Below are 57671 nucleotides of genomic sequence, written 5' to 3' on the forward strand. Positions count from 1 at the left end.
CGCCGTCGGTGATCGCCTCAGCGTCTCGACCGCCGCGGCCAGCGGCCCCATCGCCGCGCTCACCGCGATGCTGCACGACCGCGGGATCACGGTGGAGGTGTTGGAGTTTCATCAAATGCGATCGGGCGGGACCACCGCCACGTTCATCCGCGGCACCAACGGGATTCGCGCCGAGTGGGCAATGGGCTGCTCGGAGGATCCGACGCAGTCCGCGCTGCGCGCGGTCATCGCCTGCGCCAACCGGCTCGCCGCGTGATTGCGCGAGCAGACGCAGACTCGCACAAACCGGCACGAAATGGTGCGATTCCGCGTCTGCTCGCGGGTAAAGGCGAGGGTCTCAGAGCGGGCGCAGCACGATCGGCATGCCGTCCTTGGGCACCGGCATGCCGCCGTAGTCCCACACCGCCTGGTATCCGGGGCGGGGCAGCTCGAGGGAATACCGGCGCAGCAGGCGGTGCAGGATCGTCTTGATCTCCAACTGCCCGAACACCATCCCGATGCACTTGTGCGCGCCGCCGCCAAACGGTGTGAACGCGTAGCGGTGCCGCTTGTGCTCGTTGCGCGGCTCGGTGAACCGGTCCGGGTCGAATTTCAGCGGGTCCGTCCAGAGTTCGGGCAGCCGGTGGTTCATCCCCGGATACGCGATCACGTTGGTGCCCTTGGGGAGGTAGTAGCCCAGCAGATCGGTGTCGCGCACCGTCCGGCGCATGGCCCACTGCACCGGCGTCACCAGCCGGATCGACTCGTTCATCACCAGGTCCAGCGACTCGAGCTTCTCCAGCGAGTCGATGTCGAGCGGACCGTCGCCGAGGCGGTCGGATTCATCGCGGCAACGTTCCTGCCACTCGGGGTGGGCGGCCAGCTGGTAGGCCATCGTCGTGGTCGTCGACGTCGACGTGTCGTGGGCCGCCATCATCAGGAAGATCATGTGGTTGACGATGTCCTCGTCGGAGAACCTGTTGCCGTCCTCGTCCTCGGTCTGGCACAACACCGACAGCAGGTCGTTGCCGTCCTTCCCGCGTTGCTCCTTGACCCGCTCGCGGAAGTAGTTCTCCAGCAGTTCGCGTGCCTTGAGGCCTCGCCACCAGGTGAACGGCGGAACGCTGGTGCGGATGATCGCGTTGCCCGCGCGGGTGGTGACGGCGAACGCCCTGTTCACCCTGGTGACCAGCTCGCGGTCGGTGCCCGGCTCGTGGCCCATGAACACCATCGAGGCGATGTCGAGGGTCAGCTCCTTCATCGCCGGATACAAGAGGAATCGCGCGTCGTTGACCACCCAGTCGTTGGCGACGACCTGCGACACGACCTTGTCCATCTGCTCGACGTAGGAGACCAGCCGGGACCGGACGAACGCCTCCTGCATGATCCGCCGGTGGAACATGTGCTCCTCGAAGTCGAGCAGCATCAGCCCGCGGTGAAAGAACGGCCCGATCACCGGGACCCAGCCCTGCTGGGAATAGTCCTTGTTGCGGTTGGAGTAGATGACCTGCGCGGCGTCCGGACCCAGCGCCGCGACGCCCGGCAGCACCGGCGAGTCCCCGAAGACGACCGGACCCTTGGTGTGGTACAGGAACATCAGATAGTCGGGACCGCCGCGCAACATCTCGATGATGTGCCCGATGACCGGGAGCCCCGCGTCGCCGAGGACCGGTTTGAGCCCGCTGCCGGGCGGCGGGTCGGCGAGTTTGTGCTCCGGGAATTCGGTGTTCAGCAGCGTGCGTTCGACAAGGCCCATGCCCGGGAAGTTGTTGAACGACGGGGTGAACCGCCGCCGCGCCTGATCGAGCAGGTAGTGCGGGGTGCTGATGGTGGCGGGCATCGAGGCTCCTTTGCGCTCCCTTGCAAAGCCCGGGCGGGTGACTACCGTCACCGATCAATATCCTTCGGGACAAACTTGACGGCTGTCAAGTTTGCTTTTTACGCGGCGTGGTGCAAGGTCAAGGGGGTGAGCAGCCGCGTCGACGATCCGCAGCCGGGCGCGCAGGCCATGCGGCGGCGTGGCGACAAGCACCGGCAAGCGATCCTGCAGGCGGTGCGCGAGCTCCTGGAGGAGAGGCCATTCGCGGAGCTGTCGGTCAGCACGATCAGCCTGCGCGCCGGGGTGGCCCGCTCCGGTTTCTACTTCTACTTCGACTCCAAGTACTCCGTGCTCGCCCAGATCCTGGCCGAGGCCGTCGAAGAGCTCGAGCAACTCACGCAGTACTTCGCCCCCCGTCAGCCCGGCGAGTCGCCGGAGCAGTTCGCCAAGCGGATGGTGGGCAGCGCCGCCGCCGTCTATGCCCACAACGACCCGGTGATGGTGGCCTGCAACGCCGCCCGCCACACCGATATCGAGATCCGCGAGGTTCTCCAGCAGCAGTTCGAGGTGGTGCTGGGCCAGATCGTCGGCATCGTCGACGCGGAGATGAAGGCGGGGACCGCGCATCCGATCAGCGACGACATCCCGACGCTGATCCGCACGCTGACGGGCACCACCGCGCTGACGCTGACGGGCGACCCCCTCCTGGTTGGCCAGGACGGCGACGTGCAGCGCCGGGTGCGGGTGCTCGAGCAATTGTGGCTGCATTCGCTGTGGGGTGGCGACCAGGAGTAACGCGGTATGGTCACGGCCATGGGGCAGAGGGGATCCGGGCGGTATTTCGCGGGCAAGCGGTGCTTTGTCACGGGTGCGGCCAGCGGCATCGGCCGCGCCACGGCGTTGCGGCTGGCGGCGCAGGGCGCCGAGCTGTTCCTGACGGATCGTGACGCCGACGGCCTGGAACTCACCGTGGCCGACGCCCGCGCGCTGGGCGCCAGGGTGCCCGAGCACCGGGCGCTCGACATCGCCGACTATGACGAGGTGGCGGCGTTCGCCGCCGACATCCAGGCCACGCATCCGAGCATGGACGTCGTGCTGAACATCGCCGGGGTGTCGGCCTGGGGCACCGTCGACCGGCTGACCCACGCGCAGTGGAGCAAGATGATCGCGATCAACCTGATGGGTCCGATCCACGTCATCGAGACGTTCGTCCCGCCGATGGTGGCGGCCGGCCGGGGCGGGCATGTGGTCAACGTGTCGTCGGCGGCCGGGCTGGTCGCGCTGCCGTGGCATGCCGCCTATAGCGCCAGCAAGTATGGGTTGCGTGGCCTGTCCGAGGTGCTGCGCTTCGACCTGGCCCGGCATCGCATCGGGGTGTCGGTCGTGGTGCCGGGCGCGGTGCGGACCCCGCTGGTCAACACCGTCGAGATCGCCGGCGTCGACCGCGAGGACCCCAGGGTCGCCCGCTGGGTGGACCGCTTCGGCGGTCATGCGGTGTCGCCGGAGCGGGCGGCCGAGAAGATCTTGGCTGGGGTCGCCAAGAACCGCTACCTGATCTACACGTCGGCAGACATCCGGGCGCTGTATGCGTTCAAGCGGCTGGCGTGGTGGCCCTACAGCGTGGTGATGCGCCGGGTCAACGTGGTCTTCACGCGCGCGCTTCGGCCCGCCCCGCTACTCCGGCATGACCAACTCGAGTCGCACCCCGAGTAGCCGAACCGGCCGCTCCAGCTCGAACAGGTCTAGGACTAGGCCTAGGACGCGCAGGGCGGCGGCCGTGATGGTGTCGGCATCGGTGGTGGGCGCGGCCAGCTTGCGGACCTTGGTGCGGGTGTGAAACGTCGCGGTTCGCGCGGTGACCGCCACGCGGGTGACGATCCGCCCCGACGCCACCACGTCGTCGAGTGCTCGTCGGGCCAATTCCGTTACCGCCGAGTCCATTTCGGCGCGGTCGGTGAGGTCGCGCGGGAAGGTGACGACGTGGCTGCGGGAGCGCGGGATCCATGGTTCGGTGCTGACGTGCTCGTCACCGCCGCCCTTGGCCAGCAGCAGCAGCCACAGGCCGATGCGGGGTCCGAACGCGGACGTCAGCGACTCGGCATCGCCGTGGGCAAGCTCCCGGACCGTCGTGATTCCCAGGGCCGCAAGCTTTTTCGCAGTCTTGGGCCCCACCCCCCACAGCGCCTCGACCGGACGGTCGGCCATCACGGACATCCAGTTGGCGTCGGTGAGCGCGAAGACGCCGGCGGGTTTGGCGAAGCCGGTGGCGACCTTGGCGCGCTGCTTGTTGTCGCTGATGCCCACCGAACAGGACAGCCCGGTCTCCGAGGCGATGATCGTCCGGATTTCTTCTGCCACATCGTGGGGATCGCCTGCCGTCACCCCGACGTAGGCCTCATCCCAGCCCCACACCTCGACCGGGTGTCCCAGGTCGCGCAGCAGCCCCATCACCTGGTCGGACGCCGCGTCGTAGGCGGCCGGATCCGACGGCAAAAAGGTGACCCCCGAGTTTGGGGGGCAGCGGCGGGCGGCGGTACGCAACGGCATGCCCGCGTGCACACCGAATTCGCGGGCCTCATAGGAGGCGCAGGTGACGACCTTGCGCGGTTCGGTGGGATCGCCGTTGCCGCCCACGATGACCGGCAGCCCGGCCAGTTCGGGATGGCGGCGCAGCTCGACCGACGCCAGAAACTGGTCGAGGTCGACGTGCAGGACCCAGTTGGGCTTCATCACCGCCCGCAGAGCTTGCGTGCCAGGCTCTCCCACGCGTCGCCCAGCGTCTTCGGGGTGTGCCCGCCGTCGGTGAGTTGATGCTCCACGTGGTCGGCGTCCAGCAGGGCCAGCAGGGCGTCGGTCTGGGCGTCGAGGTCGCCGGTGGTGTGCGCCGCGGCCAGCAGCACCCGCACGTGGGTGCGCTGGACGGCGGCCGGCGGGCCGTAGCGGGTCTGCGGGTCGCGGTTGGCCGCCGACAGCAGCGCGTGGTGGTTATGGACGAAGCGGATCCGCTCCCGGCCGAATGCCACCAGCCGATCCAGCGGTGGGGCGTCGGGTCCCAGGGGCGGTGGGCCGAAGAGAAAGGCCTGCTGGCTGGCCCGCTCGTCCTCGTCGAGCAGCACCATCATCAGGGCCGCCCGGCTGCCGAACCGGCGAAACAGCGTGCCCTTGCCCACGCCGGCCGCTGCGGCGACGTCGTCCATGGTGACGGCGTCCGCGCCGCGCTCGGCGACCAGGCTGCGGGCCGCCTCCAGCAGCAGCGCGCGGTTGCGCGCCGCGTCACCGCGCTCGTGTTGAGGCTCTTGCGGTGCGCACACGGGCAACTCGCCCAACCGCTCGACATCACCGCTCACCCCTGCACTTTAACGCGGCCGGAATAAATCGGACCATAGTCCGGTTACGGCGTGCAAGGATGTAGGGCAACAACCGAAAGGGAATTCCGACAGTGGCAGAGAACATCAAAGTCTTGACGTTAGTGGGCAGCCTGCGTGCGGCGTCGATCAACCGTCAGATCGCCGAGCTGGCGGCGGCGGTCGCCCCGGACGGCGTCACGGTCACCGTGTTCGAAGGGCTGGCGGAGCTGCCCTTCTACAACGAAGAGATCGACCCCGCGGTGGCCGACGACGTCCGGGATGCGCCCGCGCCGGTGGCCGCGCTGCGCGCCGCGGCGGCCGACGCGGACGCCGCCCTGGTGGTCACCCCGGAGTACAACGGCAGCATTCCGGCGGTTATCAAGAACGCGATCGACTGGCTATCCCGCCCGTTCGGCAACGGGGCGCTGAAGGGTAAGCCCTTGGCGGTCATCGGGGGATCCCTGGGGCAGTACGGCGGGGTGTGGGCGCACGACGAGACCCGCAAGTCGTTCGGCATCGCCGGTGCCCGGGTGGTCGAGGCGCTCAAGCTGTCGGTGCCGTTCAAGAGCCTGGAAGGCAAGGCGCCGGCGGAACACGCCGAGCTCTCGGCGAACGTGCGTGACGTCGTCGGCAAGCTCGCCGCCGAGGCTGGCTGAATTCGAGGGTGGCCGGCAAGCCGCCAGCTCCGGCTGGCGGCTTTGCTGGTGCGGGGCGGGCCGCGGCGGTTGCACCGGCGTTGTCGGTGGCCGGTGGTATACCGATGGGCAAGGGCGTCCGTGACGGACCTGTGATCTGCGACACGCCGGGCGCGTGTCCAAGTTTGTTGGAGAGAGGGCTTACGACCAGGGAATTCCAAAATTGTTATTCAGAACATCTTGTATGATGGGAACTTGTTGGCCACTAGGTGTAGTGTTTCCGGGGCCAGCAGATCCCAGGATCACCAGGCTGATCGGGCCTGGTGAACCTCCCGGAATCGGCTTGAGGATGGCTTGAGGATGTGGAAGCCAGGTCGTTTGACCCCGATAGCCGCAGGACGGGAATCCAGGGGCTTGTCGGGCCGCTGAGACAGCGAAGACGTAATACCCAAGTAGTTGCCAGTCCGTAACGAGTTCCCACCTTCCGCGAAGGAGCGGCATCCATGAGCATCACCGTCTACACCAAGCCGGCATGCGTGCAGTGCAGCGCCACTTACAAGGCTTTGGACAAGCAGGGCCTTGCCTACGAGAAGGTCGACATCACGCTGGACCCCGAGGCGCGCGACTACGTGATGGCGCTGGGCTACCTGCAGGCCCCCGTGGTGGTGGCGGCAAACGACCACTGGTCGGGTTTCCGGCCCGACCGCATCAAGGCGCTCGCGGGTGCCGCCCTGAGCGCGTAGCAGCAGACGAACGAGCAAGGAGGTTGCGGTGCCGTGGATATCAAGGGGCGCAACCTGAGTTGGACGAGTGGCGACCCGTCGCGCTTGCGATCGCCACTGGTCTACTTCTCTTCCGTGTCGGAGAACACCCACCGCTTCGTGCAGAAGCTGGGTGTTCCCGCCACGCGGATACCGCTGCACGGCCGCATCGAGGTCGACGAGCCGTACGTGCTGGTATTGCCCACCTACGGCGGGGGCCGTGCCACACCGGACCTCAACACCGGTGGCTATGTCCCCAGGCAGGTCATCGCCTTTTTGAACAACGAGCACAACCGAGCGCTGCTGCGCGGGGTGATCGCGGCCGGCAACACCAACTTCGGTGCGGAGTTCTGCTACGCCGGTGAGGTCGTCTCCCGCAAGTGCGGCGTCCCCTACCTCTATCGCTTCGAACTGATGGGTACCGAGGACGACGTGAAAGCCGTCCGCGCGGGTCTTGCCGATTTCTGGAAGGAACAGACGTGCCATCAACCGTCACTGCAGAGCCTCTAGCCTCGGGCGCGCACTCCCACGTTTCGGGTGGGCCGGCGGAACTGGATTATCACGCGCTGAACGCGATGCTGAATCTGTATGACGCCGACGGCAAGATCCAGTTCGACAAGGACGTGCTGGCGGCGCGCCAGTTCTTCCTGCAGCACGTCAACCAGAACACGGTCTTCTTCCACAATCAGGACGAGAAGCTCGACTACCTGATCCGCGAAAACTACTACGAGCGTGAGGTTCTCGATCAGTACTCGCGCAACTTCGTCAAGACGCTGCTGGACCGGGCCTACGCCAAGAAGTTCCGGTTCCCGACGTTTCTCGGCGCGTTCAAGTACTACACCTCCTACACGCTGAAGACGTTCGACGGGAAGCGCTACCTGGAGCGCTTCGAGGACCGCGTGGTCATGGTGGCGCTGACGCTGGCGGCCGGCGACACCGGGCTGGCCGAGAAGCTGGTCGACGAGATCATCGACGGCCGGTTCCAGCCGGCCACCCCGACGTTTTTGAACTCCGGCAAGGCGCAGCGCGGCGAACCGGTGAGCTGCTTCCTTTTGCGCGTCGAGGACAATATGGAGTCGATCGGGCGGTCGATCAACTCCGCGCTGCAGCTGTCCAAGCGTGGCGGGGGAGTCGCGTTGCTGCTGAGCAACATTCGCGAGCACGGCGCGCCGATCAAGAACATCGAGAACCAGTCGTCCGGTGTCATCCCGATCATGAAGCTGCTGGAGGATTCGTTCTCCTACGCCAACCAGCTGGGCGCACGTCAGGGCGCCGGCGCGGTGTACCTGCACGCCCATCATCCGGACATCTACCGATTCCTGGACACCAAGCGGGAGAACGCCGACGAGAAGATTCGGATCAAGACGCTCAGTCTTGGCGTCGTGATCCCCGACATCACGTTCGAACTGGCCAAGAAGAACGAGGACATGTACCTGTTCTCGCCCTACGATGTCGAACGCGTCTACGGCGTGGCGTTCGCCGACATCTCGGTCACCGAGAAGTACTACGAAATGGTCGACGACGCGCGCATCCGCAAGTCCAAGATCAAGGCGCGGGAGTTCTTCCAGACGCTGGCCGAGCTGCAGTTCGAGTCCGGCTACCCCTACATCATGTTCGAGGACACGGTGAACCGGGCCAATCCTATTGAGGGCAAGATCACCCACTCGAACCTGTGCTCGGAGATCCTGCAGGTGTCCACGCCGTCGTTGTTCAACGAGGACCTGTCGTATGCCAAAGTGGGCAAGGACATTTCGTGCAACCTGGGGTCGCTGAACATCGCCAAGACGATGGACTCACCGGACTTCGCCCAGACGATCGAGGTGTCGATCCGCGCGCTGACCGCCGTCAGCGACCAGACCCACATCACCTCGGTGCCCTCGATCGAGCAGGGCAACAACGATTCCCACGCGATCGGGTTGGGGCAGATGAACCTGCACGGCTACCTGGCGCGCGAGGGCATCTTCTACGGTTCCGAAGAGGGCGTCGACTTCACCAACATCTACTTCTACGCGGTGCTCTACCACGCGCTGCGGGCGTCGAACCGCATCGCCATCGAACGGGGCACGCACTTCAAGGGATTCGAGCGATCGAAGTACGCCTCGGGGGAGTTCTTCGACAAATACACCGAGCAGGTCTGGGAGCCGAAGACCGACAAGGTGCGTCAGCTTTTTGCCGACACCGAGATCCGCATCCCGACGCAGGACGACTGGAAGCGGCTGAAGGAATCGGTCCAGGCGCACGGCATCTACAACCAGAACCTGCAGGCGGTGCCGCCGACCGGGTCGATCTCCTACATCAACCACTCGACGAGCTCGATCCACCCGATCGTGTCGAAGGTCGAGATCCGCAAGGAGGGCAAGATCGGCCGGGTCTATTACCCGGCGCCGTATATGACCAACGACAACCTGGAGTACTACCAGGACGCCTACGAGATCGGCTACGAGAAGATCATCGACACCTACGCCGCGGCCACCCAGCACGTGGATCAGGGGCTTTCGCTGACGCTGTTCTTCAAGGACACGGCCACCACCCGTGACGTGAACAAGGCGCAGATTTACGCCTGGCGCAAGGGAATCAAGACGCTGTACTACATCCGGCTGCGGCAGATGGCGCTGGAGGGCACTGAGGTGGAGGGCTGCGTCTCCTGCATGCTGTAACGCGGTCGGTATCTCGCCCAACGTGAAGCCATTGCGACTTTTCGGCCGGATTTCCGCAACCAGTTCACGCTCGGTGAGGCGCGGACCGCCCAGTCTGCCCAGGTCAGACGCCGCGACGGGGTAAGGTGCTGGACGTGGTGAGAATTCCGCGGCCCCCTCGACCCCACCCCGGTGTGAAGCCCGGGGCGAAGGTCGACGCGCGCAGCGAACGCTGGCGCGAACACCGCAAGAAGGTGCGCGGCGAAATCGTCGACGCGGCGTTCCGCGCCATCGACCGGCTCGGGCCGGAGCTGAGCGTGCGGGAGATCGCCGAGGAGGCCGGCACCGCCAAGCCTAAGATCTACCGGCATTTCCACGACAAGTCCGACCTGTTCCAGGCGATCGGGGAGCGCCTGCGCGACATGCTGTGGGCGGGGATCTTCCCGTCGATCGACCTGAAGACCGACACCGCCCGCGAGGTGATCCGGCGCAGCGTCGAGGAGTACGTCACCCTCGTCGACAAGCACCCCAACGTGCTGCGGGTCTTCATTCAGGACCGCTCCGCGGCCACCCCCCAATCGACCGCCCAGATCCTCGACGAAGGCCGCGAGATCACGTTGACCATGGCCGACATGTTCGACAACGAACTGCGGGAGATGGAGCTGGACCACGCGGCGGTCGAACTGGCCGCCCACGCGGCGTTCGGATCCGCCGCGTCGGCCACCGAGTGGTGGCTGGGCCCCGGCCCCGACAGTCCGCGACGCATGCCGCGCGAGCAATTCGTCGCCCATCTGACGACCATCATGATGGGGGTCATCGTCGGCACCGCCGAGGCGCTCGGCATCGCGGTCGATCCCGACCGGCCGATCCACAATGCGGTGCGGAGCAATCCCGCCGCCAGCTGAGCCGCCGCCGCGTTGACATCGCTGTCGCCATCGATAACACTCGTCTTATCCGATACCCTGGGTACCGGGTACTTGCGACGGCGACGCGCGCAGACCTTACGCAGAAAGAACCCACCATGACCATTGCCGAGCCGACGGCGCAGACGCCGGCCCACCAACAGCCGGTGCACACCCGCGCCCTCATCATCGGCACCGGCTTCTCCGGGCTGGGCATGGCCATCAGGCTGCAGCAGCAGGGTGTGGACTTCGTCATCCTGGAGAAGGCCGACGACATCGGCGGCACCTGGCGGGACAACAGCTACCCCGGCTGCGCGTGCGACATCCCGTCGCACCTCTACTCGTTCTCCTTCGAACCCAAGCCGGACTGGACGCACCTGTTCTCCTATCAGCCCGAAATCTGGGACTACCTCAAGGGCGTCACCGAGAAATACGGGCTGCGCCGCTACATCGTGTTCAACTCGCTGGTCGATCGTGGCCATTGGGATGACGACGAGTATCGGTGGCACGTGTTCACCACCGACGGGCGCGAATACGTCGCCCAGTTCCTGATCTCGGGGGCCGGCGCGTTGCACATCCCGTCCATCCCCGACTTCGAGGGGCGCGACGAGTTTCGCGGCCCCGCCTTCCATTCCGCGCAGTGGGACCACGCCGTCGACCTGACCGGCAAGCGGGTGGCGGTGATCGGGACGGGCGCCAGCGCGATCCAGATTGTGCCGGAGATCGTCGGGCGGGTCGCCGAACTTCAGCTCTACCAACGCACCCCGGCGTGGGTGGTGCCGCGCACCAACGAAGAACTCCCGCCGGCGCTGCGGCGGGCGCTGGCGAACGTCCCGGGATTGCGGGCGTTGCTGCGCCTCGGAATCTATTGGGCGCAAGAGGCATTGGCGTTCGGCATGACCAAGCGGCCGAACATGCTGAGGTTCATCGAGGCCTACGCCAAGTGGAACATTCGCCGCTCGGTGAAGGACCGCGAGCTGCGTCGCAAGCTGACCCCGCACTACCGCATCGGGTGCAAGCGAATCCTGAACTCCTCCACCTATTACCCCGCGGTGGCGGACCCGAAGACCGAGCTGATCACCGACCGCATCGCCCGGATCACGCCCGACGGGATCGTCACCGCCGACGGTACCGAGCGCAAAGTCGACGTGATCGTCTACGGCACCGGCTTCCACGTGACCGACTCCTACACCTACGTCCAGATCAAGGGGCGGTACGGGGAGGACCTGGTCGACCGGTGGAACCGCGAAGGCATCGGCGCGCACCGCGGGATCACCGTCGCCGACATGCCCAACCTGTTCTTCCTGCTGGGGCCCAACACCGGGCTCGGGCACAACTCCGTGGTGTTCATGATCGAATCCCAGATCCACTACGTGGCCGACGCGATCAAGACCTGCGACCGGATGGGCGCCCAGGCGCTGGCCCCGACCCGGGCCGCCCAGGATCGCTTCAACGACGATCTGCAACACGAGCTTTCGCACTCGGTGTGGAACACGGGCGGGTGCGCCAGCTGGTATCTCGACGAGCACGGCAAGAACACGGTGCTGTGGGGCGGCTACACCTGGCAGTACTGGAGGGCCACGCGCGCGGTCAAGCCCGAGGAGTATCAGTTCTACGGGGTCGGCAAGGGCTCGTCGCGCGAACCGATCGGGGCTATGCGACCCGCGCGCTGAGGCGCTTGAGGGCCGCCTCGGCGCCGTTCCACCCGGGGATGCCGGTCACGCCCGGACCGGGGTGGGTGCACTGGCCGCACAAGTACAGCCCGTCGACCGGGGTGGCGAACTTGTCGGCGCCCTCGACGACGCGGCCGGTCCACAGCTGGTTGGGTTGCAGCAGGCCATGCGCGTAATCGCCGGCGTGCGCGCTGAAGGTGCTGCCGAAGTAGCGGTTGGAGAACACCACGCGGTTGGTGACCGAGTCGGCGAACCCGGGCGCATAGGTATCGAAGATTCGCACGCACGTGTCGGCGTATTGCTCCTTCCAGCTTCGGTTTTCGTCGGCGTCGAGCCCGGTGGGGAAGTAGGGCGTGAAAATCGTTGCGCTGTGCTTGCCTTCGGGCGCCAGCGACGAGTCGACCATGCTGGGGATGTACAGATAGGTGGGCGGGGCATCGGGCAGCTGGCCCTTGCGATACTGCTCCCACGCGTCGCTGATGTACTCCGGCGACGGCGCGTAGGCGACGGTGGGGCAGTACTGCCCATTGTCCTGTATGAAGGGTTGTAGGCGCTCGATCCATTGGGGCGCTTGGTCGATGGTGAGATGGGCCTGGATGTAGCCCAGGTTGAAGTTGATCTCCTTGATCTTGCGGATGTAATCGGGCGGAAAGTTCTGCGCGCCGGCCAGATTCACGAAGGTGGTGTACGGGTCGAGCGACGACAGCACGGTGTCGGCCGAAATCGTTGTGCCGTCGCGCAATTGGACCCCGGTGGCGCGGCCGTCGGTGACCAGGATCTCCTTGACGTGCTGCTTCATCCGCACCTCGGCGCCGAGCGATTCGGCGCGGCGGCACAGCGCCGCGCTCAGCGAGCCGATACCGCCGCGCGGCATGATGTATTCGACGTTGCCGCCGCCGATCAGGTAGTGATACAGCGTGGACGCGTTCGAGCCGGGGGTCCACGGGCCGCCGTCGAACGCGTCGATGGACATCGCGGCCAGCGAGCCCTGGATGCAGCGGCCCTGGTCGGGCGCCAGGAAACGGCGGACCGTGTCCATCGTGCTGCCGTACCACATCTGGGCGAAGTCGTGGCGGTCCTCGGGCGTGGGCTGTGCGGCGATCACCTCGATGATGTCGAGCGGGGGGCCGAACGCGGAGTCGACGAAATACGGTGCGAACCGGCCGATGTGGGCGAACAGGCCGCCGAGGCCCGCCGCGACGTCGGGCCCGTGATCCTCGAGCAGGTGACGGCCCATGCGCTCCAGGTCGTTGTACATCACGAAGGGCGTGTCCTGCGGATCGCCGAAGGTGCACGTCGACGTCCACTGGTCCATCAGCTCGAAGCCCCACTTGGTCAGCTCCAGGCGCTCGGTCATCTCCTTGCGCCAGATCAGCACCGCCCAGGCGCCGACGCTGTGCTTGTAGCCGTCGAACAGTTCGCGGGTCGCGGCCATGCCGCCGAGGAAGTGAGCCCGTTCCAGCACAAGCACTTTCGCGCCGCCCTTCGCCAGCACGTTGGCGGCGACCAGGCCGTTGTGACCCGCCCCGATGACGATCGCGTCGTAGTCCGCCATGCCGACCCTCCTTATGGATCCTTACGATTGACAGCACAATGTCACACCTGACATTATTGCGTCAATAGTGACATTTGGAGGACCGGATGCTGGCCCAAGGCCGTAGCGCACGCACGCGGCAGGCGCTCATGCAGGCCGCGATGAAGCGGTTCGTGGCCGACGGCGTGCATCGGACCAGCGTCGCCGACATCGCCGCCGACGTCGGGGTCACCGAACGCACTTTCTACCGGCACTTCCCGTCCAAGCACGCGGTGATCTTCGCCGACTACGACATCGGATTCGAGTGGTTCGCGCGCGCGTTGGCGCTGCGCCCGCACGGGGAACCCATCACCGCGTCGGTGCGAAAGGCCGTGGACGCGTTCCCCTTTGATTTCGCGATGGTCCGCGAGGCCGCCGTCATCCGGTCGCGCGACCTCGACCAGGGCATCATCAGCACGCACATTCGGCGGATGCGCGATCAGGTCGCCGACGAGATCGGCCGCTTCATCCACGAACGGTCAAAGCCCACGGCCGACGGGGCCATGATCGCCGACATCGCGGCGCACAGCCTGGCCACCGCGGTGTTCGTGTCGCTGGAGGCGTGGATGAGCAAGGGTGGCGAGGATATCGACGAACTCAGCCGCCTCACCGACATCGCGCTGAGCGCCCTCGAGGACGGCCTCACGCGCACCTTGCGAGAAGCCGGATTGGACTGACTTGCCAGCGGCGCGACGGCCCGCGCCGAACGTGAACTGGCTGCGAAAAAGTCGCCGGGTTTTCGCACTGGGTTCACGCTCGGCGAGCGGGACGAGGCACGACACGGCAAACACAACCCCTTGTGCTGCACCGGCTTGTCGGCCCCCAGGGGTAGTGTTTGGGGTGTAAGTACCGCAGGCAAACCGGCTGGTGAAGCGGGTTCTGGAGAGGCGAAACATGAAGCTGATTGACCGCGTTTCGGCGATCAACTGGAACCGGCTGCAAGACGACAAGGACGCCGAGGTCTGGGACCGGCTGACGGGCAATTTCTGGCTGCCCGAGAAGGTGCCGGTGTCCAACGACCTACCGTCGTGGGGAACGCTGACCGCCAGCGAGAAGCAGCTGACGATGCGGGTGTTCACCGGGCTGACGCTGCTGGACACCATCCAGGGCACGGTCGGGGCGGTCAGCCTGATCCCGGACGCGCTGACCCCGCACGAGGAGGCCGTCTACACCAACATCGCGTTCATGGAGTCGGTGCACGCCAAGAGCTACAGCTCGATCTTCTCCACGCTGTGTTCGACGGCCGAGATCGACGACGCCTTCCGCTGGTCGGAGGAGAACGTCAACCTGCAGCGCAAGGCCGAGATCGTGATGCAGTACTACCGCGGCGACGAACCGCTGAAGCGCAAGGTGGCCTCCACGCTGCTGGAAAGCTTTCTCTTCTACTCCGGGTTCTACCTGCCGATGTACTGGTCGAGCCGGGCCAAGCTGACCAACACCGCCGACATGATCCGGCTGATCATCCGCGACGAGGCCGTGCACGGCTACTACATCGGCTACAAGTTCCAGCGCGGCCTGGCGCTGGTCGACGACGTCAAGCGCGCCGAACTGAAGGACTACACCTACGAGCTGCTCTTCGAGCTCTACGACAACGAGGTGGAATACACCCAGGACCTCTACGACGAGGTCGGGCTCACCGAGGACGTCAAGAAGTTCCTGCGCTACAACGCCAACAAGGCGCTGATGAACCTCGGCTACGAGGCCCTGTTCCCGCGCGACGAGACCGACGTCAACCCGGCGATCCTGTCGGCGCTGAGCCCCAACGCCGACGAGAACCACGACTTCTTCTCCGGCTCCGGGTCGTCGTACGTGATCGGCAAGGCCGTCGTCACCGAGGACGAGGACTGGAACTTCTGATCGGGTCGATGAACGGAGCATGAATTGTCGGTATGGTGCGACGCCGCGGTGGCGCGGGTAAGGCCACTGCCGTGACACTTGTGGGGTGACGACAACGACCCCTGACACCTCTGACACCGACCATCGCCGCCATTTCTGCCGTTCAGTGTTGCGCTGGCTGCGGGCCGGCTATCCCGATGGCGTCCCCGGGCCGGACCGCGTGCCGTTGCTGGCCCTGCTGCGCAGCACGCCGCTGACCGAAGAGCAGATCAAGGAGGTGGTGCGCGACATCACCGCGGAGGAAGGCTCCCCGGCGACCGTCGACCACCCCATCGATCGCGACGAGATCTCCGAATTCATCTCCGACATGACGCACTACGACGCCGGGCCGGAAAACGTCATCCGGGTGGCCTCCACGTTGGCCGCCGCCGGGTGGCCGCTGGCCGGCATCGACGTCAGCGAGGTCATTCCCGGCGACGAGTACGCCGAGGCGGCCGAAATCGCGGCACGGGGCTCCGCGCCCGAAAAAGAGGTCGCCTCATAGCTTCGAGATGTCGATGACGAAGCGGTAGCGCACGTCGCTGGCGAGCACGCGTTCGTAGGCTTCGTTGATGTAACCGGGCTCGATGAGCTCGATTTCGGGCGCGACGCCGTGCTCGGCGCAGAAGTTCAGCATCTCCTGGGTCTCGGCGATCCCGCCGATGTTCGACCCGGACAGGCTGCGCCGCATCAACGCGAGCGGGAACGCCGGCACCTCCATGGGGTGTTCGGGGATGCCGAGCTCGACGAGGGTGCCGTCGACGTCCAGCAGGTTGAGGTAGTCGCCGAGTTTCAGGTTCGCCGAGACGGTGTTCAGGATCAGGTTGAAGCCGCCGACCAGCTTGCGGAAGGTGTCGGGGTCGGCCGTCGCGTAGTAGTGGCTGGCGCCCAGGCGCAGCCCGTCCTCCATCTTCTTCAGCGACTGCGACAGCACGGTCACCTCGGCGCCCAACGCCGCGCCCAGCTTCACGCCCATGTGCCCGAGCCCGCCCAGGCCGACGATCGCCAGCCGCGTGTCCGGCCCCGCATTCCAGTGCCGCAGCGGCGAATACAGCGTGATGCCCGCGCACAGCAGCGGCGCGGCGGCGTCCAGCGGCAGCGCGTCGGGGATGCGCAGGACGTAGTTCTCATCGACCACGATCGCCTCGCTGTAGCCGCCGTAGGTCGGCTGGCCGTCTTTGCCGATCGAGTTGTAAGTGAAGGTCGCGCCCGGCTTGCAATACTGCTCGATGCCGCGCCGGCAGCTGCTGCATTCGCGGCAGGAGTCCACGAAACAGCCCACGCCGACGCGGTCGCCCACCTTGTGCTTGGTGACCTCGGAGCCCACCTCGGCCACCACGCCGGCGATCTCGTGACCGGGCACCACCGGGTAATTCGGTTGGCCCCACTCGGCTTTCACGGTGTGAATGTCCGAGTGGCATATCCCGGCGTACCTGATGTCGATCGCGACGTCGTGCGGGCCGGGGTCGCGGCGGTCGATGGTGGTCTTGGTCAGCGGTTCGGTCGCCGACGTGGCGGCGTACGCCGAAACTGTGCTCATGAAAATCCCTCTTCGTTTCGGATCAATCGCGTCGATTTCGTAGCTGGGGTACCCCGCAAGCCTAGCCCCGCGCGGGCCCGCCGGAGACGCGCCCCGATCAGTTGATCGGGGCGTTGACCAGGCGCAGGTCGTCGACGATGCCACGGGCCGCGACCAGGCCCTCACCGGTTTGCCACACCTCGTCGTTGACGACGTAGACCCGGTTGTCGTGGTTGGCGGACAGCTTGCGCCAGGGGCCGCTGTCGAAGACCGTGGCGGCGCGCTCGGCGGCGCCCGGCGTGGCGCACGACACGTAGACGACGTCGGCGTCGGCCGCTGAGAAGTCCGGATTTTTTGCGAGGTCGGCGTCGGTGGCGCCGATCTCGATGTAGGCCCTGTCGGTGAAGCGCTGCGCCGCCGGCCGATCCACCCCGACCGCGGCGAGCACGCTGGCCGGGAAGTTGTCGGCCCCGTACACCCGGATGGTGTTGGTGGTCAGCCGCACGATTGACGCCTGGAAGTGGGTCGCGTCATGGGCGGCCCCGATCTGGCCGGCGCGTTGCGCGAAGCCGGCGATCAGCGCGTCGACGGCGGCGGTGCGCGCCGTGGCGGCGCCGACGCCGCGCAGGTTGTCTTCCCACGCCGCCCCGGGCGTCCCGGTGAACACCGTCGGGGCGATCGCGGCCAGCTGCGGATACAGCGTGGGCGTCAACGCCGTCGATCCCAGGATCAGATCGGGGTGGGCCGCGGCGATGCCGCCCAGGTCGGGGCTGCTGCGGGTGCCGACACCGGGCAGGCCGTGCACCGCGCCGCCCAGATACGACGGCTGACTCGACGAGCCGTCCGGCAACGCCGCGGCGACCACCCGCGATTGCAGGCCGAGCGCGCACAGGGCGTCGAGCTGGTCCCCGGAGAGCACCACGATGCGCTGCGGCTCCGCGGGCACCCGCACCGCGTCGGGGGCGACCCCCGCCGCGTTGCGGGCCTGTCGCGCCGGCGGCCCCGGATCGGCCGCGGCGGCATCCCGCGCGCACGACTCGTCCGGCCGGCGGTCGTTTCCCAGCACCCCGGCGCCCGCGATCTGGGTGGTCGGGGTGACCAGCGACCGCGTCGACGCCTTGGGCCCGGACCCCGACCCGCAACCGCCGCAGGCCACCGTCACCGCCGCGGCCAGGGCGGCCGCGGCCACGATCGATCGCCTCCCCAGCACGCGTCCGACGCTAACATCCGGGCAGCTCGGACCCGTCCGCCGAAACGCGCCGCCGGCCACCCCAGGGCATTTACGACAGTTTGTAGGACCAACCCTGACGCCGCCCGGATCGGGGGCTAAGATTCCTGTCATCACTGGGTTCCGGACTGGTTTTCTGGGCTGATGTCCGTGGATGTTTGGAGGAGCTGTTGACAGCCGAAGCGCCCCCGCTGGGAGAACTCGAGGCCGTCCGTCCATACCCGGCCCGGACCGGGCCCAAGGGGAACCTCGTCTACAAGCTGATCACCACCACCGATCACAAGATGATCGGCATCATGTACTGCGTCGTCTGCTTCATCTTTTTCTTCCTGGGCGGGCTGCTGGCGCTGTTCATGCGCACCGAGCTGGCCGCGCCCGGGCTGCAGTTCCTGTCGAACGAACAGTTCAACCAGCTGTTCACCATGCACGGCACGATCATGCTGCTGTTCTATGCCACCCCGATCGTGTTCGGCTTCGCCAACCTGGTGCTGCCGCTGCAGATCGGCGCGCCCGACGTCGCCTTCCCGCGGCTGAACGCGTTTTCGTTCTGGTTGTTCTTGTTCGGCGCCACCATGGGCGCGGCCGGCTTCATCACGCCGGGCGGCGCCGCCGACTTCGGCTGGACCGCCTACACCCCGCTGACCGACGCCATCCACTCGCCCGGGCCCGGCGGCGACCTGTGGATCATGGGCCTGATCGTCGCCGGTCTGGGCACCATCCTGGGCGCGGTCAACATGATCACCACCGTGGTCTGCATGCGCGCCCCCGGAATGACGATGTTCCGGATGCCAATCTTCACCTGGAACATCCTGGTGACGTCGATCCTGGTGCTGATCGCGTTCCCGTTGCTCACCGCGGCGCTGTTCGGCCTGGCCGCCGACCGCCACCTGGGGGCGCACGTCTACGACGCCGCCAACGGTGGAGTCCTGTTGTGGCAGCACCTGTTCTGGTTCTTCGGCCACCCCGAGGTGTACATCATCGCGCTGCCGTTCTTCGGGATCGTCAGCGAGATCTTCCCGGTGTTCGCCCGCAAGCCGATCTTCGGCTACACCACGCTGGTCTACGCGACGCTGTCGATCGCCGCGCTGTCGGTCGCGGTGTGGGCGCACCACATGTTCGCCACCGGAGCCGTTCTGCTGCCGTTCTTTTCGTTCATGACGTATCTGATCGCGGTGCCGACCGGGATCAAGTTCTTCAACTGGATCGGCACAATGTGGAAGGGCCAGTTGACCTTTGAGACGCCGATGCTGTTTTCGGTCGGCTTCGCGGTCACCTTCCTGCTGGGTGGCCTGACCGGGGTGCTGCTGGCCAGCCCGCCGCTGGACTTCCACGTCACCGACACCTATTTCGTGGTCGCGCACTTCCACTACGTGCTGTTCGGCACCATCGTGTTCTCCACGTTCGCCGGCATCTACTTCTGGTTCCCGAAGATGACCGGCCGGCTGCTCGACGAGCGGCTGGGCAAGCTGCATTTCTGGTTGACGTTCATCGGCTTTCACACCACGTTCCTGGTGCAGCACTGGCTGGGCGACATGGGCATGCCGCGCCGCTACGCCGACTACCTGCCCACCGACGGCTTCCAGGGCCTCAACATCGTCTCGACGGTCGGCGCCTTCATCCTGGGCGCGTCGATGTTCCCGTTCGTCTGGAACGTCTTCAAGAGCTGGCGCTACGGCGAGGTCGTGACCGTCGACGACCCGTGGGGCTACGGCAATTCGCTGGAGTGGGCGACCAGCTGCCCGCCGCCGCGGCACAACTTCACCGAACTGCCCCGAATCCGTTCGGAGCGACCGGCATTCGAGTTGCACTACCCGCACATGGTGGAGCGGCTGCGCGCCGAGGCGCATGTCGGGCGGGCGCATGGTCCCGCGAACGGCGACGTCACCAGGGCCGACGACGTCAGCGTTCGCACCTAATGGGCGACAAGGGCCCCAATCGAGGGTGAGTCGCGGGTGAGCACACCACCCAAGGTGTCGGTGCTGATCACCGTCACCGGCGTGGATCAGCCGGGTGTGACGTCGGCGCTGTTCGAGGTGCTGTCGCAGCACGGCGTCGAGCTGCTCAACGTCGAACAGGTGGTGATCCGCGGCCGCCTGACGCTGGGCGTGCTGCTGTGCTGTCCGCCGGAGGTCGACGGCGCCGGGTTGCGCCACGACGTCGAATCCGCCATCCGCGGGCTGGGTCTGGATGTCAGCATCGAACGCAGCGACGACGTGCCGATCATCCGGCAACCGCCGACCCACACCATTTTCGTTCTGGGCCGGCCGATTACGGCCCGCGCGTTCGGCGCGATGGCCCGCGAGGTGGCGGCGCTGGGCGTCAACATCGACCTCATCCGCGGCGTCTCCGACTATCCGGTGACCGGCCTGGAGTTGCGGGTCTCGGTGCCGACGGGGGCCGATGGCTTGCTGCGGAACGCGCTGACGCGGGTGGCCGGCGACGAGGGGGTCGACGTCGCGGTCGAGGACTACAGCCTGGAACGGCGCGCCAAACGGCTCATCGTGTTCGACGTCGACTCGACCCTGGTCCAGGGCGAGGTCATCGAGATGCTGGCGGCCCGGGCGGGCGCCCAGGGGGCCGTCGCCGCGATCACCGAGGCCGCGATGCGCGGCGAGCTGGACTTCGCGCAGTCGCTCGAGCAGCGGGTGGCCACGCTGGCGGGCCTGCCCGCCACCGTGATCGACGAGGTCGCCGATCAGCTGGAGCTGATGCCCGGCGCCCGGACCACGCTACGCACCTTGCGCCGCTTGGGTTTTCACTGCGGCGTGGTTTCCGGGGGGTTCCGGCGGATCATCGAACCGCTCGCCGAGGAGCTGATGCTGGACTTCGTCGCCGCCAACGAGCTGGAGATCGTCGACGGCACGCTCACCGGCCGGGTCGTCGGCCCGATCATCGACCGGGCCGGCAAGGCCAAGGCGCTGCGCGACTTCGCGGAGCAGGCCGGGGTGCCGATGGCGCAGACCGTCGCCGTCGGCGACGGCGCCAACGACATCGACATGCTGGCCGCGGCCGGGCTGGGGGTGGCGTTCAACGCCAAGCCGGCGCTGCGCGAGGTCGCCGACGCGTCATTGAGCCACCCGTACCTGGACACCGTGCTGTTCCTGCTGGGTGTGACGCGCGGCGAGATCGAGGCCGCCGACGCGGTCGACGGCAAGGTGCGCCGCGTCGAAATCCCCCCGGACTCGTAGCGGTGTTCGCCGGGCCCGGCCCGGCCACCAGACACAGAATCGCACGAAATCCGCGATTTCCGTGCGATTCCGCGTCTGCTCGCGCCAGGCCGCGACCCGGCAGGTGTTCGGGCGTCGCGGTACGGGAGGATGATCGGGTGCCCGAAAACGGAAGCGAGCCAGCCGACCCCGATCTGCTGATCGACTTCAGAAACGTGTCGCTGCGGCGCGGCGGGCATGTCCTGGTCGGGCCGCTGGATTGGGCGGTCGAACTCGACGAGCGATGGGTGATCATCGGCCCCAACGGGGCCGGCAAGACCTCGCTGTTGCGCATCGCCGCGGCGACCGAACACCCGTCGTCGGGCGTGGCCTTCGTGCTCGGCGAGCGGCTGGGCCGGGTCGACGTTTCGGAGCTGCGGTCGCGGATCGGGCTGAGTTCATCGACCCTGGCGCAGCGGGTGCCCGGCGACGAACTGGTGCGCGACCTGGTCGTCTCGGCGGGCTACGCGGTGCTGGGTCGATGGCGCGAGCGCTACGAGGACGTCGACTACCGCCGGGCGATCGACATGCTGGAGAGCCTGGGCGCCGAGCACCTCGCGGACCGCACCTACGGCACGCTGTCGGAGGGGGAGCGCAAGCGGGTGTTGATCGCCCGCGCTTTGATGACCGACCCGGAACTGCTGCTGCTCGACGAACCCGCCGCCGGCCTGGACCTGGGCGGCCGCGAGGAGCTGGTGGCCCGGCTGGCCGACCTGGCCGCCGACCCCGACGCGCCCGCGCTGGTGCTGGTCACCCATCACGTCGAGGAGGTTCCGCCAGGCTTCAGCCACTGCATGCTGCTGTCGGAGGGCCGGGTGGTCGCCGCGGGTTTGCTGGCCGACGTGCTAACGCCCGAGAACCTGTCCACGGCGTTCGGCCAGTCGATCGCCCTGGACGTCGTCGACGGGCGGTATTTCGCCCGGCGGGTCCGCACGCGCGCAGCCCACCGGAGGCAGGCATGAATCAACCACCCCCGCTGACCCCACGCCCGGCGGCGACCGTGATGCTCATCCGCGACACCTCGGAAGGACTGGCCGTCTTCTTGATGCGCCGGCACTCGCAGATGGAATTCGCCGCCGGCGTCATGGTGTTCCCCGGCGGCGGCGTCGACGACCGCGACCGCAACGCCGACTTGGGCGGGCTGGGGGCGTGGGCGGGGCCGCCGCCGCAGTGGTGGGCGCAGCGGTTCGGCATCGAACCCGACCTGGCCGAGGCGCTGGTCTGCGCCGCCGCCCGGGAGACCTTCGAGGAATCGGGCGTGCTGTTCGCCGGGCCCGCCGGCCAGGCCGTTTCGGCACCGAACAGTATCGTCGGCGACGCCTCGGTGTACCGCGACTCCCGCCGCGAGCTGGCCAGCGGCACGCTGTCGTTCGCGGACTTCCTGCGCCGCGAAAACCTGGTGTTGCGGTCCGACCTGCTGCGCCCGTGGGCCAACTGGGTCACCCCGGAGGCCGAGCGCACCCGCCGCTACGACACCTACTTCTTTGTCGGGGCCCTGCCCGAGGGTCAGCGGGCCGACGGGGAGAACACCGAATCCGATCGCGCCGGCTGGACAACGCCGCAGGCCGCCATCGACGACTTCGCCGCCGGTCGCAGCTTCCTGCTGCCGCCGACGTGGACGCAGCTGGACTCGCTGGCCGGTCGCACCGTCGCCGACGTGCTGGCCGTCGAGCGCCAGATCGTCACGGTCCAGCCGCACCTGGAGATCCAGGGCGACAACTGGGTGTTCGAGTTCTTCGATTCCGACCGCTACCACCGGGCCCGGAAATCGGGCGGGATGGGGTGGCGGCATTGAGCGAGTTCGTCAGCGTCGTCGTCGGCGCCGGCCTGGCCACGCTGGTCGTGTCGCGGCCGCCCACCAACGCGATGACCCGGCAGGTCTACCGGGAGATCAGCGCCGCGGCCGGCGACGTGGCGCGGCGCGGCGACATCGCCGCGGTGATCCTGTTCGGCGGCCACGAGATCTTCTCCGCCGGCGACGACATGCCCGAACTGCGGACGCTGACGCCCCCGGAGGCCGAGACCGCGGCCCGGGTGCGCCGCGAGGCGGTCGACGCCGTCGCGGCGATCCCCAAGCCGACGGTGGCCGCGATCACCGGATACGCGCTGGGCGCCGGCCTGACGCTGGCGCTGGCCGCCGATTGGCGGGTCAGCGGTGACAACGTGAAGTTCGGGGCGACGGAGATCCTGGCCGGCCTGATCCCCAGCGGCGGGGGAATGGCCCGCCTGACGCGCGCGGCCGGGGCCAGCAAGGCCAAGGAACTGGTGTTCAGCGGCCGCTTCTTCGACGCCGAGGAGGCGTTGGCGCTGCGCCTGATCGACGAGATGGTGGCCCCGGACGACGTATACGACGCCGCCGTGGCGTGGGCCTCGCGCTTCCTGGACGGTCCGGGATACGCGCTGGCCGCCGCCAAGGCCGGCATCAATGCCGTTTCGGAAGGCGCCGCCGGGCTGGAACCCGCCGCCGAACGGCGCCGCTACGCCGACGTGTTCGCCGCCCGCTACGGCACGGGGCCGGATCGCCCGGATCCGGGCGGCGGTTAGGCTGCCCTTCATGACGACGAGTTCGACCGACGCCGTTCCCAACGCCGTCCCCAACCCCCACGCCACCGCCGAGCAGGTGGAGGCGGCGCGGCACGACAGCAAGCTCGCCCAGGTGCTCTACCACGACTGGGAAGCCGAGACCTACGACGAGAAATGGTCGATCTCCTATGACCAGCGCTGCGTCGACTACGCCCGGGACTGCTTCGACGGCGTCGTGCCCGACGAGGTCCGCCGCCAGCTGCCCTACGACCGCGCCCTGGAATTGGGTTGCGGGACAGGCTTTTTCCTGCTCAACCTGATCCAGTCGGGGGTGGCCCGGCGCGGGTCGGTCACCGACCTCTCGCCCGGCATGGTCAAGGTCGCCACCCGCAACGGGCAATCGCTCGGGCTGGACATCGACGGCCGGGTGGCCGATGCCGAGGGCATCCCCTACGAAGACAACACGTTCGATCTGGTGGTCGGGCACGCCGTCCTGCACCACATCCCCGACGTGGAGCTGTCGCTGCGCGAGGCGATCCGGGTGCTGCGCCCGGGCGGGCGGTTCGTCTTCGCCGGCGAGCCGACCACCGTCGGCGACTCGTACGCCCGCACGCTGTCCACGCTGACCTGGCGGATCGTCACCAACGCCACCCGGCTGCCCGGCCTGGGCGGCTGGCGGCGTCCGCAGGCCGAGCTTGACGAGTCCTCGCGCGCCGCGGCGCTGGAGGCCCTCGTCGACCTGCACACCTTCGCACCGCAGGACCTGGAGCGGATGGCCACCGACGCCGGCGCGGCCGAGGTCCGGACCGCCACCGTGGAGTTCACCGCCGCGATGCTGGGCTGGCCGCTGCGCACGTTCGAATGCGCGGTGCCGCCAGGGCGGCTCGGCTGGGGCTGGGCCAAGTTCGCGTTCAACGGCTGGAAGACGCTGAGCTGGGTGGACGCCAACGTCTGGGCGCACGTGATGCCGAAGGGTTGGTTCTACAACGTGATGATCACCGGGGTCAAGCCCTCCTGAGTGTCGGCCTCACCTTCTCAGCCGACGACGTCAGCTACCTGCGGTCGGAATCGGGTGCCGCGGCGCTGGCGGCCGTCGCCGAACTCGAGCTGACGGACGCCACCCGGATCGCCGACACCGCCGCCGCGCGCGCCCGGTTCGGCGACCGGGCGCCGGTGCTGGTGGAGACGACGCTGCTGCGCCGCCGCGCCGCGGTGAAACTGGGCGGGCTGTCTGGCGTGTCGGATTGGCTGTTCACCGACGAGGCGCTGCAGCAGGCCACCGCGGCGCCGGTGGCCCTGCACCGGGCCAACCGGCTGGCCGGGGCCGGACCGGTGCACGACGCGACGTGTTCCATCGGCACCGAACTGGCCGCGCTGCACGGCTCGGGACTGCGGGCGGTGGGCAGCGACATCGACCCGGTGCGGCTGGCCATGGCGCGCCACAACCTGGGTGCGGCCGCCGGTCTCTGCCGCGCCGACGCGCTGCACCCGGTGACCCGCGACGCGGTGGTCGTCGTCGACCCGGCGCGCCGCCATGGCGGGCGGCGGCGCCTGCGCCTGGACGATCACCGGCCCGGCCTGGGCCAGTTGATCGACGCCTACCGGGATCGCGACCTCGTCGTAAAGTGCGCTCCCGGAATCGATTTCGATGAAGTGCGCCGCCTCTGCTTCGACGGCGAAATCGAGGTGACGTCGTATCGAGGATCGGTCCGGGAAGCGTGCCTGTGGTCGGCCGGGTTGGCGCGGCCGGGTGTGCGCCGGCGGGCGAGCGTCCTGGACGGGGCCTCGGGGGGCGAACAGATCACCGACGCCGAGCCGGACGACTGCCCGGCGCGGTCCGCCGGGCGATGGATCGTCGACCCCGACGGCGCCGTGGTCCGGGCCGGCCTGGTCCGCCACTACGGCGCGCGGCACGGGCTGTGGCAACTCGACCCCGACATCGCGTATCTGTCCGGGGATCGGCTGCCGCCGGGGGTCCGCGGCTTCGAGGTGCTCGAGCAGTTGGCGTTCGACGAGCGGCGGCTGCGCCAGGCCCTCTCGGCGCTGGACTGCGGGGCGCTGGAGATCCTGGTCCGCGGCGTGCGAGTCGACCCCGACGCGCTGCGGCGACGGCTGCGGCCGGGCGGCGGCCGACCCCTCGCGGTGGTCATCGCCCGCGTCGGCGCCGGGCCCGCCGGTCGCGCGACGGCCTTCGTTTGCCGTCCCTCCCGATAGCGCACGGGTACGCTGGCTGCCGTCACTCTTGTGGGCGCCCAGCCTTTTAGTCCGCCTTTTCAGTTTGCGAGGACACTTCGACGATGCGCTACCTGACAGCGGCCGCGGTGCTGGCCGCCGCGGTCCTGCTGGGCTGGCCGGTCGCCCCTCGGGCGGTCTCAGAGCCGTCGTCGTGCGCCGGCCTGGGCGGCACCCTGGAGGCCGCCGGGATGTGTCGCGTGCACGCCGCCGGCACCACGTACACGCTCGACATGACGTTTCCGGCCGACTATCCCGACGAGCAGGCGCTGATCAACTACATCACGCAGAATCGCGACGGGTTCGTCAACGTCGTGCAGAGTTCCGGGCCGCGCGACCAGCCCTACCAGATGGAAGCCACCACCGAACAACACACGTCCGGCCAGCCGCCGCACAACACCCGCAGCGTCGTGCTCAAGCTCTTCCAGGACCTCGGCGGGGCGCACCCGTCCACCTGGTACAAGGCGTTCAACTACGACCTCGGGGCCAGGCGGCCCATCACCTTCGACAATCTGTTTGCGCCCGGCACCACGCCGCTGGATGCCATCTTCCCGATCGTCCAGGGCGACCTGGAACGTCAAAACCCGTTGGGGGTGGCGATATTGCCGTCGACCGGTCATGACCCGTCGCACTATCAGAACTTCGCCATCACCGATGACCAGCTGATCTTCTACTTCGCCCCGGGCGAGATCCTGCCGGCGTTTGCCGGCCCCGTCCAAGCGCAGGTGCCCCGCAACGCCATCCCGCCGCTGGCGATCTAGCGCCTGAGCCGGGCTTCAGGCTGGGGTGAAACCAAAGACCTGGCCGTCGCTGGTGGCGGCCACCACCCGGCGATCGTTGCCGACCGACACCCCGACGGGGTACCCGGTGGCGGCCGGGAGCGGATAGCTGCCCAGCGTGTGACCGTTGGCCGGATCGAAGACCAGCACCGACATGCCGGGCGCGGCCTCCTCGGGTGGCCCGGCGGCCACGGTGTAGCCGACGCCACCGCCGGCCAGGCTCGACGACGACAGCGGCGTGACGTCATCGCGGCGCCAGACCTGATCGGCGTGATCACCGGCATCCTTGAACGCCGCCAGCCGGGTGTCGGGGCCGCCGCCCGACACGATCAGCCCCCGCGGGGTGACCGCGGGCGGTGTCTGCGCCAGGAAACCCAGCGGCACCGACCATTTCACCTTTCCGTCGGCGGCGTGCAGCGCCCACAGCCGTTGGTCGCGGCCGTTGACGTACACGGTCGACCCGTCGGCGGACAGCGCCGGGCTGGCGATGACGCCCGCGCCCACGGCGTCGCTGGTCCACTCCCGGGCGAGCAGCGGCGTCTGCCCCGGGTGGTACTTGAGCCCGACCAGCCCCGCGGCCGGCGCGCCCGGCTGCCAGACGCTCAGCACCGCCGTCGCGCTCACCGTCGAGAAGGCCGGCGCGGCGGCCACGGGGCAGGCCTGCCGGGCGGGGGCGCAGTCGGCCAAGCCGCGCGTCGCATCGGTGGGGTCGATGCCCTCCACCAGATCCAGCGGGCTGCCGACCACCTGGCCGCGGTGGGCGTCGAAAACCAGCACCTGCCCCAGATGGGTGGCGACCAGCAGCTGGCCGTGCCCCAGAAATCGCGGCGTGGCGGGCATCCCGATCACCGGCTGGCGCCACCGCGTCCACTGTGTGACCGGAAACGACAGGAAAGCCCCCGGCTGGCCGACGTAGAGATTGTCGAAGCCGTCGAACAACGGGCCGGCAAAGCCGCCGCCCTGGACAAGCCGGACACACCAGCGTTGCCGGCCGTTGTCGTTGGTTTCCCACTCCATCAGCGAACAACCGGCCGGGGTCTGCGCGTTCAGGGCGAGATAGCCGCGCGCGCTCAGCGCCGGACCGGCCGCCAAACCGCCTTTGACCGACCGCGTCCACTGCAGTGACAGCCTGGCGGCGCCGTTCGTCGTCGTGTAGCCGCTGTTGGCGGCGTCGCCATACGGCGCCGGCCAGCCCTGCGCGGCCGACGCCTCGACCCACGAGTCGGTGTTGCCGCAACCGCCGAGCCCGACCGCGAGCGCGGCCGCCAGCACCGCCGAGGACCACCGCCGAAGCCCACGCGGGAGATGTCGGGCAAGCACCTCGGGTTTCCAAATCCTTCCGCGGGCGTTCGGCGGCTGCAGCGATCGAGTACAGGTGAGGGTAACCCGTGGCGCCTCGCGTGCGCATCGTCGCCGGGCTGTGTCCGGTTGCCCGGCTTCTCAGCCCGCCGTTCCGGCGCGCATCGTCGCCGGGCTAGGCTTTCCGGCCATGACGACCATGTGGGGAGCCCCTCTGCATCGCCGTTGGCGTGGATCGAACCTGCGGGATCCCCGGCAGGCCAAGTTCCTCACGCTGGACTCGCTGAGATGGGTGCTGGCCAACCGCGCCTACACCCCGTGGTACCTGGTCCGCTACTGGCGGCTGCTGAAGTTCAAGCTGGCCAACCCGCACATCATCACCCGCGGCATGGTGTTTCTCGGCAAGGATGTGGAGATCCACGCGACACCCGAATTGGCGGAGCTGGAGATCGGCCGTTGGGTGCACATCGGGGACAAGAACACCATCCGCGCGCACGAGGGCTCGCTGCGGTTCGGCGACAAGGTGGTGCTGGGCCGCGACAACGTCATCAACGCCTACCTCGACGTCGAGCTCGGCGATTCGGTGCTGATGGCCGACTGGTGCTACGTCTGCGATTTCGACCACCGCATGGACGACATCAACGCCCCGATCAAGGATCAGGGCATCATCAAGTCCCCGGTCCGGATCGGCCCGGACACCTGGGTGGGAGTCAAAGTCACGGTGCTGCGCGGCACGTCCATCGGGCGCGGCTGCGTGCTCGGGTCGCATGCCGTGGTCCGCGGCGTCGTCCCCGACTACTCGATCGCGGTCGGCGCGCCGGCCAAGGTGGTCAAGAACCGGCAGCTGTCCTGGGAGAGCTCGGCGGCGCAGCGCGCCGAACTGGCCGCCGCCCTGGCCGACATCGAACGCAAAAAGGCCGCGCACTAGCGAGGGCGTGCAGCCGCGGATCGCGGCGAAACCACAACAGCGCGGCCATCATTCGACGCGGCGGTTGAGCCGCCAGACATGGGTGGCCAGGGCGGTGGCGAAGGCGCACCACAAAGCGTACGGCGACAGCGCCAGCCCGGCCCGCCGGTCGGCCCGTGCCGTCCGGCGGGCCAGGTCGGCGCTGCTGACCGTCAGCGCGGCGGCGCCGAGCGCGGCGGCGCCGAGTTTGTGATACCGGAAGAAGAGCCAGCTCCATCCGGCGTTCAGCAGCAGGTTGAGGCCCAGCGCCGCGGCGTAGCGGCGCGCCTCGTCGCGCCGTCCGGCCGCGCGCAACCGGTCGACGGCCACCGCGGACGTGGCCGCGATGTCGCCATAAAGCGCGGTCCACACCACGGGGAAGGCGGCGCCGGGCGGCTGATATGGCGGCTTGCGAAGCCGCGAGTACCAGCCGTCTACACGCCTCGCGCTGGCGATGCTGCCGGCTCCGGCGGCCGCGGCGGCGGCGAGCGTCGTCGCGGCCAGTACTGACCTGTTCATCCTGCGCTCCGTTCTGTTGGGTCAACCCTACTGGCGCTCAACGGCTTTGGCGTGTGGCGGTGTCGGTGGACCACGCGCGTGCTCTTCTAGGCATTTCAGTAACGTAACCATTAATCGGAAGAACAAAACCGCCCGCCGTTTCGTGGTAGGCGAGATGCAACCGGCGGTCGTGGAGTTGAGGGACCGGGCAGGAGGGGGCCGCGGCAACGTGCGGGGCATGCGCGAGGGCCCACGCCGACACGGGAATACCGACATGGCCGAGCCGGAAAAGCCGCGGGCACAGACCAATTCGTTTGGGACCCGGTGGTGGTAACCGCCGGGTCGCGCGCCGTTTGCCCCGACGTCGATCGGGGTATGCGCGGCGTCCGGGACCCTCCGAGATCACTGGCTGGGCCGGTGAGCTATTTTGTCGGTCGGCCCACCATGCGATGCCATTACCGCGGTGAGTATGGCAGCCTAAGCGACGTAAGTATCAGTCATCAGCAACCGCTACATCGGCGCGGTCTGAAGAACGACCGGCGGCTGTGCCTCGGCAAACCCGCGGGTATGGAATGTCGATGGTGAGACAATCGGATCAGTATGACTGGCTCAGTGCCTACCTGAAGGGTCGTGGCCTCCAGCCGGTCTGGCGCTGGGCAACGTTCGGCTCCACCGCATCACAGGCCGCGCTGCCGCTCGTCATGCTCTACACTCCCGCCGGCCCCGACCACCCGACGTCGAGAGCGGTGGCGGTCGCCGCGGCGGCGTTCGGGGGCGCCGCCGCGATGCTATGGCTGCTGCGCTGGCCCACGCGGCGACAGTCGATCCTCTACTCGTTGGGGGCAACCGCCGCCATCGCCGCCACGTGTTTGTCGCTGTCGAACCCTTATGCGGGATTGATGGGATGCGCGACCTTCGCCATCCTGGGTGGTTTCGTCGCCTACTTTCACGCCGTTGGCTACATGCTTGCCAACTTCGGGGTGGCCGCAGCCTGCGCGGCGATCCTGTCGCATCGACTCCTGGCGGCGACCGGCGACGTCGCCCTGACCGGTGCGAGCCTGATCACCGTGGGGGCGCTGAACGTTGGCGTGCCGTTCGGAATTCAATCGTTGGTGCATACGTTGCGAAGCGACCTACGGAGTTCCGAGCGTGATCCACTCACCGGCCTGCATAACCGGCGCTCGTTCTACGACTCCGTCTACGAACTGATGATGCTTCACCACCGCTCGCCGGGCACATATCTCGTGGTCGCGGTGATCGACCTCGACAACTTCAAGCGACTCAACGACACCCGCGGCCACGCGGCCGGCGACCAGGCCCTGGTCGCCGTCGCCGGGGCGCTTCAAGCAAACTGCCGCTCTACGGCCGTCGTCGGTCGCACCGGTGGAGAAGAATTCGTGGTCGCCGACACCGACACCAGGCCCGACCCCGCGCAGATGGCCGAACGACTTCGCCGGGCGATAGCCGCGATCCCCTTCCAGGTCACCGCGAGCATCGGCACCTCGAGCGTCCCGCTCGACGCCGGCGCGACCGTCGCCAACACCCGGCTCATCGACGACCTGATCAGCACGTCGGACGCGGCGATGTACGAGGCCAAACACGCTGGGGGCAACCGGGTTTGCCATCACTCGAAGTTGGAACCCCGGCGCGGAGGACGGCCGGGCTAACGGTCTGGCAGTGCGTGCTCGACGATGGGCAGCCGTGGCAGCGGCTGCCTTTCGCGGCGCTTGGCCGCCAGGTACACCTGCGCGGTCTGGCCGGCCACCGCCTGCCAATCGAAGTCCGAGGTGAGCCGTTCGCGGGCGGCGCGGGCGCGCCGCTGCGCGGCGTCGGGATCGTCGAGCACGCTGCGCACCGCCGAGGCCAGCGCCGCCACGTCGCGCGGCGGGCACGACACGCCGGTCTGCCCGTCGATCACCGCCTCGCCCAGGCCGCCGATGTTCGAGGTCACCAGCGGGGTGCCGGCCGCGGCGGCCTCCAGGGCGGCGAGCCCGAACGGCTCGTAGTGGCTGGGCAGCACCGCCGCGTCGGCCCGGTGCAGCACCGCCAGCAGCTCGGCGTGGTCGAGGTGTCCGACGAACCGAGTTGCCTTGAGCACCTTGTGCTTACGGGCCTGGCCGACGAGCCAGTCCTGCTGGGTGCCGTCGCCGGCGATGGTCAGCGTGGTCCCCGGGTGGGTGCGCCTGATCCGCGGCAGCGCCGCGATGACGTCGTGCACGCCCTTCTCGTACTCCAGCCGCCCGAGGTAGAGCAGTTCGGCCGGCCCGGTGCGCGGCCGGCGGGCCGCGAAGGGCCAGCGCGCCGCGTCGATGCCGTTGCGGATCACGGTGATCTCGGCCAGGCCGGGGCCGAACAGTTCGGTGATCTCGTCGGCCATCGACACCGAACACGTGATCAGCGAATCGGATTCGCGCACCAGCCACGACTCGACCGCGTGCACCTGACGGCTGAGCGCCCCGGTGACCCAGCCGGAATGGCGACCGGCTTCCGTCGCGTGAATCGTGGAAACCATTGGCACGTCGTAGAATTGGGCGAGCGCGATGGCCGGGTGGGCCACCAGCCAGTCGTGTGCGTGCACGACGTCGGGGGTGAAATCCAGCGACAGGCCGGCGCGGATCATCGAGTGACCCATCGCCAGGGTCCAGGCCATCATGTCGCTGCCGAAGGTGAATTCGTGTGGATCATGCGCGGCCGCGATCACCCGGACGCCCTCGGCGACCTCGTCGGACGACGGATGGCTGCTGGGATCGGTGCCCGAGGGTCGCCGGGACAGGACGACGACGTCGTGACCGGCGGCGGCCAGCGCCGTCGACAGGTGATGCACGTGGCGGCCCAGCCCGCCGATCACCACCGGCGGGTACTCCCACGACACCATGAGGATCTTCACGGGCGCCTCGTCCGCCGCCCGGAAAAACTGCGTCGCGAGCGTGCGCAGAATGCCGGGCCACGCGGCGTGTCCCCGTACAAACACGCACGCTCGCGGGGAAAGTGGCGCCTCACCGGGGCAGCCTGCGTGCGTCTAGGGCGCCGAACAGGCCGTCGGCGCGGTTCCAGCCGTCGGCCAGCCGTTGGGCGGTGTCGCGCCGGCCCGAGGCCAGCGCCCCGGCGATCTCCCGGGTGGCGTGGGCGTGCAGGTGGGCACGGTAACGGGCGTAGTCGGCGGCCGAGTCCTTGCTGACCATGAACGGCCAGTCGCTGGACACCGTGAGCAGGGTCTCGCGCAGGATCTGGTCGGCGACGTGGTCGCGGGGGAGCGGCCCATCCAGGGACGCCGTCTGCGACAGCGCCTTGTCGACGGTGCTCAGCGCGGTGTCGACGACCTCGGTGTTGAGCTGGACCAGGTCGGCCACCTTGTCGCCGGCCCACACCTGCCAGTCCTTCCCCGAACCCCACGAGCTCGGTGGCAGGGCGACGGGATCGCCGACGAATCCGTCGGCGATGGCGTCGCTCAGCGTGCCCACCCGCACGCCGGCCGCGGGCAACGCGCGCAGCACCCGCTGCAGCCACGTCGGGCCCTCGTACCACCAGTGGCCGAACAGCTCGGTGTCGAACGCGGCGACCACGTGGGCGGGCCGCCCGATGCGCTCGGACTCGCTCAGCAACCGGTCGCGGACCAGGTCGACGAAGTCGGCGACGTGGGCGTCGACCGCGTGGTCGGCGCGGTCGGGATCGTAGGGGGCCTTGGCCTCCGACGGCACGTTGCGGCCGGTGACCCGGGCCGGCTTGAGCCCGGTCAGGTGGTCGTACGTGTGGAAGTCGCGGTAGGCGGCGTGCCCCGGGTAGCCGGATTTCGGCGACCACACCCGGTAGCTGACCTGTAGGTCGCGCCCGAACGCGACGACGTCGGTGTCGCCGACGGGCCGGCCCAGGGCGGTGTCGCCGTGCAGCGACGGGCCGTCGACCATGAAGTGTGTGACGCCCGCGGCGGCGTAGTCGTTTTCCAGGCCGGGGGCGTAGGCGCACTCGGGCGCCCAGATGCCGATGGGGCGTTCCGACAGCCGCAGCTCAGCGTCGGCCAGGCCCTCGCGCAGCGCGAACTCGCGCAGCCGCGGCGCCAGCAGCGGCTGGAACGGGTGGGCCAGCGGGCCGCCGAGCAGCTCCACCGTGCCGGCGTCGATCAGGCTACGCAGCAGCGGGCTGCCCCCGTGCCGCCACAGGGTGCCGAAGTCGTCCAGCGCTTGATCCGCCTCCGCCTCCTCGCGAATCCCGAAGGCCCGCAACGCTTCCGGTGCACACGACTGGTAGCCGGCCGACTTAGACGTGGGAGCCCCACGCACGCTGGCGGCCTCGGCCGCCCGCAGCCGCCAGTTGGCCAGCCAGTGATGCATGCCGTCGAGGCAGTACGGGTCGTCGAGCTGGGCGTTGACCACCGGGGTGACGCCGAGCGTGATCAGCCGGTGCCGATCCTCGTCGGCCAAGCTGCGCAGCACCCGCAGCAGCGGCAGGTAGGCCGCCGCCCACGACTGGTAGAGCCATTCCTCGCCGACCGGCCAGCGGCCGTGGTGGGCCAGCCACGGCAGGTGGGTGTGCAACACCAGGGTGAACATGCCGGGCACGCGGCCGGAGGGCGCGCTCACGGCCGCACCGCGATCGCGATCAGGTCCAGGCTGTCGTCGATGTCACGGTCGGCGGCGTCGAGGAGGTCGAAGTCGTCGGTGGTGACCGCGGCGACGTCGGCCGCCAGCTCGGGCGGCCACGGCGTATCGGGGTCAGCGGCCATTGCCCGCGCGATCTGCGCGTCGATGATGGACCCACCGTGGCGGGCATCCATCTCTTGCAGCCGCGGCCCGTGAAACAGCCCGCACATGGACACGTCGGAAAAACCCGCGTCGACCAGCAGCTCGGTCAGCTCGTCGGCGTTGAGTTCGCGGGTGTGAAACGGGTTGATCGGCGTGTCGCGGCCCGGTGAGAAGGTGATCCGGTTGGGCGTGGACACCATCAGCACCCCCGAGGGGCGCAGCACCCGGGCGCACTCGGCCACGAACTGTGACTGGTCCCACAGGTGCTCGATGACCTGGAAGTTCACCACCACGTCCACCGACGCGTCGGGCAGCGGCAGCTCGGCCAGGTTGGCCCGCATGACCTCGACCCGCGGGTAGCGGCCGCGGACGTGGGCCACCGTGGCCGCGTCGTAATCCACCGCGACGACCCGGCGGGCGACGCCGGCGATCAGGTCGGCGCCGTAACCTTCGCCACATCCGGCCTCGAGCACCTCGCGGCCCGCGCAGCGCGGCGCCAGCCGCTGGTAGACGACCTGGTGGCGGCGAAACCAGTAGTTCTCGACATCCAGGTCGGGGATGGTGCGCTCGCCCGTCAGCGTCAACACCGCGTCAACCGAGGTGTCGTCGGGGACGTGCTGGGGACCGTCGGGCAGGGATGCGCTCATTGCATTAGGCAGGCTAACGCGAAGTGTCCGATTCGCGAACCGGGCCGCAAGAACGTGCACTACCACCCGCCGCTATGGTGTGAGAGCAGACCGCACAAAGTTACCGGGCAGTAATACGGCCGTGCGTTGCGAAAACGCGTACCAGGTCTCGCAGTCGGGACTGCGGGACTCCTTCGAGGAGGACGAACCACACTCATGACGAACATCGTGGTCCTGATCAAGCAGGTCCCAGACACCTGGTCGGAGCGCAAGCTCACCGACGGCGATTACACGCTGGACCGCGAGGCCGCCGACGCGGTGCTGGACGAGATCAACGAGCGCGCCGTGGAAGAGGCGCTGCAGATCCGGGAAAAGGAAGCCGCCGACGGCGTCGAGGGCTCGGTGACCGTGCTGACCGCGGGACCCGAACGCGCCACCGAGGCGATCCGCAAGGCCCTGTCCATGGGCGCCGACAAGGCCGTCCACCTCAAGGACGACGGCATGCACGGCTCGGATCTGATCCAGACCGGCTGGGCGCTGGCGCGCGCGCTGGGCACCATCGAGGGCACCGAGCTGGTGATCGCCGGCAACGAAGCCACCGACGGTGTGGGCGGCGCGGTGCCGGCCGTCATCGCCGAATACCTGGGCCTGCCGCAGCTCACCCACCTGCGGAAGCTGTCGGTCGAGGGCGGCAAGGTCACCGGCGAGCGGGAGACCGACGAGGGCGTCTTCACCCTCGAGGCCACCCTGCCCGCGGTGGTGAGCGTGACCGAGAAGATCAACGAGCCGCGCTTCCCGTCCTTCAAGGGCATCATGGCCGCCAAGAAGAAAGAGGTCACGGTGCTGACCCTGGCCGAGATCGGTGTCGAGGCCGACGAGGTTGGGCTGGCCAATGCTGGGTCCACCGTGCTGTCCTCAACGCCTAAGCCGCCCAAGACCGCGGGTGAGAAGGTCGCCGACGAGGGTGAGGGCGGCAACCAGATCGCGCAGTACCTGGTGGCCCAGAAAATCATCTAACGCCCCATCTATCTCAAACGGTCCCCCCACATCACGAGAAGAGCGACATAACCCATGGCTGAAGTTTTGGTGCTCGTCGAGCACGCTGAAGGCGCGCTGAAGAAGGTCACCGCCGAATTGATCACCGCCGCCCGTGCGCTGGGCGAGCCGGCCGCCGTCGTGGTCGGCGCGCCGGGCACGGCGGCACCGCTGGTGGACGGGCTGAAGGAGGCCGGCGCCGCCAAGGTCTACGTCGCCGAGTCCGACGACGTCGACAAGTACCTGATCACCCCGGTGGTCGACGTGCTGGCCGCGCTGGCCGAACAGAACACGCCCGCCGCCGTGTTGCTGGCCGCCAGCGCCGACGGCAAGGAGATCGCCGGCCGGCTCGCGGCCCGGATCGGATCGGGCCTGCTGGTCGACGTGGTGGACGTCCGAGAAGGGGCAGTGGGCGTCCATAGCATCTTCGGTGGCGCGTTCACCGTGGAGGCGCAGGCCAACGGCGACACCCCGGTGATCACGGTGCGGGCCGGTGCCGTCGACGCGGAGCCCCAGGCCGCCGCGGGTGAGCAGGTCGCCGTCGAGGTGCCCGCGCCCGCCGAGAACGCGACCAAGATCACCGCCCGCGAGCCCGCCGTCGCCGGCGATCGCCCGGAGCTCACCGAGGCCACCATCGTGGTGTCCGGTGGCCGCGGCGTCGGCAGCGCGGAGAACTTCAGCGTGGTCGAGGCGCTGGCCGACTCGCTGGGGGCGGCCGTCGGGGCGTCGCGCGCCGCCGTCGACTCGGGCTACTACCCGGGCCAGTTCCAGGTCGGCCAGACCGGCAAGACGGTGTCGCCGCAGCTCTACATCGCGCTGGGCATCTCCGGGGCGATCCAGCACCGCGCGGGCATGCAGACCTCGAAGACCATCGTCGCGGTCAACAAGGACGAAGAGGCGCCAATCTTCGAGATCGCCGACTACGGCGTGATCGGTGACCTGTTCAAGGTCGCCCCGCAGCTGACCGACGCGATCAAGGCCCGCAAGGGCTGACAACGCGCGCCAAGGGGCGCGCCTTGCGCGCACAGCCACACCCAACTCCCCGGTGACTCGAGTGACGGATGGGACGTCGCGAGCGCCGTGAGCTAGGCCCCGGCCAGCCACATTTCGTCATCTGACGTGCACCGACACGTCACAGCGGCGATGCCGATTAGCTCATCGACTGCGACACGTTGGTGGCATGAGCATTGCTTCCGTCCTGATACCCAGCGATAAGCCGGACGGCGCGGTGACCAGCTCGTCCGGGCCGCGCTATTCGCTGTTGCTGTCCACCGACCCCGGCCTGATCGAGGCGGCGCAGCGGCTCCGGTACGACGTGTTCGCCAGCACACCCGGCTTCACCCTCCCGGCGACGGGGCACCGCGACGTCGACCGGTTCGACGAATACTGCGACCACCTACTGGTCCGCGACGACGACAGCGGCGAGCTGGTGGGGTGCTACCGGATGCTGGCGCCCGCCGGTGCGATCGCCGCCGGAGGCCTCTACACCGCGACCGAATTCGACGTCCGCGCCTTCGACCCGCTGCGGCCGTCGCTGGTGGAGATGGGACGCGCGGTGGTGCGGGACGGTCACCGCAACGGCGGAGTGGTGCTGTTGATGTGGGCGGGCATCCTGGCCTACCTGGACCGCTGCGGCTACGACTACGTGACCGGCTGCGTGTCGGTGCCCATCGGCGGCGACGCTGACGTTCCGGGCGGCCAGCTGCGCGGCGTCCGCGACTTCGTCCTGAACCGTCACGCCGCGCCGCCCCAGTACCGGGTGCGGCCCCACCGGCCGGTGCGCGTAAACGGGCGGGCCCTCGACGACATCCCCGCGCCGCCGCGGCCGTCGGTTCCGCCGCTCATGCGCGGCTACCTGAGGCTGGGCGCCCAGGTCTGCGGGGAGCCGGCGCACGACCCGGACTTCGGTGTGGGCGACTTCTGCGTGCTGCTGGACAAACGACGCGCCGATACCCGATATCTGACGAGGCTGCGGTCGGTATCGGCCGCGACCGAGATGGCGGGCGGCGCGCGATGAACGCTCCCGCGGTCACCGGACACCCCTGGCTGCCGCGCACGACGTGCGACATCGGCTGTGTGGGTGTCGGCGACGCCGCGGGCTCGCCGCGGTCGCGGGTGGCGCTGCGGGTGGCGCTTCGCGTCCTGCTGGCGCTGCTGTTGGCGCCGGGGGTGCCGCTGCTCGCGGTGCCGCTGCCGGGCCGGACCAGCGTGCAGCGCATCTACTGCCGGCTGGTGCTGCGCTGCTTCGGTGTCCGGATCACGTTGTCGGGCAACCCGATTCGCAACCTGCGCGGGGTCCTGGTGGTCAGCGGCCACGTGTCCTGGCTGGACGCCTTCGCCATCGGCTCGGTGTTGCCCGGGTCGTTCGTCGCGCGGGCCGATATGTTCACCGGGCCGGCCACCGGCGTCGTGGCCCGCATGTGCAAGATCATCCCGATCGAGCGGGCCAGCCTACGCCGGCTGCCCGGGGTGGTGGACACCGTCGCGCGCCGGCTGCGGGCCGGCCACACGGTGGTGGCCTTCCCAGAGGGCACCACCTGGTGCGGTCGGCACGGCGACGATGCGGGCCCCGAGGGGGCCCGGGAAGGAGCCGGGCAGTCACACCAAGGGTGCGGGTCCTTCTATCCGGCGATGTTCCAGGCCGCGATCGACGCGGGCCGCCCGGTGCAGCCGCTTCGGCTGACCTACCACCACGCCGACGGCAGCGTCTCGACCGCCCCGGCCTTCGTGGGCGACGACACGTTGTTGCGGTCGATCGGCCGGCTGCTCACCGTGCGGCGCACGCTGGCGCGGGTGCACGTCGAATCCCTGCAGCTGCCGGGCGCCGATCGGCGGGACCTGGCCCGCCGGTGCCAATCCGCGGTGCTGGTCCCAGCGTCCGTGCACCGAGGCCAGGGGCACGCTCTGGTGGCCTGACCGGCCACGTGAGCCAAATTGCCCAACTTCTCCTCAGGGCCCGCCGGCCCCGCATCGTCGCTGCGCCAAGCCGGTATCCTGGGCGCGTCATGGTCTACCTCGATCACGCCGCCACCACCCCGATGCACCCCGCCGCCATCGAGGCGATGACGGGCGTGTTGGGCACCGTCGGCAACGCGTCCTCGCTGCACACCAGCGGCCGGGCGGCGCGGCGGCGGATCGAGGAATCCCGCGAGCTAATCGCCGACAAACTGGGCGCCCGCCCGTCCGAGGTGATCTTCACCGCGGGCGGCACCGAGAGCGACAACCTGGCCATCAAGGGCATCTACTGGGCCCGCCACGACGCCGAGCCGCGCCACCGCCGCATCGTCACCAGTGAGGTCGAACACCACGCCGTGCTGGACTCGGTGAACTGGCTCGTCGAGCACGAGGGCGCCCGGGTGACCTGGCTGCCCACCGCGGCCGACGGCTCGGTGCCGGCGGCCGCGCTGCGCGAGGCGCTGCGGAGGTACGACGACGTCGCGCTGGTATCGGTGATGTGGGCCAACAACGAGGTCGGCACTGTCCTGCCGGCCGCCGAACTCGCCGCCGTTGCCGCCGAATTCGGCGTCCCGATGCACAGCGACGCCGTTCAGGCGGTGGGGCAGTTGCCCGTCGACTTCGCCGACAGCGGGCTGTCGGCGATGAGCGTGGCCGCACACAAGTTCGGCGGTCCGCCGGGAGTGGGCGCGCTGCTGCTGCGCCGCGACGTGTCCTGCGTGCCGCTCTCGCACGGCGGCGGGCAGGAGCGCGACATCCGCTCCGGCACTCCCGACGTCGCCGGCGCCGTCGGCATGGCGGCGGCCGCCGAAATCGCGGTCGACGGGCTCGACTCCCACGGCGCGCGGCTGCGGGCGTTGCGGGACCGCCTGATCGACGGGGTGCTGGCCGGCATCGACGACGTCGTCCTCAACGGCGCCCGCGACCCGCTGCGGCTTCCCGGCAACGCGCACTTCACGTTCCGCGGCTGCGAGGGCGACGCGCTGCTGATGCTGTTGGACGCCAACGGAATCGAGTGTTCGACGGGATCAGCCTGCACCGCCGGTGTCGCGCAGCCGTCGCATGTGCTGATCGCGATGGGTGTCGACCCGGCCAGCGCCCGCGGGTCGTTGCGGCTCTCGTTGGGGCACACCAGCGTTGACGCCGACGTCGATGCGGTGTTGCGGGTGCTGCCCGGCGCCGTGGACCGCGCCCGCCGGGCCGCGCTGGCCGCCGCGGGGGCGTCCTAAGTGAGGGTCCTCGCCGCGATGAGCGGCGGCGTCGACTCCTCGGTCGCCGCCGCCCGCATGGTCGACGCCGGGCACGACGTGGTCGGCGTGCACCTGGCGCTGTCGACCGCGCCGGGCACGCTGCGCACCGGCTCGCGGGGCTGCTGCTCGAAAGAAGACGCCTCGGATGCGCGCCGCGTCGCCGATGTGCTTGGAATCCCTTTCTACGTCTGGGATTTCGCGGAGAGGTTCGAGGCGGACGTGATCGACGACTTCGTGTCGTCGTATGCCCGCGGCGAGACGCCGAACCCGTGCGTGCGGTGCAACCAGCGGATCAAGTTCTCGGCGCTGTCGGCGAAGGCCCTCGCGCTGGGCTTCGACGCGGTGGCCACCGGCCACTACGCGCGGCTGTCCGGTGGGCGGCTGCGCCGCGCCGTCGACCGGGACAAGGACCAGTCCTACGTGCTGGCCGTGCTGACCGCCGAGCAGCTGCGCCACGCGGCGTTTCCCATCGGCGACACTCCCAAACCGCAGATCCGCGCCGAGGCCGCCCGCCGCGGCCTGGCCGTCGCCGACAAGCCGGACAGCCACGACATCTGCTTCATCCCGTCCGGGAACACCCGGGCCTTCCTGGGCGAGCGGATCGGGGTTCGCCGCGGCACCGTGGTCGGTGTGGACGGCGCGGTGCTGGCCACCCACGACGGGGTGCACGGCTTCACCATCGGGCAACGCAAGGGCCTGGGCATCGCCGGGCCGGGGCCCGACGGCCGCCCGCGCTACGTGACGGCCATCGACCCCGACACCGCGACAGTCCAGGTGGGCGAGGCGGCCGACCTCGACGTGCGCGCGCTGGTCGGGCGGGCCCCGGTCTTCACGGCGGGAGCGCCACCGAAGGGGCCCGTCGAGTGCGCGGTTCAGGTGCGGGCACACGGTGAAATGGCCGGTGCCGTGGCCGAATTGGTGGGCGACGAGCTCGTCGTGCGGTTGCGCGTTCCGCTGCGCGGGGTCGCGCGCGGGCAGACGCTGGTGCTGTACCGCCCGGACCCGGACGGTGACGAGGTGCTCGGCAGCGCCACCATCGCCGGCACGTCACGCCGGCGCAGCACCGCTCGCGGCGCGTGCCCCGAATAAGGCTCCAATAATCCGCTGAGACCTACGTCCAAACGCCCTGCCGGATCGAAGAATCGGGCGCTGATGGCATCGATTACGGCGTGTTGATCGACCTTCCGATGTGGGATCAATGGACCGACCTTCACGCAGCAGTCGGACTGGACGCGGAGTTCTACGCGCTGCGCGATGCTCTGCCCACCGCGCTGTGGCACCGGTTGCTCGATAACTGTTGGGATCACATATCGGAGGATGACCAGCGCAGCGTCGCTCGCTATCGAGACTTGGTGCCAAGTGCGTTGTGGCGGAAATGCGAGGAAAAGTCCGGGACGCCAGTCATTCCGGACCGGCTTGTGCGGCGGCTCCGCAGCGAGGCCAAGCGACGACGTCGTGTGGGCTCCAATGGACTGGCCACGGTCCAGCGGCGGCCATGAACGTTTTTCGGGTGCCACCGTCAAAAGCTATTCGGTCGGCCCGCGATCTCCTTGATCGGTGATGATGATCTGAAGAAGGTCGACGATTTGCTGTTGTCCCGCCGCGGTGGCGTCGAATCTGCTGCGTATCTGGGTGAAGCCCTGGTCGACATGGTCGCGGAGGTCAACGAAGTCCTCGCGCAGGGCGTTGAAACTCGCCGTCGTGGCTTGGCGAAACTCGCGAAGGTCGCTGCGGAACTCACTGACATCACGGTCGGCAGCTCCGGCGAGCACCCGGGCCGCGGCGGCGTCCTGCTCACTGGCTTGCACTCGCCCCGCTAAGTCGCGCACCCGGTGTTCGAGGTCGGTTACGCGCGAATCGAGGTTCCCGGGCTCCATGAACCGAAGCGTACCGGCCGTTCGTTGTCGCTGTATTCGATTATCAACACGGTGCGCTGCCCGACCCGGGCGCAACAATTCGAGCGCAACGCGCCGACGCTGCCTCTTCTAACGCGGCACGTTGGCGGCGATGTTCGTCATCACGATGTCGGACACCGATTGCGGAAATCCGCAGAACGTGACCTCCAGCAGGGCCACCGAGAGAACCCGATAGTCGCGGCCGCAGCCGCCGGGCCGCATGTGCAGCGAGTCGGCGTCGGCCTTCCAGTCGCCGACGAACAGCTCGCCGGCCGAGCCGTCCGCGCAGTCGCCGACGGTGGCCACCAGGGCGCCGAAGGCACGCCGGGCGGTGGCGGCGTCTCGATAGGCCGCGGCGCCCTCCGAGATCAAGGCGGCGTCGGGCGGGTCTTGGAAAGTGGTCTTGTGGAACTCTTCCACGTCGGGCCCGAACGTCGCCGTCTCGGCGAAAAGGAACCGGCACTCCCGCGGCGTGGTGTCCGCGAGGGCGTTGATGTCGACCGGGGAGGTGTCGTCCATCGAGGGGACGATCGTCAGGTGCCGACCCGCGCCGGTGATCGCCTGCATCCGTGACTGGTTCAGCAGGATCGCGTCGACGCTCACACCCTGCACGCCCCGGCTGGCGACGCCGAATGCCGATACCGCGGTGCCGCCCACCACCCGGGTGCACGCCGCCACCAGCAGCGCCGCGCCGCACAACAGCGCCGGCCGCGTCAACCTGGCCATCTGGGACCCATCTGGGACATTGTCGTTGAGAACGCTCCCGGGCACAAAAGTAATCCCGCCAACCCGCGGCAGACACCCCTGGCGACCGTCCGGCATCGTGACGTCGAATACGGTTGCCGGGTGAGTGTTTTCGCCGAGCTTGCCGTAAAGGCCAGCGGCATCGGGTCGTGGCCCGGCACCGCCCCACGACCGGCCGCCCAGGTCGTCGTCGGTGAGCTGGCGGATGCGTTGGCCCACATCGTCGAGCTCCCCGCCAGGGGAGTGGGCGCCGACATGCTCGGGCGGGCCGGCGCGCTGCTGATCGACGTGGCCATCGACACGGTGCCGCGCGGCTATCGCATCGCCGCCCGGCCCGGCGCGGTGACACGCAGGGCCGCCAGCTTCCTCGACGAGGACATGGACACCCTGGAGGAGGCCTGGGAGACGGCGGGCCTGCGGGGTGGCGGACGCGTGGTCAAGGTGCAGGCTCCCGGGCCGATCACGCTGGCCGCCGGGCTCGAGCTGGCCAACGGCCACCGGGCGATCACCGACTCCGGTGCGCTGCGCGACCTGACGGCATCGCTGGCCGAGGGTGTTGCCGCGCACCGCGCGGCGCTGGCCCGCCGGCTCGACACACCGGTGGTGGTGCAGTTCGATGAGCCGTCGCTGCCGGCGGCGTTGGGCGGGCGGCTGACCGGGTTGACCGCGCTGAGCCCGGTCGCCGCGCTCGACGAGGCGGTGGCCTTGACGCTGCTCGACACCTGCGTCGCGGCCGCCGGCGCGGACGTGCTGCTACACAGCTGCGGCCCCGAGTTACCGTGGAACATGTTGCAGCGCAGCACTATTGGTGCGGTATTGGTCAACGCCGGCACGTTGCGGCCGGCCGATCTGGATGGCATCGCCGCATTCGTCGAATCGGGCCGCGCCGTCATGCTCGGTGTGGTCGCCACCACCGCGCCGCAGCGTCGGCCCTCGGCCGAGGAGGTGGCCGCCGCGGTCGTCGCGGTGACCGACCGGCTCGGATTCGGCCGCGCGGCGCTGCGCGATCGCATCGGCGTCACCCCGGCGTGTGGCCTGGCCGCGGCGACGCCGCAGTGGGCCCGCACCGCGATTGAACTCGCCCACAAGGCCGCCGACGCGTTCTCTCGAGATCCCGACGCCATCCGGCCCACGTAAAACACGGCGAAGAGGATTGAATACAGGGCTGCAATTTTGTGGGTGTCCTCCGATAGCCTGCGGAGGTGAGTTCGCCAGAAGTTGACCCCGTTGCGCCCGAGATTCGGCGGCAGTGGCGTGAACTGGCCGACGAGGTGCGCGAACATCAGTTCCGCTACTACGTGCGCGATGCGCCCATCATCTCCGACGCGGAGTTCGACCAGCTGTTGCGTCGGCTCGAAGCCCTCGAGGAGCAGTATCCGGAGCTGCGCACGCCCGATTCGCCGACGCAACTCGTCGGCGGCGCCGGGTTCGCCACCGACTTTGCCGAGGCCGAGCACCTCGAGCGGATGCTGTCGCTGGACAACGCGTTCAGCACCGAAGAGTTCGACCAGTGGGCGGCCCGCATCCACGCCGAGGCCGGCAAGGACGTTCCTTATCTGTGTGAGCTGAAGATCGACGGCGTCGGCCTGTCGTTGGTGTACCGCGGCGGGCGTCTGGTGCGGGCGGCGACCCGGGGCGACGGGCGCACCGGCGAGGACGTCACGTTGAACGCGCGCACCATCGACGACGTCCCGGAGCGGCTGACGGCCACCGATTCCTACCCGATACCCGACGTCCTCGAGGTGCGCGGTGAGGTGTTCTTCCGGCTGCCCGATTTCGAGGCGCTTAACGCAAGCCTCGTCGAGGACGGCAAGACGCCGTTCGCCAACCCCCGCAACAGCGCCGCGGGGTCGCTTCGGCAGAAGGATCCGGCGGTCACCGCCCGCCGCAAGCTCCGGATGATCTGCCACGGGCTGGGATACACCGAGGGATTCCGGCCGGCCACGCTGCACGACGCGTACCTCGCGCTGGGGGCCTGGGGCTTGCCCGTCTCCGAGCACACCACTCGGGTCAAAGACGTGGCCGGCGCGCACGAGCGCATCCGGTATTGGGGCGAGCACCGCCACGACGTCGACCACGAAATCGACGGCGTCGTCGTCAAAGTTGACGACGTGGCGTTGCAGCGCAGGCTGGGATCCACCTCGCGGGCGCCGCGGTGGGCGATCGCCTACAAGTACCCGCCTCAGGAGGTGCAGACCAAGCTCCTCGACATCCGGGTCAACGTCGGAAGGACCGGGCGCGTCACGCCTTTCGCGTGCATGACGCCGGTAAAGGTCGCCGGCTCGACGGTGGGACTGGCCACCCTGCACAACGCCGCCGAGGTCACGCGCAAGGGGGTGCTGATCGGCGACACCGTGATGATCCGCAAGGCCGGTGACGTGATTCCGGAAGTGCTCGGTCCCATCGTGGACCTGCGCGACGGCTCGGAACGCGAATTCGTCATGTCCACAACGTGTCCCGAATGCGGTACCCCGCTCGCTCCCGCGAAGGAGGGCGATGTCGACATCCGCTGTCCCAATGCCCGGTCGTGCCCGGCGCAGTTGCGGGAGCGCGTTTTTCACGTCGCCGGTCGCGGTGCGCTCGACATCGAGGGCCTGGGTTATGAGGCCGCCATCGCGCTGCTGCACGCCGGGGTGATCGTCGACGAGGGGGACCTGTTCTCCCTCACCGAGGACGAGCTGTTGCGCACCGAGTTGTTCTCCACCAAGAGCGGCGCGCTGTCGGCCAACGGCAAGCGGCTGCTGGCCAACCTCGACAAGGCCAAGGCCGTGCCGCTGTGGCGGGTGCTGGTGGCGTTGTCGATCCGGCACGTCGGGCCGACGGCCGCCCGGGCCCTGGCGATCGAGTTCGGCAGCCTGGACGCGATCAGGTCGGCGTCGACCGAGCAGCTGGCCGCGATCGAGGGCGTGGGCCCGACGATCGCCGCCGCGGTCACCGAGTGGTTCACGGTGGACTGGCACCGCGCGATCGTCGACAAGTGGCGAGCGGCCGGCGTGCGGATGGCCGACGAGCGCGACGCCAGTGTGCCGCGCACGTTGGTGGGGCTGACCGTCGTGGTCACCGGTTCGCTGACGAGTTTTTCCCGCGACGACGCCAAGGAGGCGATCGTGGCGCGCGGCGGCAAGGCCGCGGGTTCGGTGTCGAAGAAGACTGACTACGTCGTCGTCGGTGACTCGCCGGGCTCGAAATACGAGAAAGCGGTGAAGCTGGGGGTACCGGTCCTCGACGAAGACGGGTTTCGGCGGTTACTCGCGGAGGGCCCGCCCGTGGAGGTGGCGCCCGGGTAGCTTCCGGTTCGCGAATGGAACGCCACTGCGAAAAGCCGCGCGGATTTTCGCAGTGGCGTTCCATTCGGCGCGGATGGCGGCGCCCCGGGTAGCGGATTATGGCGAACCAGCCCAGCCGGGCCGACGCGGCGGTTCTATCGTGGGCGTTATGACCCAGACCGCCGACCGGTGCGCGGAGGCATCGCCGTGGTCGGCCCGCGAGGCCGAGCTGCTGGCGGTGACGTTGCGGCTGCTGCAGGAGCACGGCTATGACCGGTTGACGGTGGACGCCGTCGCCAGCACGGCCCGCGCCAGCAAGGCCACGGTGTACCGCCGCTGGCCCTCGAAAGCCGAATTGGTGTTGGCCGCCTTCATCGAAGGCGTCCGCCAGGTGGCGGTCCCGCCGGATACGGGCACGTTGCGCGGCGACCTGCTGTGCCTGGGGGAGACGATCTGCCGGCAGGGCCACCAGCACGCCAGCACCATCCGCGCGGTGCTCGCCGAAGCGTCGCGCCACCCCGCGCTCGGCGACGCCCTACAGCACCAATTCATCGATCAGCGCAAAGCGTTGATCCAGCACGTGCTGCAACAGGCGGTCGAGCGCGGTGAGATCGCCGCCGCCGGCGCCATCGCCGACGAACTATGGGACCTGTTGCCCGGGTACCTCATCTTCCGGTCCATCATCCCCAGCCATCCGCCCACCCGTCACACGGTGCAAGTCCTCGTCGACGAGGTCATCATTCCGGGCCTCACCCGGTCTGGCGGGTAACCGAGGAATGTGTACGCTCGCGTCTCTTGTACAGTACGGTCCGGTACCGTACTGTCATAGCTGTTGATCATGCCCGCGGCGTCGGGCACCGGCTCCGATCGTTTCGCCGATCAGCGAAAGGCCATGGGGTGAGAGCGATTTCGATTGCGGCCCTCGTCAAGCGAGGGTGGATGCTGCTCGTCGCGGTGGTCGTGCTCGCACTCGTGGGATTTGCCATCTATCGCCTGCACGGAATCTTCGGCTCGCACAACAACACCTCGGCCAACAGCGGCCTGTCCAACGAGATCGTCCCGTTCAACCCCAAGCGCGTGGTCCTCGAGGTCTATGGCGCACCGGGCGCGGTGGCGACCATCAACTACCTGGACGTCAACGCCCAGCCGCAGCAGGTCAAAAACGCCCCGCTGCCCTGGTCGTACACGATCACCACGACGGAGCCCGCGGTTGTCGGCAACGTCGTGGCGCAGGGCAACGGCGACACCCTCGGCTGCCGCATCACCGTCAACGGTGAAGTCAAGGACGAACGCACCGTCAACAAAGTCGACGCCTACACCTTCTGCTTGGACAAGTCCGGATGAGCAACCACCAAACCTCGCGGCCGTTTTTGCCGCACACCATCCGCCGGCTTTCGGTGCCGATCCTGCTGTTCTGGGTGGCGCTGGCCGCCGTCACGAACGCGGCGGTGCCGCAACTGGAAGACGTTGGGAAAACCCACAATGTGGCGATGAATTCGCCCGACGCGCCGTCGCTGCAGGCGACCAAGCGCATCGGTCAGGTGTTCCGCGAGTTCGATTCCGACAGTTCGGCCATGGTGGTCCTGGAAGGCGATCAGCCGCTCGGCGCGGACGCCCACCGGTTCTACGACACGATGATCCGCAAGCTCGAGCGGGACCGCAAGCACGTCGAGCACGTTCAGGACTTCTGGGGCGACACCCTGACCGCGGCGGGATCGCAGAGCAGTGACGGCAAGGCCGCCTACGTTCAGGTGTTCCTCGCGGGCAACCTGGGCTCGGCGCTGGCCAACGAGTCCGTCGGCGCCGTCCGCGACATCGTCGACCACACGCAACCGCCGCCGGGTGTCAAGGCCTATGTCACCGGCCCGGCGCCGCTCATCTCCGACCAGTTCGACGTGGGCAGCAAGGGGACCGCGAAGGTCACCACGATCACCATCGGGGTGATCGCGTTGATGCTGTTCTTCGTCTACCGCTCCGTCCTCACCACGCTGCTCGTGCTCGTCACGGTCCTGATCGAGATGGCCGCGGCCCGGGGGATCGTCGCCTTTCTCGGGAACGCGGGCGTCATCGGGCTGTCGACGTACTCGACGAACCTGCTCACGCTGCTGGTCATCGCCGCCGGGACCGACTATGCGATCTTCGTCGTCGGCCGCTACCAGGAGGCACGCGGCGCGGGCGAGGACCGAGAAACCGCCTTCTACACCATGTTTCGCGGAACCGCCCACATCGTCCTGGGTTCGGGCCTCACGGTTGCCGGCGCGGTGTTCTGCCTGACCTTTACCCGGCTGCCCTATTTCCAAAGCCTGGGAGTCCCTGCGGCGCTGGGCATTCTGGTCGCGCTGTTCGCCTCGCTGACCCTGGGTCCGGCCGTGCTCACCCTGGGCGCTTTCTTGGGCCTCTTCGACCCCAAGCGCGCGATGAGAACCCGCGGATGGCGGCGGATCGGCACGGCCATCGTCCGCTGGCCCGCGCCCGTTCTCGCGACGGCGTGCGCGCTGGCCCTCGTGGGTCTGCTCGCGCTGCCCGGTTACAAGACGAGCTACGACACCCGCCCCTACATGCCCGCCAGCGCGCCGGCCAATGTCGGTTACACGGCCGCCGAGCGCCACTTCTCCAGGGCGCGGCTGGAGCCCGAGTTGCTGATGGTCGAGACGGACCACGACATGCGCAACCCGGCCGACATGCTCGTCCTGGACCGGGTGGCCAAGGCCGTGTTCCACGTGCCCGGCATCGCCCAGGTGCAGTCGATTACCCGGCCCCTGGGCACCCCGCTCGACCACAGCTCGCTGGCGTTTGTGGTCAGCAACCAAAGCGCCGCCCAGCAGGAAAACCTGACCTACCAACGGGATCGCGCGAACGATCTGCTGAAGCAGGCCGGTGAACTGGCGAACACGATCAACATTTTGAAGCAGCAGTACGTGCTGCAGCAGCAGCTCGCCGCCACCACCCACAGCGAGGCCCAAAGCTTTCACGACACGATCACCACGATCAAAGACCTGCGCGACAAGGTCGCGAATTTCGACGACTTCTTCCGGCCGATCCGCAGCTATTTCTATTGGGAAAAGCATTGCTACGACATCCCCGCCTGCTGGGCGATCCGCTCGGTCCTCGACGCGCTCGACGGCATCGACCAGCTCAGCGAGAAATTCGAAGACCTCACGGCCACCCTGGACAAGCTCGACGCGCTGCAACCGAAACTGGTGGCGCTGATACCGCCGCAGATCGCGAGCCAGGAGACCAACCACGCACTGACGCTGGCGAGCTACGCCACCCAGTCCGGCATCTACGCGCAGACGGCGGCCGCGATCGAAAACGCGACGGCGCTGGGCCGAGCCTTCGACGCCGCCAAAAACGACGACACGTTCTACCTGCCTCCCGAGGTTTTCAGCAACGCCGATTTCTTGCGCGGCCTGAAGTTGTTCCTCTCGCCCGACGGCAAGGCCGCCCGCATGATCATCACCCACGACGGCGATCCCGCGACCCCCGAAGGCATTTCACACATCGACCCGATCAAGCGGGCCGCGCACGAAGCCTTGAAGGGCACCCCCATGGCCGCCGCCCACATCTATGTCGGCGGTACCGCGGCCACCTACAAGGACATCCAGGACGGCGCCAAGTACGACCTGATGATCGTCGGGCTCGCCGCGCTGAGCCTGATCCTGCTGATCATGATGATCATCACCCGAAGCCTGATCGCCGCCCTGGTCATCGTGGGCACGGTGGCCCTTTCGCTGGGCGCCTCGTTCGGGCTGTCGGTGCTGGTGTGGCAATACATCCTCGGCATCCAGCTGTACTGGGTCGTGCTTGCGCTGGCCGTGATTCTGCTGTTGGCCGTGGGATCCGACTACAACCTGCTGCTGATTTCCCGGTTCAAGGAGGAAATCCATGCCGGCCTCAAGACCGGCATCATCCGCGCGATGGCCGGCTCCGGGTCGGTGGTCACGTCCGCCGGCCTCGTCTTCGCCGTCACCATGTGCGCCTTCGTGTTCAGCGGTTTTCAGGTGCTCGGTCAGATCGGGACCACCATCGGCCTCGGCCTGCTGTTCGACACGCTGATCGTGCGCTCCTTCATGACGCCTTCCGTCGCAACGCTTTTGGGGCGCTGGTTCTGGTGGCCCCAACGGGTGCGCCCGCGTCCGGCGAGCACGATGCTGCGGCCCTACGGGCCGCGCCCGGCGGTTCGTCAGCTGCTGCTGTGGGAAGACGGTGACTCAGTGGTGGCTTCGGAATCGCGCTAGCGCAGCATGGTGGCCACGATTCCGGCCAGGTAGCCCAGCCGGGCCACCTCCGAGGGCCGGAACTCCGGGCCCGTGCGGCCCAGCACCACCGCCGTGTGCGGGTCGCCCAAGGGCGCCGCGACCATGGTGGTGTCCATGTCGCGCCAGGCCTGCGGCACCCACTCGGCGGTGCCGTCGAGCGTTGCGGCGCGCTCGATCGGTAGCCACGGGGCCGAATCCGCCTTGGTCTCCGGAGCGCCCGGGCTGCCGGCGAGGCGTTGCAGCTCTCCGTTGGTGCTGCGCAATACGGTGCACCAGCTCACGCGCAGCACCCGGGGTGCCTCGTCGGCCAGGACCTGCAGCCGGGTCGCGGTGTCGGCGGCCGCGGCGACATGGTCGAGAAGCTCCAGCTCGCGATGCGCTTCCAGCAGGCCGGTGTGGGGGCGGACGCTGTCCACCCGGACATCGGGGAGCGACTCGGCGGCGGTGATCAGCCGGTCTGGCATCGCCCCCACCGGCAGTTCGATGACGAGGTCGTCGATCGCATACCCCGAGATCCGCTCCACCACGTCGAGCGACAGGATGTCGGCGCCCACCGAGCCGAGCGCCACGGCCAGCGAGCCCAGGCTGCCCGGCCGGTCGGCCAGCTCGATGCGTAACAGATACGACGGCACGCCCCACTGTCGCACAGCCCTGTATCGGTGGCATTTCGGCGGCTTGGGTGCGCCCCCTTGTCGCCGAGCGTCACGCTGGCGTGGCGCTCGGCGGTGAACGCCACGCCAGCGTGACGTTCGCGCATGGGTAGGCTTTTCGCTCGTGTCCCAGATCTCCCGCGACGAGGTGGCTCACCTGGCCCGGCTGGCCCGGCTGGCGTTGACCGATGCCGAGCTGGACAGCTTCGCCGGCCAGCTCGACGCCATCCTGACCCACGTCAGCCAGGTGCAGGCGGTCGACGTCACCGGCGTCGAAGCGACCGACAACCCGCTCAAGGCGGTCAACGTCGCGCGCCCGGACGAGTTGACACCGTGCCTGACGCAGCGGGAGGCGCTGGCCGAGGCGCCCGAAGCCGTCGACGGGCGCTTCGCCGTCCCGCAGATCCTGGGGGACGCCGAGTGAGCGAGCTCATCCGCTCCGACGCCGCGACGCTGGCCGCCAAGATCGCCGCCAAGGAGTTGTCGTCGGTCGAGGTCACCCAGGCCTGCCTGGACCAGATCGAGGCGACCGACGACCGGTATCACGCGTTCCTGCACGTGGCCGCCGACGAGGCGTTGGCGGCGGCGACCGCCGTGGACGACGCGGTGGCCGCCGGCGAGCGGCTGTCGTCGGCGCTGGCCGGGGTCCCGCTGGCGCTCAAGGACGTGTTCACCACCACCGACATGCCCACCACCTGCGGATCCAAGATCCTCGAGGGCTGGCGTTCCCCCTATGACGCCTCCGTCACCCTGCGGTTGCGCGCCGCCGGCATCCCGATCCTGGGCAAGACCAACATGGACGAGTTCGCGATGGGCTCCTCGACGGAGAACTCCGCCTACGGCCCCACCCGCAACCCGTGGAACCTCGACCGGGTGCCCGGTGGCTCCGGTGGGGGCAGCGCGGCGGCCTTGGCCGCGTTCCAGGCGCCGCTGGCCATCGGATCCGACACCGGGGGCTCCATCCGCCAGCCCGCGGCGCTGACCGCGACCGTCGGTGTCAAACCCACCTACGGCACGGTGTCCCGCTACGGGTTGGTGGCGTGCGCGTCGTCGCTGGACCAGGGCGGCCCGTGCGCGCGCACCGTGCTGGACACCGCGCTGCTGCACCAGGTGATCGCCGGGCACGACAGCCGCGACTCCACGTCCCTGGACACCGAGGTGCCCGATGTCGTCGGCGCCGCGCGGGCCGGCGCGGCCGGTGATCTGCGCGGCGTGCGCGTCGGGGTGGTCCGGCAGCTGCGCGGCGAGGGCTACCAGCCTGGGGTGCTGGCGTCGTTCCAGGCCGCCGTCGAGCAGCTGACCGCTTTGGGCGCCGAGGTGAGCGAGGTCGATTGCCCGCACTTCGATCACGCGCTGGCCGCCTACTACCTGATCCTGCCGTCGGAGGTGTCGAGCAACCTGGCCCGCTTCGACGCCATGCGCTACGGGCTGCGGGTCGGCGACGACGGCACCCACAGCGCCGAGGAGGTGATGGCGCTGACCCGGGCCGCCGGCTTCGGCCCGGAGGTCAAGCGGCGCATCATGATTGGCACCTACGCGCTCTCGGCGGGCTACTACGACGCCTATTACAACCAGGCGCAGAAGGTGCGCACGCTGATCGCCCGCGACCTCGACGAGGCCTACCGGTCCGTCGACGTGCTGGTGTCGCCCGCGACGCCGACCACCGCGTTCCCGCTCGGCGAGAAGGTCGACGATCCGCTGGCCATGTACCTGTTCGACCTGTGCACGCTGCCGCTGAACCTGGCCGGGCACTGCGGCATGTCGGTGCCCTCGGGGCTGTCCCCGGACGACGGGCTGCCGGTGGGCCTGCAGATCATGGCGCCCGCCTTGGCCGACGACCGCCTGTACCGGGTCGGTGCGGCCTATGAGGCCGCCCGCGGCCCACTGCCGAGCGCCATCTAGGGACCGCGAGCAGACGCAGAGTCGCACGATGCGGGCCTCCCGCGTGCGAGTCTGCGTCTGGTGGCCGGGCAGGCCCGGCGAACACCGCTGTAGGAGCCGCGGGGCAAGATAGAGAGCCATGCGGATCGGAATTCTCACCGGAGGCGGCGACTGCCCCGGGCTGAACGCCGTCATCCGGGCGGTGGTGCGCACCTGCGACGCGCGGTATGGCTCGTCGGTGGTCGGATTCCAGGACGGCTGGCGCGGGCTGCTGGAGAACAGGCGCATGCAGCTGCACAACGACGACCGCAACGACCGGTTGCTGGCCAAGGGCGGAACGATGCTGGGCACCGCCCGCGTGCACCCCGACAAGCTGCGGGCCGGGCTCGACCAGATCAAGCAGACGCTGGACGACAACGGCATCGACGTGCTGATCCCCATCGGCGGTGAAGGCACCCTGACGGCCGCGCATTGGCTGTCGGAGGAGAACGTTCCCGTGGTCGGCGTGCCGAAGACCATCGACAACGACATCGATTGCACCGACGTGACTTTCGGCCACGACACCGCGCTGACCGTGGCCACCGAGGCCATCGACCGGTTGCACAGCACCGCCGAATCCCACCAGCGGGTGATGCTGGTGGAGGTGATGGGCCGCCACGCCGGCTGGATCGCCCTGAACGCCGGACTGGCTTCCGGCGCGCACATGACGCTGATCCCCGAGCAGCCCTTCGATGTCGAGGAGGTGTGCCGGCTCGTCAAACGGCGCTTCCAGCGCGGGGATTCGCATTTCATCTGCGTGGTCGCCGAGGGCGCCAAGCCCATCCCCGGTTCGATTTCGTTGCGGGAGGGCGGAATTGACGAGTTCGGCCACGAACGCTTCACCGGGGTGGCCGCGCAGCTGGCCATCGAGGTGGAGAAGCGGATCAACAAGGAGGTCCGGGTGACCGTGCTGGGCCACGTCCAGCGGGGCGGGACCCCGACGCCCTTCGACCGGGTGCTGGCCACCCGGTTCGGCGTCAACGCGGCCGACGCCGCGCACGCGGGCGAGTACGGCCAGATGGTGTCGCTGCGGGGCCAAGACATCGGCCGGGTGGCGTTGGCGGATGCCGTGCGCCAACTCAAGCTGGTGCCGCAGAGCCGCTACGACGATGCCGCGGCCTTCTTCGGCTAAGCGGGCGCTTAGGAGCCCACCAACGTCGGGATGTGTTCTGCGCGTGGCGGGGTCGCGACCCGTGTCGGCCTCGTGCGTACGCGTTGCGGCCACCAGAACCATCGGCCCATCAGCGCCGCGATCGACGGAGTCATGAATGACCGCACGACCAGGGTGTCGAACAGCAGGCCCATTCCGATGGTGGTACCGACCTCGGCGAGGATGAGCAGAGCGCTGGCGCCAAAGGAGATCATGGTGAAGGCGAACACGAGACCCGCCGAGGTGACGACGGCGCCGGTGCCGGCCATGGATCTGATGATGCCGGTCTTGATTCCGGCGTGGATCTCTTCCTTGAACCGCGATACCAGCAACAGGTTGTAGTCCGATCCCACCGCGAGCAGGATGATCACCGACATCGCCAGGATCATCCAATGCAATTGGATGCCCAGGATGTACTGCCAGATGAGCACCGACAGCCCGAACGACGTCCCCAGGGACAGCAGCACGGTGCCGACGATGACCGCCGCGGCGATCACCGCACGGGTCAGGACCAGCATGACGATGAAGATCAGAATCAGCGCTCCCACACCGGCGATCAGCAGGTCGTAGGTGGATCCCTCCTTCATGTCCTTGGCGGTGGCCGCGGTACCGGCGATATAGATGCGGGCATTTTCCAGCGGCGTACCTTTGATGGCCTCGAACGTGGCATTGCGGATGGCGTCGATATGGGCGATGCCCTCCGAGCTGGCCGGATCGCCGAGGTGAGAGATGATGAACCGCACCGATTTTCCATCCGGCGAAATGAACATCTTCATGCCCCGTTTGAAGTCGGGATTGTCGAACACCTCCGGAGGCAGGTAAAACGAGTCGTCGTTCTTGGAGGTATCGAACGCCTGACCCATGGCATTGCCCTTGCCCTGCATCGCGGCGCCTTGGTCCTGTATGCCGGACATCGTGGAATGCATCGACAGCATCATGGTGTGCATCGACTCCATCATCGTGAGCATCGGCGTCAGCATTTTCACCATCTGCGGCATGAGCGCGTCGAGCTTGTCCATCTGCGGCATCAGGTCGCCGATGGCGTCGCTGAGGGTGTCGACGCCGTCGAGCGCATCAAAGACCGAGCGCAGCGACGAGCACGCCGGGATGTCGAAACAGTGCTTCTCCCAATAGAAATAGCTACGAACGGGCCGAAAGAAGTCGTCGAAGTTGGAAATCTTGTCGCGGAGGTCATTCATTTCCGCGACCATGGTCTTCATTTGCTCAACCATGTTATGGGTAACGCCGGTGAGCTCCTTCATGATCGCGATCATGGCTTCCATGGTGGTGATCATGGTGCCCATCTGATTGGCCATGACCAGCATGCTGTCCATCTGGGACTGCATGTAGTCCCGTGTCAGTTGTTGCCCGACACCTTGCATGCCCATCTGATACGGGATGGAGGTGTGGTCGATGGGGGTGCCCAACGGGCGCGAGATGGTCTGCACCCGCGCGATTCCCTGGGTGTGGAAGATGTTTCGGGCGATGCGTTCGATGATCAGCATGTCCGCGGAGTTGCGTAGATCCTGGTCGCTTTGGACCATCAGCATTTCCGGGTTCATCCGGGCCTGGGAGAAGTGCCGGTCGGCCGCGGCGAATCCCTGCATCGCGGGGATGTTGGACGGCATGAATTTGCGGTCGTTGTAACTGGTCTTGTAGCCGGGTAGCGCGATCAGCCCGACCAGCGCCAGGGCGCACGCCGCCGCCAGGATCGGTCCCGGCCAACGGACTACGGCCGTTCCCACCCGTCGCCAACCATGGGTCCGCGCAACCCGTTTCGGTTCGAAGAGCCCGAACCGGCTTCCGATCACCAACATCGCCGGCGCCATCGTCAACGACGCCAGCACCGCCACCGTGATGCCGATCGCCAGCGGAACACCCAGCGTCTGGAAGTACGGCAGCCGAGTGAAGTGCAGGCAAAACGTCGCGCCAGCGATCGTCAGGCCCGAACCGAGGATGACGTGCGCGGTGCCGCGATACATCGTGTCGAACGCGGTCGCGCGATCCTCGCCGGCATTGCGGGCCTCGTGATAGCGGCCCAGGACGAAGATCGCGTAGTCGGTGCCCGCCGCGATACCCAACATGGTCAACAGGTTCACCGAGAACGTCGACAACCCGATCACGTCGTAATGCCCCAGGGCGGCAACGACACCGCGGGCCGCCATCACTTCCAGGATCACCATCACCAAGACCAGCACCACCGTGGCGATGGAGCGGTAGACGATGAACAGGCTGACCAGAATGACCAGCAGCGTGATCGCCGTGACCAATCGCAGGCTCTTGTCACCGACCTGGTGCTGATCGGCGATCAATGCGGTCGATCCGGTGACGTAGACGTGCACGCCGGTCGGTGGCGGTGTGCTGGCGATGATGTGGCGGACCGCGGCGATGGATTCGTTGGCCAGCGCCTCGCCCTGGTTGCCGGCCAAATTGAGTTGCACGTAGGTGGCTTTGCCGTCGCTGCTTTGTGCTGAGGCCGCGGTGAGCGGGTCTCCCCAGAAATCCTGCACATGGGTGATGTGTGCGGGGTCCGCCCTGAGCTTTGTGATCAGCCCCGCGTAGTAACGGTGGGCCGCGTCCCCCAACGGTTGGTCGCCCTCCAACACGATCATCGCCGAGGCGTCGGAGTCGGATTCCTTGAACACCCGCCCGATGTGTTTCATGGCCTGCATCGAGGGCGCATCCGCCGGGCTCAGCGACACCGAGTGTTCCTGGCCGACCTCCTCCAGGGAGGGCACGGCGACGTTGAGCAACACTGCCAGCGCCACCCAGCCGAGCAGGATCGGCACCGCAAACATCCGAATGAAACGGGAGACGGCCGGTCGGGCCCCCGTGGTGGAGGCGCTCATGCCGACTTCACCTGGCAGAAGGTGAAGGCATCCACGCCCTCGGAGGTCTTCTCGTCCTTGACCTTGCCGTCGACCGTGATGCGGCAGCCGATGGTCTCGGCGTCGCCCTGGGCGAGCAGGATCGGGCTGGTCGCCGGCGAGGTCGTGGTCAGCGTGAGCGTCCACGGCAGCGGGACCTGTTTGATGCTCCGCGGATTCGCCGACAGGTCAAGGTAGTTGATCGTCGCGAGGGTGCCCGCCGGCCCGAACACCTCGTAGGTCACCCGCTTCGGGTTGAACGGCGCCGCGTCTTTGGCTATCCCGGAGCCTTCGCGGGTGATCTCGTTGTCGGACCCGAAGATCCCGTGCATCCGGTCAACCACGAATCCTCCCAGCGCGACCGCCGCCAGCACCAGCAGCGGCAACCAGTGCCGCCTGACCCTCTTCAGCATGGGAAGCCTTGCCTCGATTCATGTTTGGGCCGACGGATGGCGTTGTCGCTCGCGTCATTGACCATCCCCGCGCGCAGCCGAAGCCGATTCGAATTACTGTGCGGAAGAAGTGTTTTGACGTTCGACGGTCAGATACATCGTGATCATGTCGGTGATTTCGCGGGCCCACTGCGGCCACGTCAGGCCGTCGGGCAACCACGGCGACATCGCGGCGCGGTGCGCGCCGGCCGCGATCACGCTGCGAAACGCAATGTCAAGCGCGGCGGCGGGATCCGGGTGGCGGACCTGTTGTCGGTGAGGCGCCGCGGTGTCGAGGAACCGCTGGCGCAAGCCGGCGAGCGTGCGCAGCCCTTCCTCCGGGGGATCGGCACTGTGCCCACCGGCCAGCATGGCGGGAATGAGGCGGCCGCTTTCGTCCAGTGTCTCGCTCAGCGCCGCGGTGAAGGCGTCGACCACACCGCCCAGCGACGGG

General features: G+C 68.5%; 53 protein-coding genes (2 of these 53 running past the window's edge). 36 read left to right on the top strand and 17 right to left on the bottom strand.

All coding sequences use genetic code 11. The features are described 5' to 3' along the window. A protein-coding gene (locus K3U93_RS07270; protein ID WP_230981657.1) for a 2-isopropylmalate synthase crosses the window boundary here: on the top strand, positions 1-256 show its 3' portion. The gene continues 212 nt to the left of window position 1, outside the view; only the last 256 of its 468 coding nucleotides appear in the window; its start codon lies beyond the left edge, outside the window; its stop codon occupies positions 254-256. A gap of 81 nt (positions 257-337) precedes the next feature. Here K3U93_RS07270 and K3U93_RS07275 read toward each other — a convergent pair whose 3' ends face one another. After that, positions 338-1819, bottom strand: a complete 1482-nt coding sequence (locus K3U93_RS07275; protein WP_071509995.1) for a cytochrome P450 — start codon at positions 1817-1819, stop codon at positions 338-340. A gap of 168 nt (positions 1820-1987) precedes the next feature. Between K3U93_RS07275 and K3U93_RS07280 the strand changes: the two genes are divergently transcribed. Next, positions 1988-2593, top strand: coding sequence for a TetR/AcrR family transcriptional regulator (locus K3U93_RS07280; protein WP_420915407.1), 606 nt, complete (start codon positions 1988-1990; stop codon positions 2591-2593). Positions 2594-2611: 18 nt separating this feature from the next. After that, entirely contained in the window at positions 2612-3511 is a 900-nt protein-coding gene (locus tag K3U93_RS07285) for an SDR family oxidoreductase (protein ID WP_071510025.1), read from the top strand. On the opposite strand, the gene K3U93_RS07290 is transcribed toward K3U93_RS07285, so the two are convergent. Continuing rightward, positions 3473-4528 (bottom strand): DNA polymerase IV, encoded by a 1056-nt coding sequence (locus tag K3U93_RS07290; protein ID WP_071509996.1) that lies wholly within the window; start codon positions 4526-4528, stop codon positions 3473-3475. The genes K3U93_RS07285 and K3U93_RS07290 overlap by 39 nt on opposite strands. After that, on the bottom strand, positions 4528-5145 hold the full coding sequence (locus K3U93_RS07295) for a TetR/AcrR family transcriptional regulator (RefSeq protein WP_083010578.1): 618 nt from the start codon (positions 5143-5145) through the stop codon (positions 4528-4530). Before K3U93_RS07295 ends, K3U93_RS07290 begins: the two co-directional genes overlap by 1 nt. A 92-nt stretch (positions 5146-5237) precedes the next feature. Between K3U93_RS07295 and K3U93_RS07300 the strand changes: the two genes are divergently transcribed. From K3U93_RS07300 to K3U93_RS07325, 6 genes are all read left to right on the top strand, one after another. Further along, positions 5238-5801: an NAD(P)H-dependent oxidoreductase gene (locus K3U93_RS07300; RefSeq protein ID WP_230981609.1), complete on the top strand. Its 564-nt coding sequence runs from the start codon at positions 5238-5240 to the stop codon at positions 5799-5801. Positions 5802-6283: 482 nt separating this feature from the next. Further along, positions 6284-6523 (top strand): redoxin NrdH, encoded by a 240-nt coding sequence (locus tag K3U93_RS07305; protein WP_071509999.1) that lies wholly within the window; start codon positions 6284-6286, stop codon positions 6521-6523. Positions 6524-6607: 84 nt separating this feature from the next. Continuing rightward, complete coding sequence (gene nrdI, locus K3U93_RS07310) at positions 6608-7051, top strand: class Ib ribonucleoside-diphosphate reductase assembly flavoprotein NrdI (protein ID WP_071510026.1); 444 nt, start codon at positions 6608-6610, stop codon at positions 7049-7051. Next, positions 7021-9198, top strand: a complete 2178-nt coding sequence (nrdE, locus tag K3U93_RS07315) for a class 1b ribonucleoside-diphosphate reductase subunit alpha (RefSeq protein ID WP_083010577.1) — start codon at positions 7021-7023, stop codon at positions 9196-9198. The genes nrdI and nrdE overlap by 31 nt, the downstream gene beginning before the upstream one ends. Positions 9199-9341: 143 nt before the next feature. After that, positions 9342-10082: a TetR/AcrR family transcriptional regulator gene (locus K3U93_RS07320; RefSeq protein WP_139796945.1), complete on the top strand. Its 741-nt coding sequence runs from the start codon at positions 9342-9344 to the stop codon at positions 10080-10082. A 116-nt stretch (positions 10083-10198) separates the two neighbouring features. Next, complete coding sequence (locus tag K3U93_RS07325; protein ID WP_083010575.1) at positions 10199-11752, top strand: flavin-containing monooxygenase; 1554 nt, start codon at positions 10199-10201, stop codon at positions 11750-11752. Here K3U93_RS07325 and K3U93_RS07330 read toward each other — a convergent pair. Next, positions 11733-13307, bottom strand: coding sequence for a phytoene desaturase family protein (locus K3U93_RS07330; protein ID WP_083010574.1), 1575 nt, complete (start codon positions 13305-13307; stop codon positions 11733-11735). The two genes, K3U93_RS07325 and K3U93_RS07330, sit on opposite strands and share 20 nt — an antisense overlap. Before the next feature lie 86 nt (positions 13308-13393). On the opposite strand from K3U93_RS07330, the gene K3U93_RS07335 reads away from it, so the two are divergent. The 3 genes from K3U93_RS07335 (at position 13394) to K3U93_RS07345 (ending at position 15705) form a co-directional block, all read left to right on the top strand. Next, complete coding sequence (locus K3U93_RS07335; protein WP_083010573.1) at positions 13394-14002, top strand: TetR/AcrR family transcriptional regulator; 609 nt, start codon at positions 13394-13396, stop codon at positions 14000-14002. Between the two features lie 217 nt (positions 14003-14219). Further along, positions 14220-15182: a class 1b ribonucleoside-diphosphate reductase subunit beta gene (gene nrdF / locus K3U93_RS07340; RefSeq protein WP_071510005.1), complete on the top strand. Its 963-nt coding sequence runs from the start codon at positions 14220-14222 to the stop codon at positions 15180-15182. Between the two features lie 85 nt (positions 15183-15267). Next, complete coding sequence (locus tag K3U93_RS07345) at positions 15268-15705, top strand: DUF3349 domain-containing protein (RefSeq protein WP_420915378.1); 438 nt, start codon at positions 15268-15270, stop codon at positions 15703-15705. Here the strand turns inward: K3U93_RS07345 and K3U93_RS07350 are convergent. Next, positions 15700-16740: an NAD(P)-dependent alcohol dehydrogenase gene (locus K3U93_RS07350; RefSeq protein WP_083010572.1), complete on the bottom strand. Its 1041-nt coding sequence runs from the start codon at positions 16738-16740 to the stop codon at positions 15700-15702. The two genes, K3U93_RS07345 and K3U93_RS07350, sit on opposite strands and share 6 nt — an antisense overlap. A 97-nt stretch (positions 16741-16837) precedes the next feature. Beyond that, a complete protein-coding gene (locus tag K3U93_RS07355) occupies positions 16838-17911 on the bottom strand; it encodes an iron-siderophore ABC transporter substrate-binding protein (RefSeq protein WP_420915408.1) in 1074 nt (357 codons plus the stop codon). 206 nt (positions 17912-18117) lie between these two features. Here K3U93_RS07355 and ctaD point away from each other — a divergent pair, with 206 nt between their 5' ends. The 8 genes from ctaD (at position 18118) to K3U93_RS07395 (ending at position 26669) form a co-directional block, all read left to right on the top strand. Then, positions 18118-19863 (top strand): aa3-type cytochrome oxidase subunit I, encoded by a 1746-nt coding sequence (gene ctaD, locus K3U93_RS07360; protein WP_071510027.1) that lies wholly within the window; start codon positions 18118-18120, stop codon positions 19861-19863. Between the two features lie 36 nt (positions 19864-19899). Continuing rightward, positions 19900-21135: a phosphoserine phosphatase SerB gene (gene serB, locus K3U93_RS07365; protein ID WP_071510009.1), complete on the top strand. Its 1236-nt coding sequence runs from the start codon at positions 19900-19902 to the stop codon at positions 21133-21135. A gap of 137 nt (positions 21136-21272) precedes the next feature. Then, a complete protein-coding gene (locus K3U93_RS07370) occupies positions 21273-22115 on the top strand; it encodes an ABC transporter ATP-binding protein (RefSeq protein WP_083010571.1) in 843 nt (280 codons plus the stop codon). After that, a complete protein-coding gene (locus tag K3U93_RS07375; protein WP_083010570.1) occupies positions 22112-22948 on the top strand; it encodes an NUDIX hydrolase in 837 nt (278 codons plus the stop codon). Before K3U93_RS07370 ends, K3U93_RS07375 begins: the two co-directional genes overlap by 4 nt. Next, complete coding sequence (locus K3U93_RS07380; protein WP_139796938.1) at positions 22945-23697, top strand: enoyl-CoA hydratase; 753 nt, start codon at positions 22945-22947, stop codon at positions 23695-23697. The genes K3U93_RS07375 and K3U93_RS07380 overlap by 4 nt, the downstream gene beginning before the upstream one ends. A 10-nt stretch (positions 23698-23707) precedes the next feature. Continuing rightward, positions 23708-24694, top strand: a complete 987-nt coding sequence (locus K3U93_RS07385) for a class I SAM-dependent methyltransferase (RefSeq protein ID WP_083010568.1) — start codon at positions 23708-23710, stop codon at positions 24692-24694. After that, entirely contained in the window at positions 24652-25890 is a 1239-nt protein-coding gene (locus K3U93_RS07390; protein WP_420915379.1) for a class I SAM-dependent methyltransferase, read from the top strand. The genes K3U93_RS07385 and K3U93_RS07390 overlap by 43 nt, the downstream gene beginning before the upstream one ends. A gap of 83 nt (positions 25891-25973) precedes the next feature. Next, a complete protein-coding gene (locus tag K3U93_RS07395) occupies positions 25974-26669 on the top strand; it encodes an esterase (RefSeq protein WP_071508765.1) in 696 nt (231 codons plus the stop codon). 15 nt (positions 26670-26684) lie between these two features. On the opposite strand, the gene K3U93_RS07400 is transcribed toward K3U93_RS07395, so the two are convergent. Then, the gene (locus tag K3U93_RS07400; RefSeq protein WP_230981611.1) at positions 26685-28007 is read right to left on the bottom strand and encodes an outer membrane protein assembly factor BamB family protein; all 1323 of its coding nucleotides are present in this window, start codon (positions 28005-28007) and stop codon (positions 26685-26687) included. A 169-nt stretch (positions 28008-28176) separates the two neighbouring features. Here K3U93_RS07400 and K3U93_RS07405 point away from each other — a divergent pair, with 169 nt between their 5' ends. Further along, on the top strand, positions 28177-28914 hold the full coding sequence (locus K3U93_RS07405; protein WP_071508767.1) for an acyltransferase: 738 nt from the start codon (positions 28177-28179) through the stop codon (positions 28912-28914). A 48-nt stretch (positions 28915-28962) separates the two neighbouring features. Here the strand turns inward: K3U93_RS07405 and K3U93_RS07410 are convergent, their stop codons facing one another. After that, positions 28963-29451: a TspO/MBR family protein gene (locus K3U93_RS07410; RefSeq protein ID WP_083010566.1), complete on the bottom strand. Its 489-nt coding sequence runs from the start codon at positions 29449-29451 to the stop codon at positions 28963-28965. Between the two features lie 557 nt (positions 29452-30008). Here K3U93_RS07410 and K3U93_RS07415 point away from each other — a divergent pair. Then, positions 30009-31097 (top strand): GGDEF domain-containing protein, encoded by a 1089-nt coding sequence (locus tag K3U93_RS07415; RefSeq protein WP_338156885.1) that lies wholly within the window; start codon positions 30009-30011, stop codon positions 31095-31097. Here K3U93_RS07415 and K3U93_RS07420 read toward each other — a convergent pair. From K3U93_RS07420 to K3U93_RS07430, 3 genes are all read right to left on the bottom strand, one after another. Further along, complete coding sequence (locus K3U93_RS07420; RefSeq protein WP_083010603.1) at positions 31094-32317, bottom strand: glycosyltransferase family 4 protein; 1224 nt, start codon at positions 32315-32317, stop codon at positions 31094-31096. The two genes, K3U93_RS07415 and K3U93_RS07420, sit on opposite strands and share 4 nt — an antisense overlap. Before the next feature lie 109 nt (positions 32318-32426). Then, positions 32427-33977, bottom strand: a complete 1551-nt coding sequence (locus K3U93_RS07425; protein ID WP_139796943.1) for a 1,4-alpha-glucan branching protein domain-containing protein — start codon at positions 33975-33977, stop codon at positions 32427-32429. 26 nt (positions 33978-34003) lie between these two features. Beyond that, entirely contained in the window at positions 34004-34816 is an 813-nt protein-coding gene (locus K3U93_RS07430) for a class I SAM-dependent methyltransferase (protein ID WP_083010563.1), read from the bottom strand. 195 nt (positions 34817-35011) lie between these two features. On the opposite strand from K3U93_RS07430, the gene K3U93_RS07435 reads away from it, so the two are divergent. From K3U93_RS07435 to mnmA, 6 genes are all read left to right on the top strand, one after another. Further along, complete coding sequence (locus K3U93_RS07435) at positions 35012-35812, top strand: electron transfer flavoprotein subunit beta/FixA family protein (protein ID WP_071508772.1); 801 nt, start codon at positions 35012-35014, stop codon at positions 35810-35812. Positions 35813-35866: 54 nt separating this feature from the next. Beyond that, positions 35867-36823 carry an electron transfer flavoprotein subunit alpha/FixB family protein gene (locus K3U93_RS07440; protein ID WP_071508773.1) on the top strand — a complete coding sequence of 319 codons (957 nt, stop codon included), beginning with the start codon at positions 35867-35869 and terminating at the stop codon, positions 36821-36823. A 187-nt stretch (positions 36824-37010) separates the two neighbouring features. Next, positions 37011-37847 (top strand): GNAT family N-acetyltransferase, encoded by an 837-nt coding sequence (locus tag K3U93_RS07445; protein ID WP_083010562.1) that lies wholly within the window; start codon positions 37011-37013, stop codon positions 37845-37847. Beyond that, positions 37844-38746 carry a lysophospholipid acyltransferase family protein gene (locus K3U93_RS07450; RefSeq protein ID WP_083010561.1) on the top strand — a complete coding sequence of 301 codons (903 nt, stop codon included), beginning with the start codon at positions 37844-37846 and terminating at the stop codon, positions 38744-38746. The genes K3U93_RS07445 and K3U93_RS07450 overlap by 4 nt, the downstream gene beginning before the upstream one ends. Before the next feature lie 89 nt (positions 38747-38835). Beyond that, the gene (locus K3U93_RS07455; protein ID WP_083010560.1) at positions 38836-40014 is read left to right on the top strand and encodes a cysteine desulfurase family protein; all 1179 of its coding nucleotides are present in this window, start codon (positions 38836-38838) and stop codon (positions 40012-40014) included. Beyond that, positions 40015-41124, top strand: coding sequence for a tRNA 2-thiouridine(34) synthase MnmA (mnmA, locus tag K3U93_RS07460; protein WP_139796937.1), 1110 nt, complete (start codon positions 40015-40017; stop codon positions 41122-41124). Positions 41125-41561: 437 nt separating this feature from the next. Here the strand turns inward: mnmA and K3U93_RS07465 are convergent, their stop codons facing one another. Both K3U93_RS07465 and K3U93_RS07470 read right to left on the bottom strand, forming a co-directional pair. Next, positions 41562-41912, bottom strand: coding sequence for a hypothetical protein (locus K3U93_RS07465; RefSeq protein WP_071512898.1), 351 nt, complete (start codon positions 41910-41912; stop codon positions 41562-41564). Between the two features lie 108 nt (positions 41913-42020). After that, positions 42021-42656: a sensor domain-containing protein gene (locus K3U93_RS07470; protein ID WP_083010558.1), complete on the bottom strand. Its 636-nt coding sequence runs from the start codon at positions 42654-42656 to the stop codon at positions 42021-42023. 120 nt (positions 42657-42776) lie between these two features. Between K3U93_RS07470 and K3U93_RS07475 the strand changes: the two genes are divergently transcribed. The 5 genes from K3U93_RS07475 (at position 42777) to K3U93_RS07495 (ending at position 50178) form a co-directional block, all read left to right on the top strand. Beyond that, a complete protein-coding gene (locus K3U93_RS07475; RefSeq protein WP_083010557.1) occupies positions 42777-43811 on the top strand; it encodes a uroporphyrinogen decarboxylase/cobalamine-independent methonine synthase family protein in 1035 nt (344 codons plus the stop codon). A gap of 65 nt (positions 43812-43876) precedes the next feature. Beyond that, positions 43877-45961, top strand: coding sequence for an NAD-dependent DNA ligase LigA (ligA, locus tag K3U93_RS07480; RefSeq protein ID WP_083010556.1), 2085 nt, complete (start codon positions 43877-43879; stop codon positions 45959-45961). 136 nt (positions 45962-46097) lie between these two features. Further along, positions 46098-46709 (top strand): TetR/AcrR family transcriptional regulator, encoded by a 612-nt coding sequence (locus tag K3U93_RS07485; protein ID WP_139796942.1) that lies wholly within the window; start codon positions 46098-46100, stop codon positions 46707-46709. Between the two features lie 128 nt (positions 46710-46837). Next, positions 46838-47284, top strand: a complete 447-nt coding sequence (locus K3U93_RS07490; RefSeq protein WP_217808423.1) for an MmpS family transport accessory protein — start codon at positions 46838-46840, stop codon at positions 47282-47284. After that, on the top strand, positions 47281-50178 hold the full coding sequence (locus K3U93_RS07495; protein WP_071511297.1) for an MMPL/RND family transporter: 2898 nt from the start codon (positions 47281-47283) through the stop codon (positions 50176-50178). Before K3U93_RS07490 ends, K3U93_RS07495 begins: the two co-directional genes overlap by 4 nt. On the opposite strand, the gene K3U93_RS07500 is transcribed toward K3U93_RS07495, so the two are convergent. Continuing rightward, positions 50175-50831 carry an ACT domain-containing protein gene (locus K3U93_RS07500; RefSeq protein ID WP_071511298.1) on the bottom strand — a complete coding sequence of 219 codons (657 nt, stop codon included), beginning with the start codon at positions 50829-50831 and terminating at the stop codon, positions 50175-50177. The two genes, K3U93_RS07495 and K3U93_RS07500, sit on opposite strands and share 4 nt — an antisense overlap. A gap of 142 nt (positions 50832-50973) precedes the next feature. Between K3U93_RS07500 and gatC the strand changes: the two genes are divergently transcribed. The 3 genes from gatC to K3U93_RS07515 all read left to right on the top strand — a co-directional run bounded on the left by gatC (position 50974) and on the right by K3U93_RS07515 (position 53901). After that, positions 50974-51273 (top strand): Asp-tRNA(Asn)/Glu-tRNA(Gln) amidotransferase subunit GatC, encoded by a 300-nt coding sequence (gene gatC / locus K3U93_RS07505; protein WP_071511299.1) that lies wholly within the window; start codon positions 50974-50976, stop codon positions 51271-51273. After that, entirely contained in the window at positions 51270-52751 is a 1482-nt protein-coding gene (gatA, locus tag K3U93_RS07510; RefSeq protein ID WP_083010555.1) for an Asp-tRNA(Asn)/Glu-tRNA(Gln) amidotransferase subunit GatA, read from the top strand. Before gatC ends, gatA begins: the two co-directional genes overlap by 4 nt. Positions 52752-52869: 118 nt before the next feature. After that, the gene (locus K3U93_RS07515) at positions 52870-53901 is read left to right on the top strand and encodes an ATP-dependent 6-phosphofructokinase (RefSeq protein WP_071511301.1); all 1032 of its coding nucleotides are present in this window, start codon (positions 52870-52872) and stop codon (positions 53899-53901) included. A gap of 8 nt (positions 53902-53909) precedes the next feature. On the opposite strand, the gene K3U93_RS07520 is transcribed toward K3U93_RS07515, so the two are convergent. From K3U93_RS07520 to K3U93_RS07530, 3 genes are all read right to left on the bottom strand, one after another. Continuing rightward, entirely contained in the window at positions 53910-56768 is a 2859-nt protein-coding gene (locus K3U93_RS07520) for an MMPL/RND family transporter (RefSeq protein ID WP_083010554.1), read from the bottom strand. Continuing rightward, positions 56765-57199 carry an MmpS family transport accessory protein gene (locus K3U93_RS07525; RefSeq protein ID WP_071511303.1) on the bottom strand — a complete coding sequence of 145 codons (435 nt, stop codon included), beginning with the start codon at positions 57197-57199 and terminating at the stop codon, positions 56765-56767. Before K3U93_RS07525 ends, K3U93_RS07520 begins: the two co-directional genes overlap by 4 nt. A gap of 93 nt (positions 57200-57292) precedes the next feature. Beyond that, positions 57293-57671: the 3' portion of a TetR/AcrR family transcriptional regulator gene (locus tag K3U93_RS07530; RefSeq protein ID WP_071511304.1), read on the bottom strand. Its footprint extends 272 nt past the window's final position; the window shows 379 of its 651 coding nt (coding positions 273-651); its start codon lies off the right edge, out of view; it ends in the stop codon at positions 57293-57295.

Origin of the sequence: Mycobacterium malmoense (assembly GCF_019645855.1) — a bacterium.
In the GTDB taxonomy this organism is placed as follows: Bacteria; Actinomycetota; Actinomycetes; order Mycobacteriales; family Mycobacteriaceae; genus Mycobacterium; species Mycobacterium malmoense.

Bases quoted from the DNA above. Each gene is read 5' to 3' on its own strand.
- K3U93_RS07330 (WP_083010574.1), bottom strand. From the start codon at position 13,307: ATGGCGGACTACGACGCGATCGTCATCGGGGCGGGTCACAACGGCCTG.
- K3U93_RS07415 (WP_338156885.1), top strand. From the start codon at position 30,009: ATGGTGAGACAATCGGATCAGTATGACTGGCTCAGTGCCTACCTGAAG.
- K3U93_RS07405 (WP_071508767.1), top strand. From the start codon at position 28,177: ATGACGACCATGTGGGGAGCCCCTCTGCATCGCCGTTGGCGTGGATCG.
- K3U93_RS07375 (WP_083010570.1), top strand. From the start codon at position 22,112: ATGAATCAACCACCCCCGCTGACCCCACGCCCGGCGGCGACCGTGATG.
- K3U93_RS07525 (WP_071511303.1), bottom strand. From the start codon at position 57,199: ATGCTGAAGAGGGTCAGGCGGCACTGGTTGCCGCTGCTGGTGCTGGCG.
- K3U93_RS07425 (WP_139796943.1), bottom strand. From the start codon at position 33,977: ATGTTCACCCTGGTGTTGCACACCCACCTGCCGTGGCTGGCCCACCAC.
- K3U93_RS07305 (WP_071509999.1), top strand. From the start codon at position 6,284: ATGAGCATCACCGTCTACACCAAGCCGGCATGCGTGCAGTGCAGCGCC.
- nrdF (WP_071510005.1), top strand. From the start codon at position 14,220: ATGAAGCTGATTGACCGCGTTTCGGCGATCAACTGGAACCGGCTGCAA.
- K3U93_RS07280 (WP_420915407.1), top strand. From the start codon at position 1,988: ATGCGGCGGCGTGGCGACAAGCACCGGCAAGCGATCCTGCAGGCGGTG.
- K3U93_RS07450 (WP_083010561.1), top strand. From the start codon at position 37,844: ATGAACGCTCCCGCGGTCACCGGACACCCCTGGCTGCCGCGCACGACG.
- K3U93_RS07350 (WP_083010572.1), bottom strand. From the start codon at position 16,740: ATGAGCACAGTTTCGGCGTACGCCGCCACGTCGGCGACCGAACCGCTG.
- K3U93_RS07325 (WP_083010575.1), top strand. From the start codon at position 10,199: ATGACCATTGCCGAGCCGACGGCGCAGACGCCGGCCCACCAACAGCCG.
- K3U93_RS07495 (WP_071511297.1), top strand. From the start codon at position 47,281: ATGAGCAACCACCAAACCTCGCGGCCGTTTTTGCCGCACACCATCCGC.
- K3U93_RS07520 (WP_083010554.1), bottom strand. From the start codon at position 56,768: ATGAGCGCCTCCACCACGGGGGCCCGACCGGCCGTCTCCCGTTTCATT.
- K3U93_RS07435 (WP_071508772.1), top strand. From the start codon at position 35,012: ATGACGAACATCGTGGTCCTGATCAAGCAGGTCCCAGACACCTGGTCG.
- K3U93_RS07455 (WP_083010560.1), top strand. From the start codon at position 38,836: ATGGTCTACCTCGATCACGCCGCCACCACCCCGATGCACCCCGCCGCC.
- K3U93_RS07335 (WP_083010573.1), top strand. From the start codon at position 13,394: ATGCTGGCCCAAGGCCGTAGCGCACGCACGCGGCAGGCGCTCATGCAG.
- K3U93_RS07445 (WP_083010562.1), top strand. From the start codon at position 37,011: ATGAGCATTGCTTCCGTCCTGATACCCAGCGATAAGCCGGACGGCGCG.
- K3U93_RS07275 (WP_071509995.1), bottom strand. From the start codon at position 1,819: ATGCCCGCCACCATCAGCACCCCGCACTACCTGCTCGATCAGGCGCGG.
- K3U93_RS07430 (WP_083010563.1), bottom strand. From the start codon at position 34,816: ATGAGCGCATCCCTGCCCGACGGTCCCCAGCACGTCCCCGACGACACC.
- K3U93_RS07410 (WP_083010566.1), bottom strand. From the start codon at position 29,451: ATGAACAGGTCAGTACTGGCCGCGACGACGCTCGCCGCCGCCGCGGCC.
- K3U93_RS07290 (WP_071509996.1), bottom strand. From the start codon at position 4,528: ATGAAGCCCAACTGGGTCCTGCACGTCGACCTCGACCAGTTTCTGGCG.
- K3U93_RS07395 (WP_071508765.1), top strand. From the start codon at position 25,974: ATGCGCTACCTGACAGCGGCCGCGGTGCTGGCCGCCGCGGTCCTGCTG.
- K3U93_RS07515 (WP_071511301.1), top strand. From the start codon at position 52,870: ATGCGGATCGGAATTCTCACCGGAGGCGGCGACTGCCCCGGGCTGAAC.
- K3U93_RS07385 (WP_083010568.1), top strand. From the start codon at position 23,708: ATGACGACGAGTTCGACCGACGCCGTTCCCAACGCCGTCCCCAACCCC.
- K3U93_RS07470 (WP_083010558.1), bottom strand. From the start codon at position 42,656: ATGGCCAGGTTGACGCGGCCGGCGCTGTTGTGCGGCGCGGCGCTGCTG.
- K3U93_RS07465 (WP_071512898.1), bottom strand. From the start codon at position 41,912: ATGGAGCCCGGGAACCTCGATTCGCGCGTAACCGACCTCGAACACCGG.
- K3U93_RS07440 (WP_071508773.1), top strand. From the start codon at position 35,867: ATGGCTGAAGTTTTGGTGCTCGTCGAGCACGCTGAAGGCGCGCTGAAG.
- K3U93_RS07285 (WP_071510025.1), top strand. From the start codon at position 2,612: ATGGGGCAGAGGGGATCCGGGCGGTATTTCGCGGGCAAGCGGTGCTTT.